The following is a 57671-nucleotide window of genomic DNA, read 5'->3' on the forward strand; positions in this document are numbered from 1 at the left end:
CGCCCGTCGAGTACGAAGCCAACTACTACACGGAACTCACGAAACCCCAGGTCACAACCACAATCTGAGATCTCTACCGAACCCGGGGCGGTTCACGGACAGCGGGCTGCTGGGGCCGGTGCAGTTCTCCCATCACGTCCTGTTCGACTACGCCCTCGCCCGCGCCTATTTCGGTGTCGGCAACAACGGTCTGGCCGGCCGTCTGAGTGCCGATCCGGATGCGCTGCTGTTCGCCCATCCCAGCGTGGACATGTATCTGGAACTGGCCTGGCGGCAGGGCCCTGCGACGTTCTGGCAGCTCGCCTTGAAACTGGCGGAAGCGCCGATGCCGCGGATGGCAGCCGCGGCGGTCGCCGACGTGGTGGTGCGCTGCTGCCGCACTGCAGAGGCCCTGGTCCCCTTGCTCGACCAGGTGATCGCGGGCGCACCCGGGGCGCAACATCTTGCGCATGCGCTGGCTGTTGCCGTCTCCCTTGCCGTCAAGAGCAGTACCGCCGACGGGCTGGGGGTCTGGTGCGAGCTGACCGAACGGCTCTCGCAGCACTCCGTGGCAGCTCCCGGTGCCCTGCTCATCTTGGTCTGTGACCTGGCATCCGAGTCGTTGCCCGCGCCCGCGTTCGCGCAGTGCGGCCGGGCGGCACGAGCCCTCCTGGCCTATCTGTGGACGCTGCCCGTCGCCCTGCGTACCCGGCTGGCCATCACGGCAGTCGTCCACACCGCCTCCAGCGCCCCGCAGGACACCGCCGACCTGCTGCACCGGGCCCTGCAGCCCGGGCAGTTGGCGGAGCGCGGCCACAACGATCTCTTCGCCCTCACCCAGGACGTGCCCCGCCTGCTGCAATGCCTGCCGGAGCTGGTGGAAGACCTGTATGTGGATGTCATGAGTTACGACGAGGCATCCACCGAGCCCACCCAGATGGGCTCGGGTGTGGTGCTGACGCTGGTGTCCACCCAACAGCAGGACTACAGCGCCAACCGCTACCAGCTGATCCAGCATTTCCCGGCGGTCTACCGCGCTGACGTCACCCGAGCTCTGAACATCCTGACCCGGCTCAGCCGCGCTGGCGCCGACACGGTCACGGAGCACACCGGTGAGGTGGCCGGCCGCGTCATCCGTGTGGCCGCCGACGACTCCCGCCTGTGGGACCTGGGCTCCTACCAGCGGCGCGACCTGGTCGCCCTGCTCGATGCCTTCCAGCAAGCCGTCACCACCACCGAACCCGCGCAGCTTGAGGGGCTGCTGGACGCGGTGGCGGCAGCCCCCCAGGCAGCAGCCGTGTGGCGGCGTCTGCTGAAGGCCGCCACAGACAACGCCGCCCTGGCACAACACCTGGCTTCTCCTGCCGACGCATTGGTCCGCACGTTCAACTTCCCCGACCTGCTTGCGCCCCTGGCCGGGTTGATCAGCGTCGTGCACCCGGCTCTCGCCCCGGACCAAGCTGGCCGTCTCGAGGACGCCGTCCGTGTGCTGAAGGGCACCGGCCCCGCGCAGGACGCCGCGTGGCCTGGATGGGCGGCGGATCCGTACCAGCTGCTGGTGGATGCACTCTCCCCTGCCCACCTGGTCCACGCCGAACTCGCAGCAGACCAGTCCCCCGCTGTCGCCGACAGCGGGTACAGCGACCTGGCACCGGCCGCGCCCCCAGCAGCCGCCCCGCCTCCTAGCAGCGCAGACAGGCAGAGATGCCAGCAACTCAGCGCCCAAGTAGAGCAGTTCGTCGACACACACCAGACGACAGCACCGTCTGACGACGCCATGGCCACCATCGAACCGGCCGTTCGGGAGCTCTTCACGCTAGCCGGCTCCCAGCCGGAACCGGTCCGCCACCGCGCCGAGCTCCTCCTGGCCCAGGCAGCGGAACGCTTCACCCGCCCTGCCCAGGCACCCGACGGTCCCAGACACCTGGCTCGCGAGGTACTGCTGAGCATGCAGGCCCCACCGCAGCAGACCGTCGCTCCCGACCAGCACTTCAGCGGGCTGATCCCCGACGACGCCTGCGGCTGGGCCGCCACGGGCCTCCTGCAGCTGAGCCGCCTGCCCGGCTGGTACACGCAGGAGGTGAAAGACGCGATCCTCAGTCTGGCCAAGCACCCGGAACCCTGGGTCAGAATCTGCGTCGCCCGCAGCGCCTACAACCTGGCCCAGACGGACCCGGATACGGCATGGGATCTGCTGGACCACTTCGCCGACCACGAATCCGACCCGATGCTCCTCAACGCCGTCCTGAAGGTCGCCTGCCTGCAACTCGGCGATCCCGGCAAGGGAATGAGCCTGCTCTCCCGGGTGGCCGCACGCGTCGAGCCCGACGATGCCCCCGGCTCCGTCGCAGCCTCGCTCACCGAGATCACCGGCTACCTGTGGGTGGACCGGGCAGTCCCCCAGGCCGCCACCGTCCTCACGGACCTGCGGGCGCGCTGGGAGGTGCGCACCGTGTGGGCCTCGCTCCTGCACACCCTGCGGGAGAGCGGCCTGCTGAATCATAATGATCAAGCCGTCCGGGCTCGTGCCCTCACCCTGATCACCGAGCTAGCCGAAGCTGCCCTCCCCGTGCTCCAGCAGGCCTACGCCACACCCGCCGAGCAGTGGGACAGCGCGGGCCGGGCCCGTATCAAGGACAGCGCCCGCCTGCTGGACGACATTGCCCTGCAGCTGTGCGCGGGGAGCGGAGCCACGGGCCACGACGGCTCACCCGCGACCGCGGAGCAGGTACGGCTGGTCGATGAGGCCGCTCCCGTGGTGGACCTGCTACAGAACGCCTCTGTGCCCGGAGTCACGCACCACCTCATCCAGATGTATGCGCACGCGTTCGACGAGAGGCCTCGGCTGGCGCTGCTGGCGGTGCGTGATGTGCTCACCGCGCCCGGGGCGCCCGTCGTCTACGCCTCCGACTCTCTGGCGCTGGACCTGTGTGTCTCTCTCGTGGAACGCGTCCTGGCCGATCACCGGGAGCTGCTGCGCATGCCGGAGTGTCTCACCGCGGTGCGGCAGATCTGCGACGTGTTCGTCGACGCGGGCTGGCCCCGAGCCCATCAGCTGGTCTTCGGCATCGAGCAGGTGTTCCGCTGACGTCCCGCACTACAGGTGACTGCGACGTTCCACGTTGCCGCTCACAGGACTTGACCCACCCCGATTCCCCGTCAAAGAGCGACATCCGGATTGTCAGTGGGCGGGTCTACTGTGCGCCCATGACAGACCCAAGCAGCGCGGAGTCCGAGGACTCGCAGCCCGAAGAACCAGAGAACCACACCGAGGTCACCCCCTCCGACACCCCCGCCCCGCAGGGCGAATCCCTCCGGTGGGCTCCGGGCGTCGACCCGGTCGACGTGACCGGCCTGATGGGCGCCCGCGAGACGGTGCGCAGGGCGAGCGAGCAGATCACTGAGCAACTCATGTCCCTCAACTCGTTCAAGAACCGCTTGGACGAGCTGTTCGTAGGTCTCGCGAAGGCGCGCGTTCCCCTCCCGATCCCGGCGGTGGACCCCGCCCTGCTGAAGCAGATGCAGGACATCGCCCGCATCAAGGTCGATGTGCCGGTGTGGCATGCGAGCCTCGCGAAGCAGATGCAGGAGGCCGCCCGCGTCAAGGTGCAGGTGCCGGACTTTGACTTCGGCGTCGATCTAGGGCGCATCCTCGCCGACAACCGCTCGCGCTGGCTGGAGGCCATGCGGGGCTTCGCTGAAGCGATCAAGCGGGTCATCCCGGAGAACCTTCGGGACCTCTCCACCGAAGACCTGCAGAAGGTGTTCCAGGTCAACGACGAGGACGGCACCTCGCTGGCCTGGGCTCCACGCTCCGCCATCGTCGCGGAGTTGCTCCAGGCCGAGGACGTCGAGGCGCGCAGTGCCGTCTTCGTCGAGAACGCTGCAGCGATCGCCGACGACATCGATGCCTCGCTGGCCACGATCACGGTCGCCGACCACAGGGACCTGTGCTCCATGCTGCTGGAGGCGACCGCAGCGATCCGCCACGGCCTGTGCGGGCCGGCTCAGGCGGCTGCCGCGGCTGTCGTCGACGTTGTCGTCAACGTCCACATGCTGCGCTACTTGGAGTACAGCGGCGGAGAGAGCAGGAACCAGACCCGCAGCCACTTCCACCCCATCAAGCTCGATGAGTGGGAAGACGCGACACTCCCGGACGTCGAATTGGTCCTTGTCGGAGCTGGTATCGCAACGATCTTCGAGAGGTGGGGCGACGGCTCTGGCAGCACATCCTTCAACCGGAACGGCACCGCGCACGCTGCCGGCGGCCATGCGTACTCCCCGGCGCATGCAATCCGCGCGGCGCTGATCGCACATGCTGCTCTCCGGTGGATCGACGAGGCCATCGTCAACAAGCAGCCGCTGGATGACGCAGCCTGACCTGCTTTGCTACTGGGTGCGCCTGGGTTCTGCTCCTCGCGGGCGCACGCAATCATGCGACTGCTGGTCGTTCCGACTTACCTCCTGCCTCGCCCGGGACCGGGCTCTGGCGCTCACCTCACCCCAGCTCCGCACGCATCCAATGCGGCAGGGGCTCACCCGCTCGCCATGACCACTCCACAACACCGGAGCCAGAACCACTTCACATGAACGAAGCCAGGCGGTCGATCGGAAAAGGCCGCAGCATCTGGTATGCGGGGAGAAGGTACAGCCGAGAATGCTTGTGCCGAACAGCGCTGCCGATTCGCCGAGACCATCCCGCCGTTCCCGTCGTTTTTGAGCTCGGCCTGAACCTGTTCAGGGGGTGGGCTGTGCGAGGGGCGCGGGGGTTCGGTGTCCGTGGGCGTGGCTGAGCAGGTACAGCGCTGCCTGGAGGGTGAGCGCGACGCGATGCTTGGGCGGGGTGTCGATCAGGCCATGGCAGACGTCGTTGCGTAGGTTCATCCCGCGGTCGGGGTCGACGAGGAGGAGCTCCAGAGCTCGGCTCCAGTCCGCGGGATACCCGGCGGCCGGCATGCTGCGGATGAGTCCACCTAGTTGGTCGACGGTGCCGGGGGTCCGCCCCTTGGCCACGGACACGATCGGGGCTCGGGCGCGCAGGAGCTGTCTGAGGATCTGCTCGACCTGGGGCAGGGCGATGCACGCCGCCGCATCGAGCTCCTCCAGCCAGAAGTACCTGAAGGCGTGGGCGAGGGTTCGCGCGCGCGGCTTGGGCAAGACGATGTCGTGGGCCAGGACGGTGATCAGCTCGGCCTCGTCGGGTACAAAGCGTTCTTGGATGCGGTCGAGCTGATCGGCGGTGAGGTGCCCGAGGAAGTCCATCGCGAGGACCTGCAGTGCGACGACGTGGTTGTCGTCGGCGTCGACGGGCGGGGTGACCTGGACAGGTCCGGCGGTGTTGATGCGTGTGCGCGGAATCCGCAGCAGCCCTTCGAGCATGTCCGCATCGTCGGCGTGCTCGCGCATCGCCGGATGCACGTCTTGCGTGGTTCGCCACAGGGCGTCTCGCAGATTCGTGGCGGCGTCGATGTGCGCTCGCGCCCCGGCGGACAGTCCTCGCGGGGGGATGATTACGTGGCGGATCCAGGTCCATCCCAGAGAGTCCGGATCGGTCTGTTGCAGGGCCATCTCGGCACGCACCCTCAGTTCGGACAGACCCCGGTCCCGTGCTTCGGTCGCGGCCCAGGTCAGCAGGCTATGCCGACGGAACCCGGCGTTGATGTCGGCGTCGGCGGCGTCGAGGAGGGCGTCGACGATCGCCGTGTCGATGTCGGCTCCGCGGGAGGCGGGCGCCACCTCTCGCAGCAGCTTGAGGAAGTCGACATGAGCGTGCACATCGCCGGCATAACGACGGGCGGTGCGCTCCGCGAAGTCCGTGATGTCGTAACGCTGAAGGCGCAGTCCTTCCAGAAGGCTACGCACGATCCCCGGCTCGTCCTCGGGGTCGGCGAGGACGCGTTCGACCAGGGCAACCATGTCCTCGGTGACGCGCTGTTGCAGGTCGGGCCGATTGAAGGCCCGGGCGAGCTCACCGGCCCAGCGCAAGCACTCGGTCGCGCGTACTAGCCCGGGGAACCGCTTCGGAGCGGCGAGCAGAAGTGGCGCCGCGTCCAGATACCCGACGGCCGCGCTCCGGGCGTGATCGAACTTGTGGCCACGTCCTGCGTCCGACAGCAGATGATGAAGTCGGCCTCGGACGAACGGGGTATCCACCGCATCGGCGTAGACGCTCCAGATCTCCAACGTGTCGGTCGTGACTTCAGTCAGGCTTACAGTGCGCCCCTTGAGCGAGTCGCCGGGGAGCGTCCCGGTGAAAACCTGCGCCTTCCCCGTCCCGGATAGCCGGAGTCGCAGCGCGGCGACCAGTGCATCACGCTGCTGTGCGGCGGCCGTGGTCGTATCGATGTCCGCGGCCGCAAGCACGACGGCGATGGCCTCATAGGAAACGGCGTCCTCCGCCGCTTCCATGAGAGCGCCCAGAACACTCGGCTCAACCTGCGGCATGGGCCCCTCACTTCCGTCGTCGCCAGTATCGGCACAGCTCCGGACCGGACCCACCGATTTTCTCCGGTCCGGAGCTACTCAGCCCCGAGACGTGCTGCGGCTGATCAGGTGTGCGCTGGCAATCCGGGATGCCGAGGGGGAGGAACTGATCGCGCAGGGGATGCTCCCGCGTCCGTACGTGGAGCGCCGCCAGGTTCTCCTGGACGTGCTCGCCGACGCCGGTCCGTCGATCGTGCCGGTGTGGTCGACCACGGACCTGGACGAGGCCCTGCTCTGGTACGCGGCGCTCGAGGGAACGGGCGTGGAGGGGATCGTGGCGAAGCCGCTGCGAGGGGCCTACAAGGCGGGCCGGGTGTGGGCGAAGATCCGGCATGCCGACACCGTCGACGCGGCCGTGGTCGGGTTCACCGGCAGCGCCCGGCACCCTAAGGCGCTCACCGTACGGCTGCCCGACGGACGGGGGCGCTGTCCCAACGGCCGACCACGGCCCTGTCCTCGGTCGTTGCCCCGCGGCTGGCCCCCCAGGCCGGGCGGGCGTTCACGAAGGCCGGCGACTCCTACACGCCCGCCGGGGGCATCACCGTGGTGGAGGTCGTAGCGGGTACGACCCGGCACGCGGTCGTCACGGTCACCCGGCTCCGCAGTACGTGAACCGGTTCCCCGTCAGTCATCCTCGAGTCGGCATCCGCATTCTCACTCCCGAGGACTTCGCCACCATCGCCGTCGACCACCTGTCCGAAGGCTGACGGCGGATCGGGGTCACCACTGGGTGGTGGCCGGCACCTACGCGGGTGTCGGCCACCATCGCGCTAGGCGACCAAGGACAGCCAGTTCGTCGCCGGGGGCCAGCGACGCGGCTTCATGCTCTGCCGGACGCCGAGCAGGTCCGCGCACCGCCCTTCGACGGCGTTCAGGGCCTCGGTGGGCGTCAGGTCGTCCAGGTGCAGGACCCGCACGCAGGCGAAGACAGCCCTCTTGGCCGGATCGCGGTCGTGCCCGTCGAGACGTCCGGTCAGACCGTTGAGGCGGCTTGCCTGACCGAGCCAGCGCAGCCGTCCGGCGATGTCGGTGATCAGGTAGATCCCGGTGAGGACACCCAGGTCGTTGAAGTGCTTGCGGTCCGCCCAAGGCAGCGGCCGCAGGTAGGTCGCCTGCAGGTAGCGGCCGCCGACGAGCGCCAGGCCGGCCAGGAGCGGTGCGGTCAGCACCGGCCCTGCCGGCAGCACGGAGCGGCTCACCGCTCGCCCTCGGCGTTGGCGACCTGCTCGGTGGCCGAGTCAATGGTGACCTCGGTCTCGCCCTTCATGTCGGACAAGCCAGCCTGCATCGCACCCAGATCCCGCTTGAGCCGGGTCAGGGCCTGCTCCATCACTTCCACGCTGTAGGAGGGCGGATCGGCCAGCGCGGGCTTGCCGACCGCCGCGCCGGCGGCAATGGCCTCGCGAGCCACGGCCAGCGCGTCGAGGAAGGCCTGCGGCAACTCACTGGACAGACTCGTGACGAGGCGCAGCTGGGCGTCGAGGAGAACCTGCTCCGGGCTCCTTTTCGGCTGCTGGGGCGGGGCGCTGTCCGACGCGCTGGGCCGGTCGTCCACCTTCTTCTTGGCGCGCCCGGTCTTCGGGAAGGTCACGCTGAACCAGATGCGGTCGGCGATGGTGTCGTCGACCGGAGCTCCGGTCTCATCGACCTGGCGGGGCGGGGTGCCGGCGTCGTTGGCGCGGGCGATCTCGCGCATCAGGGCGATGGTCTGCACGGGCTTCAGCAGCAGGGCGTTGCGGGCGCTGACGCCGCTGCGTCGGCCCGGTCCCCGCTGGCCGTCGGCCGATCCGCGGTCGGCGTCGACCATGCCGTGTTCGGCGAGCCAATGCAGGCCCCGCGTCACGAGGAAGTCGGACAACTGGGTCTTGTCGGTCTCGGCCTGGTCCAGCGCGGTCCGCCAGTCCAGCCGGTCCGCGAGTGTGCCGCGCGTGGCGATGAAGCTGGAATAGAGCGTGCCGTCCAGCAGGCGCGGGTTCCACCGGGTCCGGTAACCCTCGGCGATGGCGGCGGAGAGCATGCGCAGCCGGAGGGTGACGTTCTCCTCGCGGCTGTCGTAGTACCGCTCGGGCTCGCCGAGGACTCGGGCCACCTCGCGGTCGTGCCCCAGCTCCTTGGGGAAGGCCATGCCGAGCAGCGCCCGGTCGCGGCGGTCGCGGGCGTCGGTGACCGAGCCTGGGAGGGCGTCCGGCTCGCTGTCCTCGCCTGCGAGCCAGGCCCGAACGGGCTCGGTGATGCGGCCCGAGGCCTTCGCCTCGCGCAGGACCGCGCGCATGTCGGAGGTCGACTTCTCCGCAATCGGGTAGTCGAGCTGCGGGCGGCGGTGGTCGGCACGGTTCGGGTCGAAGACCGTGTTGTGGAACTCGGCGGGGTTGTCCGTCCCGACGATGATCTGCATCTGGACGGCGGCGACCTCAGCGGCAGCCTGGGCGGTGCCGTGCAGGCGGTGTCCGGTGGAGGCGAATGCGTCCCGCAGCGTGTCCGCGAAAGCGGGGACCCAGATGACGGGGTCGGCGATGTACTCCGGCGGCGCGGGCTGGCCAGCCCTCGGCTCCGGCAGGTCGAGCATGCCGATAGGGACACCGAAGGCGATGCTGCGAGCAGTCAACCCGTGGAGCTTGAGCCGAGCCCGGGAACGATTGCCGCCCTTGATCGCCACCAGGTCGACGACCTTGCGGATGACGGGGGCACCCTGGTGGTTCTCGGTGATCGTCCGCACGAACGGCACGTGCATGGTGCGGTTGGTCTGGCCGAAGACCGTCATGTCCTCGGCGAGGTCGTAGCCGCGCTTGCGGTCGGCCTCGGTGAGGGCGACGTCCATGATGCCCAACAGGGTGTTGAGGACGGTGGGCTCGACCGGCTCGGCGGTCGTCACGAAGGGCAGCGCGGTGCCATTCGGGCCGGACCCGGTGGTCAGCCTCGGGAGCACCCGGTCAGGGGAGGCGTCGGGCTGGGCCGGGCTGTCGAAGGCGCTGCGCACACGTTCGTTGTATTCGGTCGGGGTGCCGGCGAAGCCGTGCGTGGTCACCGACAGGACGTGCAGGCCCGTCTGCTCGTCCTTCACGATCACCCCGGGGCGAAGGCGGTGGACCGTCTCGGTCCGCGCCTTGGTGAGGTAGCGCTTCGGGCGGATCACATAGGCCGCGATGGCGTCGGTCACCAGCGGGGGCAGGCCAGTGTCGAGGGCCAACGCCTCGGAGAAGGCCCGGGTCCAGCTGTACGTGTCGGCGCCCGGGAACGGGTTGGCCCGGGTGGAAGGCTCCGCCTCGGAGACGGTCGCCATGTTGATGGTCGTCATGATCAGACTTCCAGGAGAGGGCGAGTCGGCCCGGGCCGGTCGGTCCGGGCAGAGCAAGGGCCCGGACCCCGGTTGAGAAACTCCGGAGTCGCTGTATCAGTCACCGCACGTCGAAGACGATCTAAGCGACTGTCACACGCGTCCGTCTCCCGACCGCGTGGTGCGCGACCCACCGAGCCCGCTCGACGAAGAGAATCGGGGAGTGGAGCTGGGTGACCATTGCGCTTCCTCTGCCCGTACGGGCCACGAGGGGTGATGGAGAGCCGGCACAAGCCGAATGCTGGCGCGACCCTACAACAGTAACTTCGCTTCTGGAAAACTGATTTGATAGCTCGTCGGCACTCCAGGGTCGGCGACCGATCGAACAAGATGGTCATCGCCGACAAGACGGGGGCGCCCGCAGACATTGACGCGGTCATCGCGATGATCAGCCTGCTTTGGCACGGCCAGCGGGACCGCCATGAGGGAGGACCCACCAGCGCTCCCGTGACCCAAGAGGCCGCGGAAACGGCCCTACACACGGCCGCGATCCTGGTCCACTGGATCTCTAATGGCAGCATCCGGAAGAAGTAGACGAGGCAGGTCGCCCTCAGCGCCACCCGCTTATGAGTCGACCTGCTGGCGCATGTCCAGGTAGCAGCGCAGCCGTACGCCCGGCTCGCCCGCGTCTCGGGTCGTGTGCTCCGCTGTGGCCGTCGCCCACCGGTCGGCGAGCAGCTGTTGGAAGGCCAGGGCGGTGGCGTCGTCGGCGGCCGCGACGTCGACGACGACCAGGCCCGGCTCACTCACGTGCGCCTCGTTGATCGGTTCCATGGACGGCACTACGTCCGGGCGCCCGGGGAGGGTTCCGCTGCGGCGGTGTCTTCACTCGACCGAGTGGAGGGCCGTCAGGGGCTGTCGCCGCCCCAGTCCCAGCGGGCCGGGTCGCCCAGGCGCGGGTCGTACAGCGCCCGCCGGGCCCGATCTGCCCGAGCTCCGTGGCGAGGGATCCGGCCGCGCAGCAGCTGCTGATCGCGCTGTCCATGCCCTCCAGCCTCGCAGCCACCACCGATAATGGGGGCTTGCCGAGGTGGTCCTGAACGGCGCTCGTCATCGGGCCTGTTCCGCCTGCCGCTCCGCTTCGACTGCCGGGCCGTGCAGTCGTCGCACAGGTGCGGGTGGCTGCCCCTGCGGCCCCAGTCGACCGCGATGCTGGCCTTCCACCGGTCGTCGGTGAACTTCTGTCCGCAGTCCGTCCACACCGGGCGCTGCGCCTCGCGTTCGGCGGCTTCCTGCGCGAGACGGCGCCCCCCTCTTCGACGCGGCGGGCGAGGGGGGCGTCCCGGCGGGCGGGGTGGGTCCGGAAACGGTGTCCCCTGGCTTTCGCGGGCACTACTGCCCGCACGCCCGCGGCACGCGAAAAGTACGTTATTCGTACGTGGAAAGTACGTTTCACCGATAGGGTGAGGGCCGGAGGTGTCCCATGTCGGAGCTGTTCGATGCCGTGGACGCGCTGGTCGCGTCCCGGTCTCCGCTGCCGCCGCCGGCGGAGCGCAGGCGGCTGCGCCAGGCTCACGCGCTCACCCTGGACGAGGTGGCCGCCGCGCTGCAGGTGCGGCGGGCGACCGTCGGTGCGTGGGAGTCGGGCAAGACCGAGCCCAGGCCGCCGGAGCGGGAGGCGTACGCACGCCTGCTGGAACAGCTCGCCACGCTCTATCCCGCCCCGGAGAGCACCGACGCCGAGCAGGAGGGCGCCGGTGCCGAGCAGGAGGACACCGCGCTGCCGCAGCCCGCAGCCAAGGCCACGGCGGCGGCGCCGTCGACGCCGACGGTGAGCCCGGCCAAGGCGCCGCCGAGCGAGGCACCGGGCAGCCCGGCCACAACCCTGGCCGGGGCAGCGGATGCCTCCTCCGCTCCCCCAGCGGCGGGCCCGTGTGCCGAGCGCGTATCGCGGGGCTCGCGCCGTCCGGGGGCGACGAAAGCCGCCCTGGCGAACACGCCCGCGCCCGGCGGTGTGTACCCGCACGGCCCGCTGCTCGTTCTCGACGCCGACGCCGACCGGCAGGTGACCGGCTACGGCGTCGGCGGGCTGATCCTGGACGTGCCCGCCAAGTCCCTGCCCGCGCTGGTCGAGTGGACGCTGACCGAGGCACGGCTCGGGGCGGAGCGGCTGCACGGCTCGGGCAAGGACGCCGATGCGCTGCTGGTGCTCACCGAGGCCGCGTGCGAACGCTACGGCCTGCCCGGCCAGCTGTCGGAGTCCGAGCGGCTCACCGGGCGGCTGGCGGAGGGACACAAGGTCATCAGGCAGCTTCAGCGGGCCGACTGGCAGCTCACCAAACGGGGGCTGGGGCCCTGGGCTCGGATCTACCGCCCCGCCCAGGGAGGCCATCGGCAGTGCGTGCAGCTGTGCATCCCGTCCTGGCGCGCCCTCGACGGCCGCGCGTGGGGTCATGCCGCGCAGCTCGAGCCGGCGGAGCTCGCCCGGGTGCTGGGCGTGTACGCGCAGCGGGTGATGACGCCGGTGGGTTCCCCCGCGGTGACGGGACTGCATCTGATGACCGCGCTCAACCCGCCGACCCGCGCCAGCCAGCCGGACGCCGACGGCCGACGGCACCGCGAGCACCGGCCCGGGTCGCTGGGAACCGAACCGATGGACCCGGCGCCGTGCGAGGCGCCCGACGGACATCCCGTCCTGGCCCACCTGCCCCGCTTCCACGTACGCGGCCCCGACGAGAAGCTCCTCGAGGAGGCCTACGACTGGGCACGGGATCTCAGTGACGCCGAGTGCATGAAGCGCTACCTGGTCGGCCTCGACGTGAACCTCTCGTTCGCCGCGGGCGCCAACGGCGCCGTCGTCGGCCTCTCCTCGCCGCCGGTCCACGTCACCAACCCGGTCTTCGATGCGGCGCTGCCTGGCTCCTGGCTGGTCGACCTCTCCCACGTCGATCCGTCCCGGGTGAAGGTGGGCAAGCAGTGGCGGGACCTCGACGGGGACCTGCTGCCCAGCCCGTTCACGCCGACCGGCCAGCGCCCGACGGGTCCGGCCTGGTACGCCACCCCGACGGTCGCCTACGCCGTCGAGCTCGGCTACGACGTCGCCCCGCTTCAGGCGTGGGTACGCCCGGAGCACGGCCGGTTCCTGGACGGCTGGTACAAGCGGCTGCGTGACGCCTACGTCGCCACCATGGCGGACCTGGGCGTGGGCGAGAAGCTGTCCCCGCAGGAGTTCTTGGAGGCGATGGACGGCTACAAGAGCCGTGATCCGGAGCTGGGCATCGTCGTGGACGCGGTCAAGATGACCGTCAAGGGCGGCATCGGCAAGCTGCGGGAGAAGGCGCGCGGCGGCGGCTGGAAGCCGGGGCAGGCCTGGCCCGCTCTGGCCCGGCCCACCTGGCGGCCCGACATCCGCGCCGCCGTGATCTCCCGTGCGCGGATCAACATGCACCGCAAGATGCTGCATCTGGCCGCGGCCACGGGGCAGTACCCGGTCGCGGTCCTGTCGGACTGCGCCGTCTACGCCGCCGACGGACCCAGCCCGCTTCACGTCCTGCCCCACGACGCCGACGGCAAGACCGTGCCCGGCAGCTTCCGCCTCGGCGTCTCCCCGGGGATGGTCAAGCACGAGGGCACCCAAAGCGTGCTGTGGGGCGCCAACGTGCTCGAACAGCTCGCCGGCGACGGCCACGTCGCCAACCTCGCCCGCTACATCAAGACCGGCGAGGTCACCGCCAAGGACACCGGAGAGTAGGAGCGTTACGGCGATGGTCACGGTCGGGGAAGAACTCGACAAGGCGGTGCAGGGCGCGTTCACGCGCCCAATCCCGAAGTCCGCCGGGGCGCAGATGCGCTACCTGGTCCGGCAGCATCAGCGCAGTACCCGGCGCGTGGCCGAGCTTCTCGGCATCAGCCAGCGCACCGTCGAACGCTATGTGAAAAACCAGATCAAAAAGCCCCGGCCGGAGCTCGCCGACCGCCTCGAGCGTGAGGTCCGCGTGCGCTGGCAGCCACAGGTCAGGGCCAAAGCGAAGCAGACGGCAGCCACCACCGGCGGCATCATGATCGATGTCCACGCCCGGTTCGGCTACACCGCCGCCCCCGGCAGCACCGACGACGCCCGCGTGCGCCACCTCACCCTCGCGCTGCCGCCCGGCCACGCCGCCCGCCTCTTCACGGCCCAGGAGTCCGGTCTCACCGAGGACCAGCTCCGCCAGATCGCCGCCGAGGCCCTGGGCGAGGTCTACTTCCGCGACAACGGCCGCCGCGCCCACGGCCTCGAAGTGGAACTCACCGACCTCCTCGACCTCGAGTTCGAGCTGTAGCCCGGTCAGGACAGGAAGCAGGGAAAGCCCTGGAAGGGGGAGCTGTGGCAGCAGGGGCGTTACGGACTGTGCCGCTGGCCGGGGAGCTGACCGCATCGCTGATCTACTGGGCGGCGAACCGCTACGGCCTGCCGGCCGCCGACCTGCTGCGGCAGTGGATGGGCCAACTCCCCCGCCCGGCTGGACGGCGGTGGCGTACGGGGCGACGCGGAGATCGTGCTCAACGCAGCCGGGCGGGATGTGCTCGCCGAGCTGTGTGGGGTCGAGCCGACGGTGCTGGCCCGGGCCCTGCCCGCTTTCACCGCGGCTCAGCTCGCTGCCGCTACGCGTAGGGCCCTGCTGAGCAGGACGGGGTTTCCTAGGCGGCGGCGCAGTTCCCTCTCTAGCCCGGCGACCGGCACCAGGTTCTGCGGGGCCCGGGTGTCCTTGTACTCGCAACTGGCGTACCGCGGCATCACCAGCTGCGAGAGGTTCGCCAGCGCGATCGCCTCAGCCGTAGGGATGTCGGCAGGGCATTCCAGCCGCACTACCCCGGCCCACGGGGCGCCGGGCGTGCACGGCAGCCGCAGGTACCAGGCGTGGCGGTCCCAGGAGGTGCCCATGAGGAACACGGGGCTGCGTTCGTTGGCGGCCAGGGTGGCGATCATGGCGTGGAGGTCTGGCGGCAGGTAGGCGGTGCGGTGGGACTTGATGAGCCCCAGTGCTCGCGGTAGGTGGGTGCAGCCGCGGAGTGGACCGTCCACGACCAGCAGGTCTGAGCCTTCGGCGACGCCGTGGCCGGTTAGGGCGGTGCGGGCGTTCGCGGCGGCGAGGATCTCGAGGTCGCCGAGTCGGCGTTGCAGTGCCGTGGAGAGCAGCACTGCGAGGTTTTCTTCCTGGTCGTCGGGGGTGATGTTGGCCTGGTAGGTGCCGGCTGTGGTGGGCACGTCGACGGCGTTGGGGGCGGTGGTGAACAGGCCGCGCCGGGACTCGGTGGTCAGCAGGTGCGCGCCCTGGCCGGGGCAGCAGCACACGGTGCCGGCCGCGTAGGAGGCGCAGAGTGCCATGGTGGCGTTGGGTGCGCCGTTGATGGTGCTTGGAGGCTGCTCGATCCAGATACGGGCCTCGACGCGGCGTACGCCATCGACGAACAGGACTGCGCCTGGGTCGGGCACGTGGGAGGGCGAGATGGGCTTCCAGTCGGCCGGGGCGAGTTCGATGTTGGGAGTGACCTTGGCGGTCGAGTCCCCGATGCTGTTCTCGGCGTTTTCGACGCTGGAGCCGTAGGTGGGGTCCCAGCCGTCGACGTGGAACCGCATCCGGGCCGCATACGTGGTGCTTGTCATGTGCCCTGCCGGGTGACGACGGAGGTGTGGGTGTCGCGGTGCACGTGGAACTGGACCGGTACCCGTTCGGCGAGTCCGGTGACGTGGGTGATCACCCCGACCATCCGTTCGCCCTGGGCGAGGTTTTCCAGGGTGTCGGCGACTGTCTCGAGCGAGTCGGGGTCGAGTGTGCCGAACCCTTCGTCGAGGAAGATGGACTCCAGCTTCGTCGAGCCGCCCAGGCCGGCCAACTGGTCGGACAGGGCCAGCGCCAGTGACAGGCTGGCCTGGAATGTTTCGCCGCCGGACAGGGTGCGAACCGAGCGCCTCGAGTCGGCGTCGGAGTGGTCGATGACGTAGAACTCGCCCTTGTGGTGGCTGAGGTCGAATCGGTCGCCCGACAACCGGCGCAGCGACTGAGAGGCGCCCGCGACCAGGGTGTCGAGGGCTGAGTCGGCCAGCCATTGGGGGAACTTGTTGGACCGCATCAGCCCGGCCAGCGCGGCGGACACCTGTTGCCGGGTGCGAGCGGTGTCGATCTTGTCCTGGATCGCGGCGGCTTCGGCGAGGCGGCGCTGGACCGTCTCTACCTGGCCCCGGGCTCGCTCGGCTGCGACCGCCACCACCCGGGGGGCCTGCTGGGCGCGGCCAGGACCGTCGCCGAGGTCGTGGGGATCCAGGTCGTGGTCGCGTAGCAGGGCCTCCAGTTGGCTCAGGAGCTGCTCGACTTCGTCGTGTGCGGCCTGAGCGTCGGCTTGCGCGCGCATGGTGTCGGCTTGCCGGGTGGTGGCCCCGCGGGCGGCCCAGTCGGCCAGGGCGGCCCAGGCGGCGGCGAGGTCGTCGGTGTCGAGGCTCGGCGGATCGAGTGCCGCCACCGCATCCCGGGCGGCGGTCAGCGCGGATCGGGCGGTTGCGATGCGGGCCTGCCACTGCTGCTGTTCCGACACCGCAGCCTTGACCGCCTCACGTGTCTGGCTTGCCTGAGCTGCGGTGGCCTTCACGGCCGCTTCCAGGCGGGCGCATTCCTCGAGCAGGCCCGGCAGAGCGTCTGCCGGCGGCGCCTGGTCCAGCAGCGTCTGCAGTTCGCTCAGGCGGCCGGTCAGGGTGGTCTGCGCGTGGTCGGCGGCTGTGGCGTCCCGGACGGCGGCGGTGTGGGCGGTCTGGGCAACGGCGTGCGCTTGGTTGGCTGCTTCCAGCGTGGCGGTCGCGTCCCGGTGGGCCTGCTCGACGGTGGCAGCCTCGGCTGCGGTGGCTGACAGGTCGCTTTCCACCGTGGCGGTCTGGACGCGGGCCCATGCTTCCAGGTCGGTCCAGGCGGCGGTCAGGTCGTCGGTGTCGAGGGCAGGCGGGTCGAGTTCGGCCAGCGTGCCCAGCAGCGTGTGGAGGTGGCTGCGGGCCCGGTCGAGCTCCCGCTGCAGTGTGGTGGCGGCCGCCGTCGCGGAGGTGTGGGCGGCCTCGGCCTCCTGTACCGCGGCGCGCGCCTGCTGCTCGGTTGTGGCCAACTGGTCGCGGGCCGTGGTGAGCTCGTCAAGATGGGCGCGGTCGGCGTCGCAGTCGCGGTCGGTGCCGGCGGGACGATCAGGCAGCAACGTGCCCAGTCGCATATCGAGCAGGGTGCGCCGCTCGGTTGGTGCGTCCACGGTGCGCTGCTTGGCGGCGACCGTCTCGGTGGCGTCCCGGTGCTGGGCAAGCAGGTTGCGGTGTTCGTCTGCCGCCGCAGCGCGTGCGGCCTCGGCTGCAGCAAGGGCCGGGTCGGACAGCGGCGGCGGGAGGGTGGTGACGTTCTGCTCGCAGACCAGGCAGGCGTGGCCCACCTCAAGCTGAAGGCGCAGCTGCGCGGCACCGGAGAGGGTGCGGGCCTCCTCGACCGCGACCGTGGCCGCATCGAGATGCGACTGCGCGGCGGTGACCGCGCTCTGGGCCCGGGTGGCTGCCTCGACGGCGTCGTCCAGCTCGCTGGCGGCGTCGGCGAGGGAGGCGGTGACGTCGACGAGCTGGTCGAGTGTCTGGCGGGCCTCGGTGAGTCGGCTGCCGTCGCCTGTGGCGGTGAGCGCGGCAGCCGCCTGAGTGTGCCGGTCGCGGGCCGCGGCCAGCTGCATGGCAGCGGCGTCGGCCTGGTGTGTCAGCGCCGCCGCCCGGCTGGTCAGGTCGGTGACGCCGTCGGGGGTCCGGAGGGTAGCCAGCAGTTGTTGCCGGTGCTGCAGTGCCGCGTGCGCCTGCTGGACCTGGTCGCGGCGGGCGCGGATCTTCTCGGCGTCGGCGCGGGCCGCGGTGACGGCGTCCGCAGAGGCCCGGAGCTGCTCCTCGCACTGCGCCAGCTCTTGCCGGGCGCGGCCGGCAGCCGCGATCACGTCGTCGCGGCGGCCGGCCAAGGTGGTCTGTTCGGCGCGCCGGTCGCGGGCGACCTCGAGGGCGGCGCGCTGCGGGCCGGATTGGGCGGCTTCGGTGGCATCGGAGAGGGCCTGGGCGGCCGCGTCGGCGGCGTCGCGGGCGTTCTGGGCGGCCGTGTGCGCCTGTGCGGCGCGGCGCTGCAGCTCGTCGATGGCGTCCGGGGTGCGGATGGCGGTGAGCAGGGCGGCCTCGGTGCGCAGCGTGTCGGCACGTGCGTGGGCATCGCGTGCGCGGGTGTGTGCCTCGTCGATGCGGGGCACGAGCTGGTCGACGGTGGTGGACAGCCGTCCCAGCGCCGAAACCCGTGCCTGCGCGTCGGCCTCGGCTTCGGGGGTGGCGTCGGCGTGCCGGCCCAGCTGGTCGGTGAGGACCTCGATCTCCTTGGCTGCTTCGGCCGCCTGGGCGCCGGCGCGCTTGCCGATCCCCTCGTATTGGGCGGCGCCCAGCAGTTTGAGCAGGATCTGCTGCCGGTCGCGGGCGTTGGCGGACAGGAACCGGGCGAAGTCGCCCTGGGGCAGGACGACGCACTGGCAGAAGTCGTCGAAGGACAGGCCGAGCAACTCCTCGATGGCGGCGTTGACTTCCTTGATCTCCCCGGCCAGTACCTCCGGTTGTGGCCCGTTGGGATCGGTGGCGACGGCCGTGGGGTCGGCGAACTTCACCAGGCTGACGGCCTTCTGCTGGATCTGCTGGCCGATACGACGGACCTCGCGGGCGACTTGGTAGCGCTGGGATGCGACGTCGAAGGTGAGCGAGACCGTGCAGCGGTTGCTCGTGGGGGCGAGCGCGTAGGCGATGGCGTTGCTGCGGCCCCACCGGTAGGCCGAGCCGTACAGGGCGAAGGTCAGCGCGTCGAGGATGGTGGACTTGCCTGACCCGGTAGGGCCGACGAGGGCGAAGTAGTCGGCGTCGGTGAAGTCGACCACGGTGGCGGCGCGGAAACCGGCGAAGCCGTTGAGCTCCAGGCGAACGGGACGCATCTGAGGGGGTCCTTTGAGCGGTGCGGGTGTTCAGGGCCGCTGGGTCAGGAGCGGGTGGTCGAGCGGGTCAGGTCGTCGTGCAGTTGGTTGAACAGGGCCACGACCCGGTCGTCGCTGACGCCGACGCTGTGGCAGTAGTCGGAGAACAGCTGCGCGGGCGTCTTGGTGGGCTGGTCGGTGGCGATGGCCGCCGTGGCGCCGGTGCTCGCGTGATCGGGGTGGATGCGGATCTCGAGGGCGTTGGGGAGGGCTTCCAGCAGGTCGTCACGCATGCCGGCGTAGGCGGACTGGGTGACCACGAGCCGGAGGTAGTCCTCGCCGTAGCCGGCGGGGTCGGCGGTGAGTTGGGCGACGGTGCCCTCGACGGTGCGCAGTCTGCGGCCGGCCATGATTGGGATGTCGGTGATCTTCGCGGGGGTGCCGGGGGAGGCTTCGACGAGGCAGACCACGTGGGTGTTGTTCTGCTCGCCGAAGTCGATGGCGTAGGGGGATCCGCTGTAGTGCACCGGGCAGGCGGCCGGGATCTGCTGCCGGCGGTGTAGGTGGCCCAGGGCCACGTAGTGCGCTTCGACGGGGAAGATAGCGGCGGGCACGTGGTATTCCATGATGGATTGGGCGGCCCGCTCGCCGCCGCCGAAGGCGCCGCCGGTGCACGTCAGGTGCGCCATGACGATGTTGACGGCGTCCGGGGTGAACGCCCCGGTCAGGTTGTCCAGGACGTCGCGGACGAGTTGGTCGTAGGCGCCGACGTTCTGCGAGGGGGTGTTGGCGATGATCTCCGCGGCGCGGACGGCGTAGCGCTGGGAGAGGAACGGCAGCACGGCGACGTTGACGCGCTCGTTGGTGGACTGGGCGCGGAAGGTGTGCACGCCGCCGTTCTTGGCCGGTCTGGCCTGGCCGTAGACGTGGATGCCGGCGACGTCCATCAGCGGCTTGTAGGCCTCGAACGTGGCACCGTGGTCGTGGTTGCCGGCGATGAGGACGACCTCGATGTTCCGCTTGGCCAGGTGCAGCAGGGTGCGCACGACAAGCCTTTGGGCGTCCGCGGTGGGTGCGGCGTTCTCGTAGATGTCGCCGGCGATGAGGACGGCATCGACGTCGTTGTCGACGGATATCCGGGTGATCTCGCGCAGGACGCCGGCCTGCTCCTCGAGCCGGTTGCGGCCCTTGAGGGTCTTGCCGACGTGCCAGTCGGAGGTGTGGAGGAACTTCACCGGGTCGGTCCTTTTCGGGTGGATGAAGCAGAGCAGCGTGCCGGGTGCCTCGTCGGGCGTGAGCTGGGGGTGGGTCGGTGAGCGTTAAAAGGGCGGCTCGTCGATGGCGCCGTCGTCAGGGGCGTCGAACCACGGGTCGCTGTCGGCCTGAGGCAGCTGGCTGAACGGGTCCGGTCGCGCCGCACTGTCGGCGCGGCGTTCGGCGGGGCCGGTGGTGAAGGTCGGATCGGCGACCTCGGAGAGGCGGGTGGCCCAGGCCGGGAAGGGGAATTCGACGGCCAGCGGCACCGGGATCTCGGGCTGGGAGACGAACATGGTGCCGGGCTTGGCGAGGGTGGCGCGCTGCCGCTGCGAGGTGGGCAGGAAGCCGTACTCGGGGCGGTGGGCCTCGGCGGGATCGAGCCGGCCGACGATCTTGATCGAGGAGTTCGACACGATGCGCCGTTCCACCTCGGAGGCGGTCTGCTGGGCGCCGATGAGGATGATGCCAAGGGAGCGGCCGCGTTCGGCGATGTCGAGCAGTACGTCCTTGATCGGGGAGGAGCCCTCGCGGGGCGCGTACTTGTTGAGCTCATCGATCATCGTGAACAGCAGCCCGCCCGGGCCAGCTTGCTCCTTGCGGTCGGTCTCCGCGGCGAGCACGACACCGACGACGAATCGTTGCGCCCGCTCCGGCAGGTTGTGCAGGTCCACCACGGTGACCTGCTGCCCCGAGGTGTCGATGGAGTGCGCGATGGGACGGTCGGTGACCGTGCTCAGGTCGCCACGAATCAGGGGCCCCAGCGGTCGTTGGGAGGAGCGCAGCCGCCGCACGAACGCGTTCACGGTGCCCATCCCCACCGCCTGGCCCGCCCAGTGTGCGCGCGTGGCCTCGTCGGTGACCTTCTCGGAGATGAAGTCGATCATCTCCGCCCAGGTGCGGATGGTGGTTCCGTCGATGGCGACCGCGCCGTCGTTCCCGGCGGCCTGGGCCTCGCGCTGCAGCCGGCTGGTGACCTGGTGCACGACGATCGTGTACTGGTTCTTCTCGTCTTCGACGTCGGCGAACACATAGGGGAGCAGTTCGCGTTGGCAGAACTCCGCGAGCGTCCACCAAAACGCGGTCACGCCGCTGGTCCGGCCGGTGACGTGGGGACGGCCGGTAGTGTCACCGGGCAGCGGCGGCGCATAGAAGCCGGCCGAGGCAAACGGGCGAGCGGGCAGGCCGAGCCGGGCGTACGCGGCGCGTAGCGTCTCGTCAAGGCGGGTGTTGGGCTGGTCGACGAACAGCAGGTCCTCGCCCTTGACCGAGAAGATCAGGGCCTTGGCGTTGACCGCGCGGGCTCCCAGGGCACCCGAGGTGAACAGCGAGTGCAGCAGGAACAGCGCGAAGCTGGTCTTGGTCGCCACCCCTGAGATGCCTGAGATCGACACGTGGGCGCCGCGGGTGCCGTCGAGGAACTCGAGGTTCAGATAGATCGGTTCGCCGTCACGGCCGATGCCTGCGGGGATCCGCGCGTCCATCTTGTCGAAGTACAAGGCGGCGTCCCGGTCAGCACCCGCGGCCCGGATCGCTACTTCGCCGGGGCGTGGCGGGACGTAGCACTCGGGCTCGACGCGGGTGGTGGTGACCTCGGCGATCTCCTGCACGGTCGCCGGCAGGATCCCGTCCGCGATGAGGAACACATCCGAGCCGAACGCGGCGCCCTCGTGGCGGGCGACCACCTCCGTCACCACGCCGGAGGTGACGACCTCGCCGTAGCCGGGGATCTGCCGACGGGTGCTGACCACGTCATCGAGCTGCAGGTACGCGTCGGGGGAAAGAGCGACGTGGAACTTCAAAGGCGTAGAGTCCTCGGTGCCTGCAACCTTCCCGACCTCCTGCTCGGTACCACCACTGGCGGGCAGGCCTCCAGGCGGCTGCTGACTCGTCAGGGGCGCTGTACCGCGGCCTGAGGTGGTGCTGTCGACGCCGGGGGTCTTGGAGTCGGTGTCGGTCATCGGCGGTCCCTGTGCCTATCTCATCGTGCGTCGGGGCGGCCCTGGCGGCTGGCGGTGGACACCGTACGCCGGGACGCCGAAACTACTGGGCAGTTCCACACATTGCCGAGACACCAAGGCTGCCCAGTCCTGACAGGCGCAAGGGCGTCTTACACAGCAGATGCACAACCCCGGCAAGGCCCGTACCCATCAGTCCCGCCCACCGGTCCCCCGGCTCTTGAGCTCGCAACTGGACGCATGCCGGAGCTCGTTGGCTAACTTCCCTCGCCGGGGCGCTCCACCATCGACGCCGGACCACCCACGTGTTGACCAAAGGCGCGACATCGCTGATCGCCGACGGGTGACGTCGTGGTCGGACGATCCGCGTCACAGGGCACAGGCGGATGCCAGCGACGAGAAGCGGTCTCGCTGCTGTCGTTCTCCCCGACCGCAGCGTTGGTGGCCGGACCGAAGTCGGCCTGCAGACGCGCATCCTGGGCCCCTCGTTCTGCTGTGCGCAGCCGAAGAGCCGGAAGTTTTCGGCACACAGAGATGCCAGATACAACACCCCACACCCCCGGCGTGCTGGGGCCCGCACCACAAACGGCACAGGCGGTGAATAACCGCCTCAAGTACCCCACCCGCACGCGGTCCTCGCGCATCCTACACACGATTCCTTCACTATGCACACACATCCCACAACCTCTCGCACGGCCCCTGGAAGCGACCCGAGCGTGCGGCTGACCGGCGTCCCTTCGCCGCCGGATCTCGAATGCGCAGCGACGAGCCCGGTATGCGGCCTCTCGAGACACGCGGACGTATCCGGCGTACTGGCGCCCGGTGGCTGATGCGGTCCTGTGACATTGCTGCGTCGATCATCTGGTCCCGTCGGCCCGCGCAGGCCGCAGTGGTGCTTACTGATAGACCGCGGCAATGTCCGTGGAGTGGAAACTGCTGGCGCCGGTGGGACGGTAGTCGATGGTCCAGGTGCTGCTGGTGGTATCGGGACCGCCGAAGAGATCGCCGTGGGGGCATGCGAAAGACATGGTTTTGCCGGCGATGGCGATGCCTGACCCCTGATAGGAATCGCAGACCTGTCCGTCGGCGAGCACGATCTTGAAGGGGAAGGGCTGCTGTTCATCCATGCCGCTGGTATCAGGGAGTGCCTCGGTGAGGTTGATCTTGAAGACCTTGCCGATGGCGCCGGAGGTGGGGCATAGCACGGCTGGACTGGGGTCATTGGGCGGGCTGAAGCAGGGGTCCTTCAGTTCGCTGCCGACGATGCACCGGTAGGCGTCAGGGCGGAAGGCCGCCTGGGAGGAGGCGAAGCAGTTGCCGTCAGCGCTCGCGACGACGCGGACGTCATCAGCGGGCTCGCCGAATGTCCAGGGCGTGTAAGTGCTGACCTGGGTGACAGGGCGCAAAGACGGTGTGGGGGCGGACTCGGTTAGCGAACTGGTTGCTGCGTGCGGCTTCTTTGATGGCGAAGTGGGTGCGGTGGAGGCGGCCGCCTGAGCCTGTGCGGTGGAACCGGCGCCGTGGCGGACGGAGGGTGCAGACGGTGTCAGGGCGTGGCCGGCTGCGGGTGACTGATGGGAGAGGGCGTAGGCGGCCAGCGCCGCCGAGAGGACACCTGATACGGCGGCGGCGATAGCGGCCTTGTGCCACCAGCGCATGCCGCGGCCGGCCGACAAGGCAGTGCCTGGATAGGTGTAGGACGCGGTGAGCGTAGCCGGCTCCCGCAGCAGGCGGGGCAGGTCCCTGCTCAAGGGTCGCTGATGTGGATCGGAGCGGAGAGCTGCGCTGACCGCGCGCACAAGGTGAGGCGGAAGTCCGCTCAGATCCGGTGTGGTGTGCTGGATGCGGTAGGCGAGCGCCTCGGCAGGCCCAGTACCGAAGGGGTGACGACCCAGGGCGGCAGAGGCGACCACGAGCCCCCAGGTGTACACATCGGCCGCAGGACCCGCAGTTCCGGTGGCCAACTGCTCGGGCGCCAAGTACCCCGGGGTGCCCAGCCTCCAGCCGGTACGGGTCACCGCGGTGGCGTCGGCCAGCTGCGCAATGCCGAAGTCGATCACTTTCGGACCGTCCGCGCCCAGCAGCACGTTCGACGGCTTCAGGTCGCGGTGGACGATCCCGGCCGCGTGAATCGTCTCCAACGCCCACGCCAAGGCCTCCGCAAGCCGCGCAACATCCTCCACGGGCAGCGGGCCAGCCTCAAGGCGCTCGGCGAGGGAACCTCCGGAAACGTACTCCGTGACCAGGTACGGCATCTCCCCCGCTGTGGGCAGGTGCACCACCTCGACCACGTGGGGGCTGCTGACTGCGGCGAGAGCCCGGGCTTCACGATGAAAACGCTCCCTGAACACCGCGTCGTCCGCGTACTCCGAGCGCATGATCTTCACGGCAGCCTGCCGGCCCGTATCGTCCTCGCCCAGATACACCACGCCCATCCCACCGGCTCCCAGCCGGCCCAACAGCCGGAAACCACCGCAGGTACGCGGATCCTTCTCCCCCAACTCCTGCAACACGCTTCACCCCCACTACACGCCACCCGCACGGCAGCGCTCCCCACGCACATCATGGCCCACACAGCGCACCATTGAGTCACCCGGAGCCCAGTTCTGTGAGCAGGCCGCTGCCCCCCCCTGGATCGGTCACGCTCAGCTGGCTGCACAACAGTTCCCGGGGTTGCGTCCTGTGCAGTGGTGTACGGGCTCCCGCCTGATCCGGGCGTTTGGTCCGGCGTCGGAGTGAGGGTCCGGATATGAGAACGGCCACCGGCTGATCTTTCAAGACGACCAAGTCTTTGAAGGAGATCAGCACGATGACCGCATCGGGCTTGATGCCCTCGCGCGCCGGGTATCGCAGGCGCATGCAGGCATGGGAAGCGGCCGTGTGGGCGGGGCACGGGGCTCACCGAGCGTCTCCAACCGGCCATCAGCATTCTGGCGCCGTGCGGGATCAATCGTGGATACGATGTCCGCCAGCTTCAGTGTCACGCAGTTTCTGAGGGGGGACCTTGGCACAGCAGCCGATCGAACTCGCCATGCCGGATGGGCAGATGGTCTGGGCCATGGTTGAGAGACAGGGGCCGCGGGACACCGGACTCGGTGACCAGGTTGTGCAGCGGATCGAGGGCTTCCAGGAGTCACTACATGCCGTGGCTTCGAACGTGCGTGCCGCGGTGGCGAGCGCCCGGCCGGACGAGGTGGGTGTCGAGTTCGGGCTGGAGCTGGCCGCGGGCAAACACGGAGTTGTCGCCGCGCTGGCAGGCGTCGGCGGCAAGGCCGCGTTCAAGGTGACGTTGAAGTGGACCGCGACGGCACCCGACCCCGTCCAACCATCGCAGCCGGACTCCCATATCGTGCCTGCACCCGCCGCCGGTGCGTGAGATTGTCCCGCTTCGCCATAACCATCTGAGATTCCGACGGTCGCTATGCGCGGATTCGACCCACTCGCCGCACTCCAGGAGCTCCTGGAGAACTGCCGCGTGTTCGTGGAAGGCACAACCGACGGCACGGGATTCTTCGTTGCCCCCGGATTCGTCGTCTCCTGCGCTCACGTCGCCGGCGTTGAGGCTGGGCTGCCCGCACTGGTTCGGTGGAACGGCCAGGACTACGAAGCTGTGGTCGTAGCGGCCTCCGCGGACACCCCAGACCGCACTAGCACGCTGTATGCGTTCCCCGACTTGGCCGTCGTGCAGCTCCTCGATCCACCTGACGGTCATCCCTGCGTGTGGCTCGACATGGCCAGGCCCCTGCAGGGAGGTGAGTTGACGGCGGTGGGCTTCGCGGACACGCTCCAAGCCGCTGCCGCGCCGCGCCGGGTGAGGCTGATATCTGGAGGCCGCACCGCCCAGGCCGCCGGCCATCTGATGGAACTCGTCGACGGGGAGATCAATCCGGGGCTCTCCGGGGGCCCTGTGCTCGATCACACCAGTGCCGGAGTATGTGCGGTCGTCAAGGCAACCCGCCTGGAGGACACCACCATGGGCGGTTTCGGAGTCCCCCTCGACTCGTTGCGGCTGCTCGACCCGGAGGTGTACCGGACCGTCATCAAAAGACACGACCGCTTCCACCAGTCGGACCTACGATGGCGCATGCTGTCCGATCGGGTGGAACAGGTCCCCGTCGGCCAGGTATCCGAGACGGCCTTTGATCGACACTTCCTGGGCCTGCTGGCCGCGCTGCCCGGCTCCCATGACGCCGATCGATCACATTCCGCCGCGTTTCTAGCTGTTGCCGCGCCTGGGACGCCTCTGCCGGAGCGACCGTTGCTCACCCATCGCGACGTCTACGTGGAGTTGACCGCGCTTCTGCCGCCGCCGGACGGCGAACTCCCTTATGAGCTCGCCTTCTGCGCCGACCTCGCCCGTGAGCTGGCGATGGCGCCGTCCGATGCGTCGGACGGGGTGACCGCATTGCGGGACCAAGTACTGATCGCCGCTGGCCGGCTCAGGCTGGGCGACGCGGTACGGGCCCGGCTGGCGGGCAACGGAGTGCCAGCCCGGCGGCCCTCGGTGATCGGCAGGGTCCGGCATTCACTCCGGGACCGCAGTCTCTACCACGTCATGGTCTGGCGGTTCCGGTCTCCGCACGACATCGTCCCGGGCGCCTCGGAATCCTCTGCCCTCCCTCTGCGGGAGGCCCTCGTGCTGCTATCCGACTTGCTGGCTCAGCAGATCGATCTGATGGCTGACAACCCGCAGCGCAGGGGGCTGATAGAACTAATCCTTCCGCGCGAGGTCCTCGACGAGGACTTCGCCGGCTGGAAGCTGTGGCCGGAGGTGGGGTACTGGTCGCTGGGACGCAAGTGTGACCTGGTGGTGCGGCCGCTGGAACGCCACGAGGCTCCGCACCTCCACAAGGCCTGGGAAGAGCGCTGGCGTCATCTGGAGGGAAAGCGGGTGGGTGAGGCGCTGGTCTGTGTCTGCGGGCGCGACCGTCAGCGCCAGGCGGCACTCGACGCTATGTTCAACAACGACCCGACGCTGGCCGCGCTGGCGCTGGCCGGGACGCCGCGTCAACGACCGGTCGCTGAGGCGTACATGGTCGCGCTCACGTCCGGAGTTCCGATGATGTTGTGGCGACGCGGGTCTGTGCCCGGCCCGCCGACCTGCGGAAGTCCCTGCGGAATCCCGGGCCGGGACGCCTGCCCCGATGCGGGGTTCCTCACCCGGGCGCGTGAGTTCCTCTCCGACACGCTGCGGGACGACGTGCCCGACAGGGTCTGCGTACTGCGCAACGATGCGGAGATCGAAGCGGAAGACGACGGTCACATCGGCGAGCACCTCGTGCTGCTGTGGGACGACCCCAGCCGGCGGATTCCTCGCACTCCCCTAGTCCCGGCATCCCCGGTCGAGGAAGGACAGCCCGTTGAGTGAGTGGAGGATCTATCAGGGCGTCGGCGAGCCGCACGATGGCATCGACCGCCTGCCCGCTCCGCCGCCGTGGCGTGATTTCGGCAACGACGGGGACGAAGTGACTCCCTTCGACCGGGAGGTACCCGCACAGGGTCGGCGCAGACTGCCGCGGGCCGCGGCCTACCAGGCCGATACAAGCATCATCGAAGCGGTGAACACTGCCCTTTATCTGCGCAGGCCGCTGCTGGTCACCGGAGACCCCGGCGTCGGCAAGTCGACGCTCGCGGACGCGGTGGCGAGCGAGTTGAAACTGGGCACGGTGCTGCGCTGGCCCGTGAACAGCAAGACCACACTGCGCGACGGGCTGTACCGGTACGACTCGCTGGGCCGCCTGGAGGAGGCCGGCGTGAACAGGCGCCAGACACGGCCGGGCGCGCAGCCGCAGCCTACAGGGCCCGGCCGGTACGTCAGCCTCGGCCCGCTGGGCACCGCTCTGGCCCCCTACCGGCTGCCGCGCGTGCTCCTGATCGACGAGATCGACAAGAGCGACATCGACCTCCCGAACGATCTTCTCGACGTCTTCGAGGAGGGCGGATTCGAGATCCCGGAGCTGGCGCGAGCAGCGGACACGCACGAGACGATCACGATCCGGCCAGCCGACGGCGGCGAGCACGTCACGGTGCGTCGCGGCATGGTGCGCTGCCGTGCCTTCCCGTTCGTCGTCCTGACCAGCAACGGGGAACGAGAGTTTCCTCCTGCGTTCCTGAGGCGGTGCGTCCGCCTCCAACTGCCGGCAGTCACCGAAAACGAGACGCGACTGCGAGCCATTGTGAGCGCCCACCTTCCAGGCGCCGACGACCGGGCAGACGAGATCATCCAGTTGTTCATGGAGCGTGCGGCGACCGGTGAACTCGCCACCGACCAGCTGCTCAACGCGGTGTACCTGATGAGCCGGACCGTCCGCGAGGGCGCACCCGATCAAGATGGGATTGCCAGGCTGGTGCTTCAGCATCTGAACCTGACGGCTCCCGTCGAGTGACGAACGACAGCGGCGGCATCGCACGGCTCGGCGCGCTGCTCGGCGCCCTCGACTCACACGGGCTACCGACCGGACCACGGGAGGTCGCCGAGCTGCTGTGGCTGGCCGCGAACCTGCCTACCGGTGCCCTCGTCCGGGCGCAGACATCGTCCGACGCAGGCGCTGTGAGTGAGACGCTGCCGTCGCCCGCGGTTCGAGGGGAGACTGCCGCCGACGCTTCGGAGGCAGCCGCCAATCAGGGGGAGACGGGGCCGGACGGCCGCTTGTATCTGCCGGACACCGAGGTCCCCGGCCAGGAGCGCACCCGCTTCCATCCCGCCTCCCTCATCCGCGTCGTCGGCGCGCCCGCGCTGCCGCGCCGGCGCGCCCTGGCCAGGTCGCTGCGTCCGCTCAAGCGCCGGGTGCCCTCGACGACGCATCTGGTCCTGGACGAGGACGCCACCGCCGACCGAATCGCCGACGAGGCGCTGTGGATGCCCGTTCTCGTCCCCGCCCAGGACCGATGGCTCGACCTCGCGCTCGTCATCGACGTCCACGGGGACGGCGCCGCCCTGTGGCAGCCATTGGGCCGCGAACTACTTGGCGTGCTGCAGGAGCTGGGGGCTTTCCACAGCATTCGGACATACTGGCTGCGTCGGCGCCCTGACGGCACGCCCGGGCTGGCCGCGAGCCCACGCCAGGCACCGCGATCGGCCGCGACCGCGAGCGATCCCACCGGACGCACGGTCACGTTGCTTCTCACCGACGGAGTCGACCCGGGCTGGGGCACCGCACCCCTGCGCGGCATGCTGCGGCAATGGGCTCGCAGCGGGCCCGCCGCAGTCCTGCAGACGCTTCCTGAACATCTATGGGCGCAAACAGCACTGGCACCGGAACCCGGCCGCTTCCGAAGCGCCGAGCCAGGCGGCTCGCCCACGCGGCTGCACTTCACCCCCTACACCCTCGGCTCGCGCGCGCCGCAACCGGGCGAGGTACCCCTACCAGTACTGGCCATTTCTCCGGAATGGCTGGCGCCCTGGGCCAAGTCCGTCGCTGGCGTGGGCGAGTTCGACGGCGCGGCAGTACGCCTGTCCGCGGGCGAGACAGCAGCGGTCCACGACCTCACACCGTCACCTGCCGGGCAGCCGATCAGCTTCGAGGAATTCCTCGCGCAGGCGCAGCTGCGAGTCTTCCGCCTCGCGGCCTACCTGTCCGCTGCCCCCCTCAACATCGCCGTCATGCGACTGGTGCAGTCGGCGATGCTCCCCAACAGCCCACCCTCAGACCTCGCCGAGATCCTCTTCAGCGGGCTCCTGCGCCGACTTCCCACAAGCAGCACGGACCGCGATCCGCTTCAACAGGCCTACGAATTCGTGCCCGGCGTCCGCGAGCGTCTCCTGAGCACCCTGCGGCGCGACGAAGCCGCCCAGGTCATCGCCAGCGTCTCCGCCTACGTCGAGCGCCACATGCCGGCTGGCGCGACACGCTTCACCGCAGCGGTCGCCGACCCGAATGGCCCCCTCCTCCTCCCGGCCGGAGCCCAGCACTGGGCCGAAGTACAGAACCTGGTACGCCGTCGCCGTCGACGCAGGACCACGGCGCACAGCACGGAGATTCTGGATCTCTCCGTCGTGCCCGCCTTCGAAAGGAAACTGGGACCGGCAGCGCACCGCACGCCCGAACCCCAGGCCGAGCAGCTACCCTCGACCCCTGCCGATAGCCACCCGGCCAGGCCAGGCCGGAGCGCCCCCAGACGCTTCCTGATCACCATCGGCGTCTCACGGTTCCCGAACAGCTTGCCGGAGCTTCCCCAAGTCCCCGAGGACATCGCCCGGGTACGGGAGGCGTTCGAGACACTCGGGTACACACCTGTCCTGCCCGAGCTGGCGGACAACCCGTCGACAGCCACCGTGCTGCGAAACATCGAAGACTGGGCCCGTAGCAAGCGCGTCCGCCCCTCCGATGTGGTGGTCGTCTACTTCGCAAGCCACACAACGATCAGGCCCGACGGCACACCGCAGCTCATAGCCTTCGACAGCAAGCCATCCACCGGGCAGCCGAGCGGCATCACCATTCCGCGACTACACCAGGCCTTCTCCGGTCGACTGAGTAGCCTCATGCTCATCCTCGACACCGGCTTCCCACCCGCTACCAGGAAGCCGGCGGACTCGCAAGATCCCCCCCTCTGGGTACTGGCCTGCCATCTGGGCATCAGAGATCGCCTCAACAGCGCCTTCGCCCACGCGCTGACCGCCGAGCTGTCGAGACCGAACCGTGGTTCAGCCGCACTTGCGGACCTCGAGGGCCTGGCCACCCGCATCAAGAAGCGGATATCTCCGGAATGGACGACGAGCGCCCGCGCCCTTGACTATTGGGGACCAGGCGCCCCCTCCGCCTTCCACCGCTTCTTCCCTGACTCGGGGCGGCCGCGCACTGTAGGTATCTCACCTCTGCCAGCGAACGTAGCCCCATGGGCCGGGCAGTCGAATGTTCTCGAGGCCATCATGGACTGGCTGCTGTACCAGCCGGGCGACGACAGGCCCAGGATCGTGACCGGACCGCAAGGATCCGGCAAGACGACGGTTCTCCGGTTCCTCGAGCGCCAAATCGCCCAGCGCAGCATCCCAGATCCCGACACCATTCATCGCGAAGACCACGCGAGAGTAAGGGTCGTTCTGCTGAGCTCGATTCCCGACGCTGCAGACGCCGTATCACGGGACCTAGTCCTCCAACTCGGATACGAACGGCGCTCCAAGAACTGGATAAGTCAAGTCGCCAGCACCCCGGGCACGGTGCTCGTACTACTTGACCGGCTCCACGAGGCCTTCCCGAGTCAGCGCCGGAGCATCGTAGACCAAGTAGTTCGCCCCTTGCAGCAGCTGCCCAGCGTACGGTTCGTCATCGCTGATGAATCGACGCAAATCGCAAACGAACTGGGCACCGACGTGGAAGTTCTGCGCCTACCGGACTCGTGGCTGCAAGGCGCGACGGGCACAACGGAAGATGTTCGGCGCAAGCCACAAAAATCCACCCTCCGCCCGTCTGTGAGCCTTGGTGCCGGCCCCGAACCGTACTTCTTTCTCAGCTATGCGCGGAGGGGCAATTCCGACGAGTTCGTCAACCGGTTCTACGACGACCTCGTGCAGGAGCTCCGGCGTTTTGGCGCCGACCCGGCCGCGCAGCCGCCGTTCCGGGACGTCGAAGGGCTCGGTCTGGGCTCGGACTGGGCGCGGGTGCTGGGGGACGCGGTCGGGCGCTGCCGCGCCTTCGTCGCGCTGTACTCCCCGGCGTATCTGAACAGCGAGTACTGCGGCAGGGAGTGGACCGCCTTCCGGGAGCGGCTGCGGGAGTACCGCCAGGCGACCGACATCGACGCACCCGCGCTGGTTCCGGTGCTGTGGGCACCAATGGAAGGGGAGCTCCCGGACGAAATCACCCGCTTCCAATACAACGATGCAGGCATGGGCGAGGAGTACAGCACCCACGGTCTGATGCACCTCCTGCGCACCGACCCGACGGGCCCGGCGTACCGAAGGGTCGTCGAGAAAGTCGCCGAGCGGGTGCGGTTCGCCGCCGACCGGTTCCGGCTGCCGTTCACGCCCGGCCTCGACCTCGGCGAGGTGCGCAGCCTGTTCCCAGTGACTGAGCACCAGCGGCCCGCCGCACTAAGCGCTCCACATGTCCAGGTCTTCGTGGCCGCGGGGATCGTGAACGCGCTCCCGGAAGGGCGGCACCGGCCGGAGTACTACGGACGCTCTCCGTGGGAGTGGACGCCATACCACCCGCCCAAGCACCCCACGATCACCCACCGGGCGCAGAGAATGATCGTGGACGAGGGCTTCACCTGCAACATCGAAGTCGTCGACGACCGGCTGAGCAGCCGCCTCCACGAAGCGACGGCCAACAACCAGATAAGCATCCTACTTGTCGATCCATGGGCCGTACGCACCCCGGCCTATCGCGACGTACTCGCGGAGTTCGACAACCAGCACCACCCGACGACCGGGCTACTGGTGCCCTGCCACGACGGAGATGAGGAGTCAGGCAGTGAGGAGATCTGGGAGGACCTCAGCCGGGTACTCAGGCGCAACTGGCATCGGCGCAACGACCCCCACGACCCACTGTTCCGGGTGCGGGTCGCCGAGGCCGAATTCGACAGTCAGCTCGCCGTGATGTTGACGGTGGCGCAGAACCGGCTGATAGAGATGGAGAACACCACCGCCTACCGGCACCCCAAGGGCCCGCCCCGCCTAAGCAGCTCACCGAAGAGCCGAATCAATGACGATTCTTCACCCGCGTAGCCCAGCCAGACCGCAAGAGCGTCTGTCCAAGGCCCCACACGCCTCTTCCGCGGCGTCAGCCTCACCGGCTGCGGCGTTCGTGAACTCATCTTGCCTACCGGGCCGCTGAACTGGTCTGCCCAGGTGCGATCAGACCACCCATGATGAGCTGACGTTCGGCGTGAGAATGGCATGACCTTTCGTCGCTCACGTCAGCAACGGGTGGGCACAACCCGTCAGCGCGCGCCATCCCGCGCTCTGTCGCGGCCGTGCAGCATGGGCCCTGGAGGACCTCGGATCGCCGCCGAGGCGGCCGGCAGCACACGCCCGCGGCTCTGGAGAAACAGCACCAGCACCAGGTAGTCGCTGCGCTGTATCTGCGCACCCCCACTGGCGGGTCAGATCGTGCCGTCCTAGGTGGCCGGCCAGCCGAACGGGTCCGTGTGCTCGATGTCGTCCGTCCAGTAGCCGTACCGATCGCCGAGCACCGACAGCAGTGCCTGAGAGTCGAAGGGGCTGGAGCGGATGGCGAGGCCGAGGCCGCGCGCAGTACTCACCGCAGCCACGGACAGGTGTGAGCGCAGGGCAGATGTCCGCCGAAGCCCGGCACCTGCGCACGCACGCCAGACGCCCGCCCCAACTCGACCTGTCCGTGCCCGCCGACGCCCTCGTTCCTTGAGCTGTGCGTACCCAGACACCCGCCCCGCGCACCAGGGAAACGGCAGCCTGGTGCATGGCCCGGCGCAGACCTGCGGCTGCCCGCGCGGGCAGAGACTGCACTCACATGCCTGCGGCCGAGATCCATCCCACCGGCGGATACGACCGATGTCGTCACACCAGGTCGTCGGCCACACAGAGCACCTCCCGAAACGGGTAAAAACTAATGAAATTTAGATATGGGATCTTATGGATAATATTTGGTGCGTCATCTTGCGACAAAGTCTTCGTCACGCTTTGCTGGAGGCATGCCTCCACGGTCCTTCTCCCCCCAAGCGCTGGCCTACTGGCGCTCAATGAGGGGGTTGAGGATGGATGAGCTGGCGCAAGCCGTCGGTGTCACCGAGAGGGCTGTCCAGCATTGGGAAGCGGGTACGCACGTCCCTGCGGGCCGGGCTTTCGGAAAGCTTCTGCGGGCGCTGGGGTGCGACGCCCAGGATCTGTTCGCGGGCGAGCGGGGACGGGAGACCCTCGGGGACCTCCGGCGTGACGCCGGGCTGAGCGCGGCCGAGGCGTGCCGGGCGATCGCCCGGAAGCAAGGGGGTGCCGCGTTTCGCCCCGAACGGCGCAAGCTCAGGGAGTTGGAGCGGGGGCAGGCCGTCCGGAACCGGATGTGGGGTACGCCTGAGGGCGCAGGACGGCTTGTTCGTCTTCTGGCCCAGGTCTATGGCGTGCCCGAGCGGGTGGTCATGGACGCCTGGCGCCGCACGCGCCCCGCCGATGTCGTGCCGGTGCTGCCGCAACAGGTCGCCAAGAAGGAGTCTTCCGCTGCACAGCAGCAGGTGTGGGACGCCCTCAACGGCCGGCAGCGCACCTATCTGACGTGCATCTTTCAGCAGGATCAGGAGGCTGAGGAGGATCAACGGCAGCGTCGGCGCCTGGGCGGGACGGGGCGCAGGGCGGTCGAGTGGCGGCGGATGGACCTGGCCTTGTACGCCCCACCGGAGTTGGTCGGGCACACGCGGATACAGAGCCGGCTGCGCCAGGCGGGTGTCCACGATCCGGGGGCCGGTTCCTCGGTCGCTGCTCTGGAGCGGCGGGGCCTGGTGGTGACCTATCGGGACCGCGTCCACGTCCAGGGGCTGGGCGAGGTGAGGCGGACGCGGGTGGAACTGACGCGCCGTGGGCGGGCCGTTGCCCGCCAGGCGCTCGGGGTCGGCCGGGAGAAGGGGCCGCCGTCGCCTTTGATGTCGCGGTGGCTGTGGCGCATTCTCGTGCGCGTTGCTCTCGCGGGAAGTGAGGGCGTGGACGGCTCTCTTGCCGGCCGTGGACCGCATTTTCTGGCCGTCGGGAGGAGCCCGGGCGGGAAGTCTCCGTCGCGCGGTTTCATCGAACTGCGGCATCCGGACGGGGCCGAGCACGGTCCGTACCGGTGGTTCGTGACCGAGTCCGGCCTTCGCCATATCCTCGATCACCGCGACTCCTATCGTGAGTTGTACCCGGACGTCGATGCCGGGCGGATCGCCCCGTCCCGCCAGGAGACGTGGGGCAGACCTCAACGGGCCTAGCTGGCACCGCTGATGGCGGCGCGGTTGCGCCCCCCTGGGTGCCAAATTGCGCTTTGCACATGATTGGTCCGGTAGTTGTCTTAGAGTGTCGAAGGTGACCGAGGAGCATGACGCCGAGGGACGCGGCGTGCGGGAACGTCTGGTGGGGCCCGGGCTGGATGCAACACAGGCGTTCGCCGTTTGTGGGGATGCGCTGACGAACACGAATCTGGACGGCGCTGAGCGGCTGGTGCAGATCATGGAGGCGCAGGGGCTGCTCATGGCCGCCGCCGGGCCCGGGCATCCGGTGCGTTTCGAGGATCTGCTGGACCGGCTCGGCGGGGAGATGGCCGGCAGCCTGGAGGGGCTGATGCCTGGCTGGGCGTCGCCGCCCGGGCTGGATGCGTTGCGGTTTCTCGACAAGGACGGCTTCACCACGGAGGATGCCTTCGACTACCGGTACGAGGTGGTCCAGGTCATCCGGGCGGCCAGGAAAGTGGGCCGTCTGCGCGGCCGGGTGACGCTCTCCGACCTTCAGGGTGAGTACAAACAGGAGACCGTGTACGCCAGCCTCAAGGGCAACTACTACCGCGTGCACCGCGAGAACCTGGTCAGGAATCCGGCGGTGACGGTCGAGGAGCTGCGCAAACTGCGGCTACCTCCCCCGGCGCTGGACTTCTTCGAGGACATCCCGACGTACATGACCCACCAGGGGTACTGGTTCCGCTGTCCCGCCTGCGCCTGGCCGATGAAGATCACGGTGGAAGGGCAGGGCGCTACGGCCCGGGGCAGTGTGCAGTGCCTGTATCCCTGGCATGCGGAGACCGGGGCGTCCTACATCTTCACGCCGGTGCGCGGGCAGATCCCCGTGCTCGACCAGGCCGTCGAGGTGCGGACGCCGTCTGCGCGCCATCTGGCCCTGTACACCGGCGCCGTGCCGGGTGTTCCGCAGGCCCTTCCGGCCGCGGGCTACAAGGCGCTGGCGCGGGACGTGTGGCGGTACACCACCATCCCCGGGCTGCCCGAGGTCCGCCTGTACGAGGTCCTGGCCGAGCGCCTGGCAGACAGCGGCGTCCAGGTGAAGCTGTGGCCCGACAACGACGCCTACGACCTTCTCGTCGCGCGCGGGGAAGGACGCGGGCAACTGGTGCTGTTCACCGTGGACTTCAAGGACTACCGCTGGTCCAACCAGCTGGTGGGCAAGCTGCGTGCGGACGGCGGGGACAAGGGCCAAGCCGGCTGGATCGTCGTCCCCGACCACCGGGCGAGCCAGATCCCGCAGCTGACCGAGGAGTGCCGGCGGCACGGCATGCAGGCCGCGACCGCGACAGACTTCCTGGAACGGGTGGTGCGCACGGTGCGGGAGGGCGGTGCCCGGTGAGCGACCAACTGACGGCGGAGGAAGCCGGCATGCTGGGGGCGCTCGCCCTGGCCGGCCACTTCTTCCCCCGGGCCGGAGACGACGGCAGGATCACGGCCGCCTTCACGGACGCCGCGTACTTCGCACACCGCAAACCCCAGGCCTGGGACGCCTGGAGCGCGTGCACCCCCTATGAGAAACGGGTCACGGCCCAGGTCATGCGGCTGCTGCCGTCCGACCTCGCCGCCCCGGAGAAGTTCAAGGCTGCCGCGCTGGCGCATCTCGGCGCCATGGACCTGGACCAGGAAGGCGCCGACCGGTCCGGAGGATCCTTCCTCATTCCGGGTAAGGACCCGTTCGAGGCCGAGGGTGTCATCCCCCGCGTCGGCGGCGACCTGCTGGAGTACGCGGCCTCTGTCACACGGCGGTTCTTCACCTTCGGCAAGCGCCCCCGGGCCCTGCCCTTCGCGGGGCCCGGCACCTACCGCACGCGCACGGCCTACCTCGGCAAGGAGCACGGCACCACCAACCGCGAGATCGAGTTCGCGCGGACCCCCTCCTTCACCCAGGCCGCGGGACACGAGGCGCTGCCCCAGCTGTCCACCCGCCCGCACCGCGACACACTCACCGTCCCGGTGGCGGAGCTGAAGGAGGTCACCAAGCTCCTCAGGGGACGCGGCAAAGAGTTCCGCTACCTGCACAGGGTCCTCAAGAAGTTCCTCGCCGCGCTCAAGAGCCACGACGACGGGCCGGTCCTCGAGCTGAAGACCGTCTCCGGACTGCTGCAGATCATCAACGCCCCCACCGGCAGCGGCAAGACCGTACTGGTACGGGCGATGGCCTCGTGGGCCGCCATGAAGGACATCAAGATCGCCCTGGGAGTGACCGACGCCAAGTCCACCCTGGCGATGGCCTGGGACATCAACGGCGATCTCACCTATCTGCACGAGCACGGGCACCTCGACGAACACACCTCCTGTGTCCCTCTCATGTCCCCCTACAGCCGGCACCAGCGGGCTCTCGACTACGCCTCCTACGCAACGTCCGCACTGATCACCGAGTGGACGCCGAAGGAGCGGGCCGACATCAGCCACCTCGCCTACGGGTGCGGACAGCGCCCGCTGATGGAACCCTCCAGCCTCTACCGTCCCGGGGAGGAGAACTGCCTGGGCCTGACCCGGCCCGGGGAAGAGGAGAAGGCCTACGCCTGCCCGTTCATCCCCGTGTGCGGGAAGTTCTCCCCCCTCTACGAGGCGGCGAGCGCCTCGGTCATCGTCACCAACCACGCCAATCTCATCTCCGGCTCGCTGCGGATCGGCGCGGTCCTGGACGGCGCCGAGTGGCGGGGCGAGGCCCGCGGCACGCGTGGCCTGTCGGTGCTGGAGATGGTCCTGCGTAGCTGCGACCTCGTCGTCATCGACGAGGTCGACGCGTTCCAGAAGACCGCGATCAGCCGCTGCACCAGCGAGCTCAACCTCGCCTCCCGCAAACGCGAAAGCGACCTGCGCGATCTGGACCGTGACGCCAGGCGGCTGCCGGCTTCCTACGAGCACAGTCTGCTCAATCCGGTCGCCCAGGCCCGCCTAATGTCGGAGTTCCTGCTCCTGTCGCTCGGCACCCGGCTGCGGATGAATCCGCGCAACGTCCGTGACAACCCGGCCGGCGGGGGCGGCAACGACGGCTGGCGGCTGGCCCGTTCACGCGATCGTGAACTCCTGCACGTCCTCTTCCCCGGCGAGATCGGCGACGAGGAGATCAGCAGGGAGATGTTCCATCTCCTGGACACACTCATGCCCGGCCGGTGGCGCGAGGACCCGCCGTCCAGCGCTGCCGAGACCACGCTGCCGGACGGGGCCGACTGGGAGGCCGTCCAAGAGGCCCTCACCGCGCTGGCCGCGCCGCGGGGGGAGGACTACCTGCAGCTCGTCCAGCAGGAGCTGAACAACCTGCTGCGGGATGCCGTGCCCGACAGCGACCAGCGGGCCGCCGCCGTTAACCTTCTGGTCACCCGCACCGTGCTGAAGGAGATCGACGACGCTCTCAGCCGCACCCGGCGCACCGCGCAGGGGCTGCGGCACCTGGATCTGGGGTCGGTACGCCGCATCCTCGAAAGCATCAAGGACTCCCCCGTGGTCGGCCTGTATCCGCTGGCCGTGCTCGGGCACACCCTGAACGGATACCAGGTCCGCGGTCTGGAGAACCGGGAGACCGAGGCGGAACTCCTGGTGCGCACCGTCGCGGGTGACCCGCACACCTTCACCGCCCAGCTCGGCGGTCTCACCGCCCTGATGACGGCCGGGGTCGAACGGCCTGTGCTGGGCCTGTCGGCCACCGCGTACTTCCCGCAGGCCGTCGAGGAACACCTGCACGCCCCTGTCAAGTGGTGGATCCCCGACACGCGGCCCAAGTCGATCGTCACCGAACCCTGCCCGGTCCGCTACACCGGGGGAAGCCGCGACGGTGAGGCGATCAGCGTGGGCGGCATCCACAGCGATGCCAAACCGCAGACTCTGCGCGTCCTGGGCAAGAACCTCTACCAGCAGGTCCTCGCCGACCGGCTCGCTTTCCTTGAGGAGACGGAGCACACCCGCGCCCGGTGCATCCTCGCCGTCAACTCCTACCAGCAGGCGGCCTACCTGGCTTCCGGGCTGGCCCAGGCCGAGGGACTGCGGCACCGGGTGTGCGTGGTGGTCCGCGGCCGCCGGCCCGAGGACTACGAGCAGCACATTCCCTCCTTCGTCCGCAAGATGGTGCGCGAGGAACTGGAGAGGTTCCCCGACCACGGAGAGATCCTGATCGTCCCCCTGGCGATCATCGCGCGCGGTCTGAACATCCTCGTCGAAAGCCGTTCCGCCGTCCGTGACATCTACCTGTGCACCCGGCCGGTCCTCAGCATCGAGGACATCGAGTGGATGCACGGCAGCGTCAACGCGGCCGGCATCAACGCCCTGCCTGAGGGCGGCAGCAGCACCCCCGTCACCGCCCTGCGCCAGGCGGAAGCCGCCTCCCGGCAGCAGATCACCCGCATCCTGCGCTCGCCCAGCCGTTTCACGAACATGGCGCACGAACTGCAGGAGGAGCTGGTCGCCGGGATGCTCATCGACCTGGTCCAGCTCGCGGGCCGGGCCCGTCGCGGCGACACCGACATGAACCTGTACATCGTCGACCACGCCCTGCACCGCACCGAGTTCAGCGCGGACCTGGCGACGATCATCCGCCGTATTCACGGCAACTGGACGCCTCAGCAGCGGGCGTTCATGAACGAGCTGTACGGCGAGGCGTTGTCCTCCTTCCTGTCCTATGCGGGAATCAACCCCGCCCAGACGTGACCGGCCTCTCCCTGGCGCGGCGTGCCCAGGAGGGAAACAGAAATGAGGGAAGCGCTGCCATGGCGCCACGCACCAGGTCAGGAAAGCTGGCCGCCCACACCCTGGCCTTCCGCTGCGTCGAGCCGATGCTCGACGACATGCATGCCTGGGTCTGGGAGTTCCATGACGACGTCCGCGACGAATGGGCTGTGCTGGGCCAGGTCGCCGGACGGACGAAGAAGAGCCTGCGTACCGCCGGCGGGGAAACCGACTACTTCCTCATCCCGTACTCGATCGTGACGACCGTTCTCAAGCAGCTCACCGGCGGGTACGTGTACATCGACCGCAAGCTGCGCTTCATGGTCACGCTTGAGAAGGTCGAGGCCGACACCCTGCAGACGGTCTTCACCTACCTGGAGGGAATCTGCCGGGGAACCCCGCTGGCCGACATCCCCTTCGCCACGCAGTCGAAGGTGGCGGACCTGGTCGCCGAGACCGAGCCGCGCCGCCTCGCCCTGAAGCAGTACCTGCTGCCCCAGCAGTCGTCCGCGGCCGGGCAGGAGACCCCGCCCGTGCCCAACCCGCCCAACTGGGCGTATGAGGCGATCCGATGGCTGCTGGCGATCAAGCTGGCGGGCAAGGACTTCCTGGACTACGCGATGGAGCCCGTCCGGGAAGTACAGCGGAACGAGGACGGCACACCCAAGCTCGACAAGAACGGCGAGCCGGTCGAGCGCACCAAGCGGTGGAAGAGGGCAGACAAGCCCGCCACGGTGCGCTACCGCCCGGTGAGCACCGGAGAGGTCATCGCCTGGAACAACCCCATCGGCCCCGCCTTCGTGGGGCACGGCCACCCCCTCAGCCCCGAGGCCCTCGGCAAGATCGGCAAGCAGTGGCCCACTGATTCGAGCCGGTCCGACGCCGAGTACGCGCACTCCTACCTCTCGGCCAAAATGGTCACCTACCCGGCGTTCACCGAGCCGGTGTTCCTCTTCGACGCCCACATGCGGCGCATCGACAACACGCTGATCTACTCCAAGACCGCCATGGTGGAGCAGAGCGGCGACAAGCCCATCCTCACCGTCTCCCTCCAGGGGCGGGGCGCGCTGCGCGGCACCAACCGGCATGCCCTGGAAATCCTGTCCGTGCTGGAGGCGGACCGCTCGGCCCTGCGCGCGGTCGACGAGCGCGCGCAGAGCGAGAAGGACGCGGTGGCCGCCGCAGCGGCTGACAAGAGGAAGGCGTCCTTCACCGCGCCCGCCCCCGGGACGGTCCGCCCCATCGTCCCCACCAAGCGTTCGCACGCGGTGGGAGACGGGGCCGGCACCCACCACCTGCGGATGCTCCTGGAGCACGTGCACTCCGTGTTCGGCGACACCGTCGAACCGGTGGTCCTGCACTCGGACGGCAACGTCTTCGCCCAGCGCACCTTCGAGCAGCTGGACGAGGCGGCGAAGGAAGAGAAGAAGGCCCGCAAGAAGAACAAGGACCACAAGGGCGAGGTCTCGTTCGTCGACGGCTTCGGCCTGCCCTCCCCCGCCAGCGTTCTCGCCTGCGTCAAGCACGCCGGCTACCAGGGGCTGCGCTTTGTGTGCCTCTACTACCGGCAGCAGACCCGGATCCGCATGCTCAAGGGCCTGGCCCACATGTACGGCCAGGATCCCGATGCGTTCGATCCTCAGAAAAAGGAGCCCTACCCGCTCGGCGAGGGCATCGAGATGGTGTTCCTCGAGGCGGAGGAATTCCTGCGGCACGGCAGCGACGTCAACCGCGCCCGCGAACTGGACAGGCTGCGCGCCTCGGCGGCCCGGGAGGGCTGGCTGCTCGCCGCCTGGTGCGAGACCGAACTGCCCGGCGCCGACTCCGACGACGCGCGCACCTACAAGAACGCCTCCACGATCGCCCGGGAGCTCGCCACCGCTGACGCCAAGCACCAGACCCGGCGGGCCCTGTCCGATGCCCGCATCCCCTCTCAGTACGTGGTCGGCGCCAGCCGCAAGTACAAGCGGAAGGACCAGCGGGCCGAGGGCGAGCCGGCCTACGAGATGAAGACCGTCACCGCCCCGCTCATCCCGTGGGACGACCACCCCGTCTTCATGGGCCTGCTCGACCTGCACCGCTCCCTCGGAGTCGTCGACCAGCGCTTCGAGCAGGCCCTCTACAACCCCGGCGACCCCTACCCGATCCCGCGCATGGCCTTCTGCGGCATCCACATCCGCAAGCAGAAGTCCGACTGGGCCCTGCGCGGCCAGCCCAAGCGCATCATCACCGCCGCCTGCCTGGTCCCGCCCCGTACCCCCGGCGGCGACTGGCGGCACATCGCCTGGACCAACCTGGATCCGGAGCGGCGCTGGCGCGACTACGCCGAAGCGCAGAACCTCTTCCACTCCCTCAACTACCCCCTCCACAAGGAGGACGGCGACGACGACACTGCCCGCTGGGCACAGGCCGGCCAGGACGTCCGCGAGGCCCTGCGCAAGCTGCCTGACAAGCTCATGGGGCTTCCCTACGCCCTGATCGTCGACGGCCACGCCTGCCGCCGCGCGTGGCCCGGCCTGCACAACAACAAGCAGGGCGCAGCCGAGGACCCGTCCGACGACAGGCTCTGGCTTCCCGCCCAGGGCCTGGGAACGCAGCCGGTCAGTATCATCCGGATGAACTGCTTCCAGGCCGAGATGCCGCGCCTGGCCTACGTCACCCAGACACTGAAGGACGGCAGCGAAAAGGAGATCAAGACCTCCAAGGACCTCTACTACCCCAAGAACAAGCCGGAGGGCCATCCCTGGTTCCTGTTCACCGAGCCCCGCAACTACGGCCGCAAGCGGTACGGGGCGCAGAAGACCCGCTGGCGTGCCGACCCTGCCAGGGCGACGGGAGACGGCGATTTCGAGGAGAACGAGATGAACTCCCCCTGGTACGCCATGACCACGCGGGAGATCACTCCGTTGTACACGCAGCGCGGCTACGACCGGGAGGCAATCGCCGTCGCCGTGGCCCGCCTCTGCCATCAGGCGCTCAGCTGGTGCGACCGCACCCGCTACCCGGCGCCCCTGCACGCCGCGCTTCAGATGGACCTGGATCACCCGCAGTACCGCAGGTCCGCGCCGAAGGACGACGACGAGCAGCAGCACATCATCGCCGAAGCCAGCGGAGGCAAGGACGGCGCTTTCCAGGAAACTCTCCCGCTCGACTTCTCGGGATAGGCCCACCGAACGGCTGACGGTCGGGCTGTAGAGGGCGCGGCCGGCACGGCCTGCCGAGATCATTGCTCTCACTAGGATGGAGCGTCCGTAGCGCGCTGCGGAAGTCCAACGGGAAGTGGCCCCACAGCCCGTCGAGCCGAAGAAAGTTGCGTCGCGAATGGCCCTGCAGGTGGTGTACGGCGAGAGCCGTGATCGGATCCGCGCCTCGTTGCTGGCGGAGCAGCTGCGGGAGGTGACCGACGAGGGAACTCTGTATCTCGGTTATCCGGTGTTGGCGACGGCTGATGAGACCATTGAAGTGGATGCCTTGATGGTCAGCCAGGCGCACGGCTTGATCGCGTTCTTGTTGCCCAACTCGATCCCGCAAAGCCCGGAGGACTGGGAAGAGGCGCAAGCTCGTCAGGACCGGCTCTACGACGTGCTGGACAGCACCCTCAGCAAGCACAGCACGCTGCGCAAGCGCCGTTCACTCGCAGTGGACATCACCACGGTGACCGTGTTTCCCGACCGTGTGGAGGCCCCGGAGTCTGACGCCGAGGGCAGCATCTACAGCGATCTGCAGGACGTCGCGGCAGACATCGGCCAGTTGCCCGGTCTGGATGAGTCTCTTGAGCGGGCAGTCCAAGCGGCGCTGCAACGTGTGACCACCATGAAGCCGGTCAAGAAACGCGCCTCGGTCCAGGACGGCGCTTCCCGCGGCGCTGTCTTGAAGATCATTGAGGCGGGGATAGCCAACCTGGACCAGTGGCAGAAAAGGGCCGCCATCGAGACTCCGGAGGGACCGCAACGAATCCGCGGTCTGGCCGGGTCCGGCAAGACGGTGGTGCTGGCGCTGAAGGCTGCCTACCTGCACACCCAACACCCCGACTGGCGTATTGCGTTCACCTACTACTCCCGGGCACTGCACGAGCAGATCGGCAATCTCGTCACCCGGTTCGCTTTCGAATTCAGCAACGACCGCCCGGACGAGGAGTATTTGCAGATCATGCACTCGTGGGGCTCCGCCTCACGTGCCGGCCTCTACAGCGAAATGGCCCGCGCGGCCGGGACCACGGCGCGGGACTGGAACTATGCCCGTGCCACCTACGGAATGGACGATGCGTTCCAGGGAATCTGCCGCGAACTGCTGACGATCGTCCGGGAGACGCGTCCGGACCCCATCTTCGATGTCGTTCTCATCGACGAGGCGCAGGATCTGCCGCCAGAGTTCTTCCAACTGGTCTATCACTTCACCAAGGATCCCAAGCGGATCGTGTGGGGCTATGACGAGCTGCAGAAGCTGTCGGAGTCGGCGATGCCCAGCACGGACGAGCTCTTTGGCACCGGCCCGGAAATGGAGAGCCTGGTCAGCATCGTCAACCGGGATAACGAGCCGAGAAAAGACATCGTCCTGCCCGTCTGCTACCGCAACACTCCCTGGGCTCTGGCCACCGCGCATGCCCTGGGAATCGGTGCCTACCGCGAAGGCGGTCTGCTGCAGCACTTCGGTGAACCGGAGCTGTGGGCCGACATCGGCTACGAGACCGTGCGCGGTGAGCTGGCGCTCGGCGAGCGGGTCGCCCTGCGGCGCAAGCACGACAGTGCCCCTGCCTACTTCCGTGAGCAGCTAAGGGTGGACGACGCCGTCGTCATGCAGGCCTTCGACAGCCAGGAAGCACAGGACATCTGGGTGGCCCGGCAGATTAAAAAGAACCTCACCGAAGACGAGTTGGAGCACGACGACATCCTGATCGTCCTGCCCGACGTCTACCGCGCGAAGTCCCGCGCCCCGCGGCTCATGCGGACGTTGCGCGAACATGACATCTCCTCCCACTTGGTGGGCGTCAATACCAGCGCGGACACGGTCTTCGTGAGGGACTCCGTCGCCCTGGCGCACATTTTCCGCGCCAAGGGCAACGAGGCGCCGATGGTCTACGTCGTCGACGCCCAATACGCGGCCCACGACTACAACGCCGTCACCCGTCGCAACACGCTCTTCACTGCCATCACACGCAGCCGGGCCTGGGTGCGGATCGTGGGCTACGGCGACGCCATGGGCGTGATCTCACGCGAGGTCGACACCGTCCGGGAGAAGAACTTCCAGCTGGAATTCACCATTCCCAGCCGCGCGGAGCTGGACCGGATGCGGCAGGTGAACCGGAGCCAGTCTGCACACGGCCGAGCGTCGGTGAAACGGGCCACCGAAGGCCTGCAGATGTTCATGGAAGCCTACGAAGCAGAAGAGATCGACCTCGGTGACATCCCCCCTGCCTTGCGCACACGTCTGATGACCAAGCTGAGGGAAGAGCTGCCGGGTGACGACGCCTAGAGCCGTCCGCGACGACATCAACAACCTCCTCGACTACCTGCTCAACGCAGACATCGCCGTGTACATCAACCCGGTGTCCATCGACGGCACCAGAGTCTCGTGGCACTCACTCAATCCCAGCATGCCCTTCCTCACCCACCGCGGGGATCCCGGTCTGGAGGACTACCGCCGGTGGGTGGAAGCCGGCGCCTTTTCCGCCTCCCTCTTCGACGGAGCGCTCCTGCAGCTCACCTACGACGTGGAAGGAGGGGAGATCACCGGCCACCGACTCGCCTACATACCCGCGCCCTACCGCATGGACGAAGACATGGTCCGCGTCGACCCCCTGCTGGACGTCGTCGACATCTACGTGGCAGATAACCCCACCAGCATGGTGCTGCACTCGGCCGTACGCTTCGACTACGACCCCGCCTCCGCCGCCCCAGGGCACCCGGCCTCGCACCTGACGATCAACTCGGCGCACTGCCGGATCGCCTGCGCCGCGCCGATGCACGTGGGACGGTTCGCCGACTTTGTTTTCCGGCACTTCTACGCCGATCTGTGGGCGGCGCACCGCGGCTACTTCACCGGGGGCGCCACCCGCCATATCGGCGAGCGCACCCTCACCGACGACGACCGCACCAGCCCCCACCTGATGTGGAACTAGGCCCTGAGCTGCCTCGAGATGCAGTCATCCCCGGCGTGAACGCCGGGGATGACTGCAGGAGACCCGGTAAGTCCATCCGCGGGTGAACGCGTCGACCACCAGAAGGGAGAGGGAGCAGAGGGGCGGGTGGTGCCGGTGCACGGGCGGGCAGACCAGCTCCGGCCGTCGCACCGCAGGCGGTCCTCCGGGCCATCAGGGCGGCTTGGCCGGTGCGTTGTGCTGCGCGCTCACCCGCTCGCGGGCACCCTGCGCAGCGTTTCACTCCAGGGCTTCGGCCTCCGGCGGGACTGCCGGACGGGGCCTTCGGCCGGCTGAACGGTGGGTGAGGAGAAGCCGCCAGGAATGCCCGGGCGTGCGGGCATCGGCAGCTGGGCCGCCGGCACCTGCCCGTCCCGGCGCCAGCTCGCGCCGGAAGGTTGGGCGACGCGGGCCAGGATGCGGGCGTTCGGGATCAGCGGGGCGCACGCCGCACAGACCTCCTGGAGTGTCCAGACACGGCCGACAACGGGATCGTGCTGCAGGACCAGCGCCACACCGCCCGCGCAGTGGGCGGGCGTGTCCGGGTGGGCGGCACACTGCGTGGAGCCGCAGTGGCACCAGGCGTTGGCGTGGACGGTGGCCACCCGCGCGTGCGCGGCAGCGTGCTGCGCGGCGAACGCCCGCAGCCCGGCCAGGTCCTTGGAACGGGGCGGCATCCGGCACGCCGCGGTAGTGCAGCTGACGGTAGCGGTCCGGTCGGCATGCCCGGTCAGACGGACCGTCCAGACCCGGCCGGGAACACGCTCGGTGGAAGGCTCGCTGGCAGCAGTCGTCACGGGCATCCGTTTCTAAAGGGGTCGATGTCGTAGAGCAGTCCACTATGAGCTACCCGGCACCCGTCCGGACACCAACTTCACGCCGGCGCTTTGGGGTGTATTGAGCGTCGTGGGCTGGCAGCCGCTGCTGCGGAAGCCGTCAACGGAGACGAGGTTCCGGTCCGTAGACGCACGCGCGGCCCAGGCAGAGGAGCCGGGGCCGTAGGACGTGCTCATGGTTGTGAAGGGGCGGTCGCCTACGCGGCGAAAGGCTCCATGAGGCTTCAGCCGAACGATCGTCCTCATGGGCAATAGGTGAGGCCCGGGGACACTGTCCCCTCCACAACCACACTCCCGTAACACGGGCCGGCGGTCCTGCATTCCCGTAGAGGGTGCGCCTGCCGGGTGCCCAACCGGCAACAGGCGCAGGCCCAACCGGCGACAGGCGTGTCCTTCTCTGTCCCGCCGACGTTGCACGGTACCGTGCTGGGGGGGAGCCACCTCCGTGGTAGCGCACAGCATCACCGAACTGCACCAGGGCAGCGGATGGGAGTGTGCCTGCACCGAGGTCGAAGGACACCAATGTCGCCGGCTCTGTCCCTGACCCTTCGATCGCACTCAGCTCCGCTGCGGCCAGCGGCTACGGCTCTGGAAGTACTCGGGAGCCGCGGGTTCCTCCGTGAATTCGAGCAGGCCACCTACCTTGTCTGCCAAGAGTGCTCGCACCTCGGATGGTGTGGCGAAGAAGAACTCGCGTCGTTCGTTGACGAAGTTGACGCGGCGCGCGGCGAACGCCTTGTGGAGTTCGGACTCCAGCGTCACGGCGTCCTCAGAGAAGAACATCGCGTGGACGTCGTACCGGAACGGCACTGAAGCGTCTCCGAGTTCCCGGACGCGGTCCATCGGCTCGAGGCGGCGGGTCATGCCGATCTTGACGATGTTCGGGCCGAAAGCGCCTAGGTTGGAGATGACGTATACGTAGCCGGCGCGGATGTTCGCAATGCGGTAGTCGTTGGCTGCGATGGCTTTTTCGATGTCAGCGAGGCGGAGCGAGAGCTCAGCGACAGCAGTGTCGTCGCCTTTGGCCCTCAGGGAGTCCAGGACGCTGATGTAGTGCGCTCGCTCCTTCTCGAGTCGCTCTTTCTCGGCGGCCAGCTCCTGCTCAGCCCGGCGCTGTTCGCGAAGGAGCTGGCGTTCCTGGCGAGCGCGTTCGCGCTCTTCTTGTGCCTTCATCTGAAAGTCTGCGGTGAGTTCGAGCTCAGTGATGCGCAGAGCGTGATACTCGGGGTTGATCCGCATCTCCATGATCACCCCCAGCTTCTCGATCGCGGTGACCGCCGACTCCAGACGCTTGCGCGCGGCGCGCACGTTCCCCGATCGCAGCGAGCGCACGCAGTTGTCGGCCTCCGCGTTGTAGGCCCGCAGCATCAGTTTGGACAGGTCACCGACGAGCTTTCGCCCTCGGGCCAGGGACCCGTCGAAGGTGAACATGTCGGCAGCGAGGATCGCGCGGCCGCTCTTGATGATCTCGTCGATCTGGCCTTCGAGGCTATGGAGACGCTCCTTGTAGGCTGCAGCGTTCTCCAGAGGGTGGTGGTAGCGATAGATGCCGACGTCCTGTAGTGCACGCTGGTCGCTGAGATCGATCACCTGGGCGCCGCTGTGCGCGGTGGCGAGCTCGGCTTCGAGAGCGGCGATACGGGCCAGCAACGGCGCAGGGTCAACTCCGTTCACCGGCTGCGCAGTCGGAGGAGCGGCAGATGTCTGATCCTGCCTGAACTGAAGTGTTCCCGGCGTTGGGCCGGCAGGATCCTCGGCGGCCGGCGTGGTGGTGCACACATCGATGCTGTTGTCCGATGCGGACGCGTCGTCGGTGACGAAGAGCTGCCAGCCGGGCGGTGGGGCCGGCCAGGCCGGGTCGGGTTTCCATCCCTGTGGAGGTGTCCAGCCCTCGGGCGGCGTGGGCCACCCTGGCGGTGGGTTGAATCGCATCGTCACTGCCCTCGAACCCGGATGCCGCGGCTGGTGTCTGCCGCTACCAGATCGAAAGGCGACTTCGACAGCGCGGCACCCAGGTGCTCCAACGTGGCCTGCGGGACAACTCTGGCCAGGTCGAACCCGTTGAACGTCTCACGTTCCGCGGCAACGACAGCAAGAGGAACGGTGGCCGGGCGTCCCGTGGCCGGGTCGATGGTGTCGACGCCGACCGTCAGCGCGATCGAGTGGATCTTTCCGGCACGGTCAGCCTCGAAAACCTCGTGGAGACTGCGGACAGCGACCTGCCAGACCGCGTTCGCGTACCGCTCTTTCTGCTCACGGACCGGCAACCTGCTTGAGGTTATCTCGTCTTTCGACTTCACGTACCGGTACGCCTTGACGGAGGGCACCGTTGAGGGCTCTGGAACGCTGACCGTGAGCGTGAGTTCCCGCGACTCGAGACGGAACGCATGGTCGTGCTCGACCGGGAAGACCTCGGGGTAGACCGAGTTGGACAGGACGATGCCGACGTACTCCTGGATCGCTGACTCCACATCGAAGGCAAGATCGTTGATGAGCTTGGAGAGCTCGGCGTTGTGAGCCGACGCCTCTGCCTCGCGCTTTTCGCATTCCTGCCTGTGCTTCTCCTCGGCGGCAGCCAGCTGGGCCACACGCTTGGCTTCCTTCTTCTCCCGCCGAGCCACAGCCTCGGCGTGGCGTTGGTGGAGAGCGTCCCTGGCACGCTCCCAGTCGCCATGCGCCTCCTCGAAGGCGGCCCTGGCCCTCTCGACAGCATGCTGGTGCCGCTTCTTCCCGCCGAGCACAGCGGAGAGTCCCGTGGGTGCAGCCGGCTCCTGATACACCGGCTCAGGACCATACTCCGGCTCCGCAACCACAGCCGCAGGAACAGCCAGGCGACCCGGCTCGAACGGAGGATGCTCGACCTGCGAGATCTTCAGCGCTTCGAGATCGACATAGTCGTCCACATCCAGAGTCCAGGCGAGCAGCCCGTCGATGTCGGCAAGATCGCTGGCCAGATCCGCATTCTTGGACTCGACCTCGGCCAGCCGGGACTCCACCAGGAGCCGCGCAGCCTCACGCTCCGCAGCCTTCTTCTCCACGGCCGACGCTCTCACCGCCGCCGCCTGCGCACGCTGATGTGCCTTCATGGCCCGTTCGGCTTCGCGCAGCGCTGCAACATGAGCACGATGCGCGGCAGCCTCCTGCTGTCGTCGACGTTTCTCCGCCTGCTGCGCCTGGTAGTTCAGCTCCGCGAAGAAACCACGACGTCTGCCCATAACGTCCCCCCAGAAGCCGGTGCCGAGAACTCCCAGCACCGGGAACTCAAACTTTCTGTGTCACCGTAGCGACGATCACTGCCACCGGGAAGTTGATCCACCATTCGCGCGGGCCAGGCCAAACACCTGCCACGAACCACTTCTCCCCAACGGCGGACAGGTACACGTCGCGCCGTACCACCCTGAAACCGTGCACCACCCGCTCCTCCTGAGCCCCCGGCACGGTTCTTCGACCCCCGGGGTCCAGCCCAGCACCAACGACCTGAGCAAGCCCCTGCTCGAGGGAGAAGCTTGCCACAGGGCCATCGGCTTGCCCGGCCAGGTCCGACGACGGGAGACCGAGGAGAACGCGACGCTGACCACCTCGCTTCTATGCAGCGCTCTTCCAACACACCACACTGTGACTTACCGTCAGTTTCATGGCCAACGGGGTGTTTCACACCAGGTACGACATAGAGATCAACCTGACGTACGAGGACCTCAATAACCCGGACTACGACGGACTGCTGGAAGAGATCACCCAGCCCGTCGGGCAGCGGCCTCGGGACCTGCTCCAGTGCCTGAAGGATTACAAGGGCGAGGAGTGCCAGTGCGCTCTGGCCGGCAAGTCGCCGTGGATGTTCGTGCGCCGCCAGCGCAGCAACGGGCAGGTGACGTGGGTCGCGGCGCATCTGCCGCTCACCCACACGGCGACACCGCAGGAGAGCGACAAGCACAAGGCGATGAAGGAGCGGATCGCGCGCACGGCAGAGCGGCACGGACTGGGTGTGGAGACCGAGGCCCGGTCCCAGGACGGACGCATCATCACCGACGTGCTGGTGACCGGGGCAGGCGCCCGCGTCGGATGGGAGGCCCAGTACTCCCCCATCACCGCCAACACCGTACGCCGGCGCTCCGCCAAGGCCCGGGAGCGCAACATCGCGCCCCTGTGGGTGACCGCCGATGCCACATCCGCACTGATAGACCGCGCTCCCTGGACCCGTGTCGATGACGTGCCCTGGCAGCGCATCGCCTCCCCGCTCACCCTCATGATCCGCGCCGGGGTCCGGCACCTGCAGATCTGGAAATGCACTCCCAGCAGCGAACGGCCCTGCCCCGCAACAGGTGACGTCTGCGGGATGTGGCACAGCGGCTGGTTCCTGCCCGCGCTGTGCATTCCCCAGGAACGGGCCACGCCGCTGGATGAACTCGTCGTCACCAGTGCCGACGGCGAACATCTGCCGGTGCGCTCCCGCGACCCGCACGATGCCCGGCGCGCCTCCTATCTGTGGGCCCTGGCACGCGATGTCAGCCGCTGGCGCGAGATCACCGGCGAGACCAGTGTCCCGCCCGAGTCCGGGCCGGCCGACGACGAGCCGGTCACCTACACCGAACAGGAACTCGACAGCTCCTGCCACTACGGAGAAGAAGGCCCGCACACCAGCAGTCCACGCCCGCAACGCGAAAGGACCTCAGCTGTCGGGCTGCACACCTTCGACCACGCCCCCGACGACGCCCTCCTGCAGCCCACGAGACCCATCGCTTTACGCTTGTCCCCGCGCGAGCGCCTCGTCGTCGCAGCAGAACTGAAGTGCCCGCCCTGGGAAATCGGACCCTGCATGCTGTGTGCCACCCCCATCCACCGCTACGGACCCCGAAGCCCCAAAGCCTGCCCCGCCTGCCGCCTCACCGCCGGAACCTGATCCCGTGACCGCCATCCCGGGCCGCGTCACTCAGCAGGAATGAGCGCGCGTTTTCCCCATCGTTCTTCGTCGGCGTCCTCCGGAGCCTGACTGCATAGACCCGGACGATGGGCAGATGTCGCAGATATCGCGTGGCGAAGGTCTTGCTCAGCAAGTGAACGCCGCCCGGGTACCCCATCGGCTCATTTCCGCTTGGGCTCGTACGGGCTCCAGCCACGCAGATAGGGGCGCAGATCCTCTGGTGTGATCGTCGGAGGGTCCGGTAGTCGCGGGTTCTGGAGTACGGGGTCGATGCGGTCGGCATAGGCCCGGACCCAAGCGGTCCAGGCCGTGACTCCTTCGGCCGACGCGGGATCGGTGTCCTGATGGTCTTCCAGTGCGTCGCAGTAAGCGCGAATGGCAGCGGCCTCCTGCCAGGCCTGCACCTGCGTACGCAGGGTCTTCAGCCGGTGGTCTTCCACCAGGGCGGTGCGAGCCTGCTGCATCGCGGTCAGCCAGCGTTGGCGTGTCTCTTCCTCTTTGCACTGCTGGGCCTGCCGTCGTTCGTAATCGGTCTGTGCGCGGTGGGCGATTTCTCGCAGGAGGGCGGGGAGTTTGTCTTCCAGGCGCCAGCGTTGCCGGTCTCCCCAGTGAGAGCGGCGGCCTCGATGGGCGTAGGAGTGCTGGAGGCTGAGGTCGAGTTGATGGGAGGGGCGTGTGGTGTGTGCGGTCACGCGTTGCCAGGCGTACTTCGCGCCGCTGGGGTCGGGGACCTCGTAGGCGCCTTCGTGGAAGGAGAGCGGGAAGGAACTGTCGCCGATGGTGATCACCAGGCTGGCTGCTGAGCCGGACTCGGGGTTGCTGACCGTGTACTTCTTGGCTTCTGCTGCATGGCAGAGGGCGTGGAGGATACGGCGGGCGCGGGGTTGGCACTCGGGGCAGGCGGGGATGTGCGCTGTGGCGGCTGCGGGGTGCAGGTGGTCTGGGGGCAGGTCGTCGGGGACGGGAACGGTCTCGTCTGGGGGTGTGGCGCGTCGTGGTGGTGGCCCTGGGCGCAGGGTGATGACCAGGTCGCCTTTGTCTCTTCCGGTGTGCTGGAGGTGGTGGCCGTCGGGGACCAGGTGGTCTGCGCGTGCGGCGTGCAGGGCGCGGCGCCAGCGGGCGCGCTCGTCCGGGGTGGGGTTGGCGATGTGCAGGGTGCCGTCGGCTTGCTGGAGTCTGGTGATCAGTTCGGCCGCCTCGGGTGTCGTCGGCGGGGCAGAGGTGCTCGGGTGTGGGGTGAGCGTGGCGTCGGTGGGAGCGAGGTGCTGGAGGCCGGCTTCGGTGGGGGCGGCGGTCCAGCGGCCGTCGGCGCGGGTCGTGGTGACCAGGCCCCGGTTGCGCAGGGCGTAGACGGTCGCGGCGAGGCCTGAGTCGTCGGAGGTAATGGGTGTCTCGCCGTGGCAGATGCGGCGCAGGGCGTCGAGTTGGCGCTCGTTGAGCTTGGTTCGGGCCACGGATCTTCCTGTCGTTGGTGCCCGGGCGGTCGGGGTGTCAGTCGTCGCGTTCGGCCTGGCGCAGCGTCTCGAGGGGGATGCCGAGTTCGCGTTCGAGCCGGTCGGCGGCTTTGGTCTGTCCGGCCTGGCGGAGGCAGCTGATGGCCTGTTCCGTGAGTTTGCCGATGCGGAGTACTTCGTCGCGCAGGGCCTTCAGCTCCTCGTGGCTTTCCACCGCATCGGTGCCGCACCACTGGCGCAGCAGGTCGCGGGCGGGTTTGGAGCTGTGGTCGACCTCGGCGCAGATCTCGGGGCTGATGTAGGTGCCGGGGTTCTTGCCGCGGCCGCGGTAGTAACGGCCGTAGATCGCCTCTTGCTGTGCCTGGCGTTCGTGTTGGTCCAGGAGGGCTACGAGGTGGTCGGCCTGGGCGCGGGCCAGGAGGCGTGCCACCTCGACGGTTGTGGGCCAGGGTGCGGTCAGCGTGCCGTCGGTGTCGGTGAAGGCACGCGGATCGGTGTGGAAGAAGTGTTCGGGGACGTCGAGGAGCGCGGCCAGGGCGGGCACGTCTTCGACGTACAGCAGGCCCCGGTCGCGGTAGTTGACGCCGAAGGTCACCAGCCCGTCCCACAGGTGCTCGTCGAACAAGATGATGACCGCCCGGAACGCGGGATCCTCCTCGTCCGGGCTGTCTTTCGTCAGCTCGCTCCACTGCTGCTCGCGGGCCAGCCACGCATCCTTGTTCTGCCAGAGGACGCGCAGCCGGGCCGGCGGCACCCACTCCTCGCGGCCCTCAGCGTCCTCCGCGACGAAGCGCACTTTGATGCGCACCGGGCGCTGTGCGCCGATCTTCAGCACCTCGACCTCTCCGACCGGGCCGTGGTGCGGTGCCGTTCGGTGCGCCCACCGCTCCCCCACTTCCATACGCCGCTCCTCCTCGCGTCACCGTCACGTCCACCATCCTGCTCCCGCTGCACCGCGGGGGCCGTGATTGTGGCTCCACGGGCCGACCTGTTCCGGGAGTGCCTTTCACACCGCCTGGAGGTACGAGGCGGGGCCTGGGGCAGGCCCCGTGGTCGTCGACGAGGTTCAGGACCGGCGGAACAGTCGCCGCAGGGCTTTGCGCAGCCGGGCCAGCCGCGGCCACGCAAACGTGATCGAGGCGGACGGCGTCGGCTGCGGCTGCGGCTCCGGCTGCGGCTGCGGCTGCGGCTGCGGCTGCGGCTGCGGCTGCGGCGATGCTGCCGTGTCTTTCTCGGCCGTCGCCACTGGCCGTGTCGGGGCCGCGGCGGGCGTAGGGGGCAGCTGGGTCTGTGCCTCCTTGAACTGGGCGCGGGCCTGGGCGCGTCGGTAGCTTTCGCGGCCGTGTTGGACGCGTTCCAGCTCAGCCATGGTCTTGGGTGCGGCAGCCAGCAGTGTGGGGGTGGTCAGGGCCCGCAGCGGAACGGGGACCAGGCCCCACCAGGTTGCATCCGTGGCCGGCTGGGGGTGGCTGATCTTCCAGTCCCGTTGGGAGGCGGCTGGGCCTGTCCAGTTCTCTCCGCTGCGGGGCTGGTGGAGAACGGCGTGTCCGCCGAAGGGAATCAGCAGGAGTCCCTGGGCGCGCCAGGCGACGGCGACGGGTGTGGCGGCCAGGCGGCGCTGGGTGGCGGTGGGGGTGAGGCATTCCAGGCGCTGGTTTTGCCGGTGGAGGCGGACGGTTATGTGTCCGAGGTCGTGGGTGTGGGCGGGGGTGAGGCGGTCGTACAGCAGCCAGTGACGCGTGGTGGTGTCGTGGGCCGCGTGGGCCAGTTGATCGGCTTGGTGGGGGGACAGTTCGCTGGTGTAGGCGAGGTGGACGGTGGTGGTGCCGTGCGGGGCGTGCAGCCGCACGGCCAGCACGGGTGGGCAGTCGCCGTCTGCGATGGCGGTGACGGCCAGCTCGATGTCCGTGCCGGTCTGGGCGGTGTGGAGGTGTCGGGCCAGGGTGCGGGCGTGGCGGACGGCGGCGGGGACGCTGGCTTGGCGGGCCGGGCTGGCGTTGCAGCGGTCCGGGTCGTGGCGGGTGTGGCGGAAGCGGGCGGTGTAGTCGGGGCGGGTGCGGGGGCCGCAGTACTCCAGGGGCAGGCCGCAGGCCAGGCAGCGGTAGCGGTCCTGGGCGCGCCCGCGGGGCAGACGCTGGGCAGGGCCGGCGGAGACGGTGAGGTCGAGCAGGAGGCCGGTGCGGGTATCAAGGGCGATGTCCCCGCTGCGCGAGCGCGGCCAGCGGGCAGGTGCGGTGCGGGCCGGCACGGAGGCGGGGGCGGGCTGGTTGGTTTGCGCGGTCATGGGCGGGCTCCAAGACGAGGTCCGGGGAAGAGCGGTTCGTCTTGAGGTTGCGGCGGCGGGGAATTGTCCACACGGGCCGCTGAGGGTTCGTGCAGGTCGGCTCTGGACATTGTTGGCAATGTCCAGGACAACGTCATGGTGCAGGTGGGGGCGGGGATGGCCGACGGCAAGAAGCGGGGGCGTAAACCGGCACCGATCCGGGCGGAGACGCCTGAAGCACGGCGGCTGACGGTGTTTCTGCGCGAGTTGTGGGAGCGGTCCGGCAAGACCTACAACGATCTCGCGGCGGAGCTGAACTGGTCGCGTTCCAGTATCGGCAACCACTACAGCGGCGCTGTCCCGTCCCGCCGGGTCGTGGTGCAGCTTGTGGAGGCGACCGCGTTGCCGCACGAGGTGGAGCAGAAGAAGGCGGAAGCGGTCCGCCTGTGGGAACGCGCTGCCAATCCGCCCTCCGCCCAGGTAGCCGTGCGCCAGCAACCGGCTGGCACTCCCCCTGTGGTGGCCCGCTACCTGCACGACGGTCGTTCCCGGTTATCCGAGGCCGACCAGCAAAGCCGTCGGCTGGCCAGAGAGTTGGCGACCGCTCAGGAACTGGTGGTGATGCTGACTGCGCTCAACACCAGCCTCGACGCCCGCCTGCAGCAGCTGGCTGCCGCATCGGATGAGGACGACAGCGAGCAGGCCCAGCAGCAACTCGCCGAGGTGCTGCATCATTTGGAGCAGACGCAGAAGGATCTGGTGGAGGCCCGTCTGGCCCGTGATCAGGCAGAAGCGCTGGCCGCGACCGCCCGCCGCCGCTGTCTGGAGCTCGAAGAAGAACTTGCCCTGCTGCGGCTGCTCGACCCCGGCACCGGCTCCTCCTCTGGATCTTCGGAGCCGGAGGAGGGGCCGGACCTGGATACACAGGCGCTGCTCTCCGACCCGGCAGAAGCACTGCGTACCGCCCGGCGTCTGCTGGATGAGGGGCGCGTCTTGCGTGCAGAGGCAGCCGATTTCCTGGGAGTGGCCGCTTCGACTGCCGCCACAAGCCAGGTGACACGGCGCAGCGAGCGCTGGCAGGCCTCCACGCTCGTGCTGGGGCGGGCCCTGGGCTGCGTGCTGGCCATGAGCAGCGCGGCCGTGCAGGTCGCCACCCCTGCCACCTGGCACCTTCTGACCGCTCCAGTGCTGATGCTCGGTGTTGTTCTGGCCATCGACCCATGGCACTGGATCGCCGTGGCCTGGCCCTGGATACGCTCCGTCATCCGCCGGGAACCGCTCCCGCGACAGCTCCCGGTCCTGCTCGGTGACCTCGCTCCCCGACTGCTGCGCGGCCTGACCGCAGTACTCGCGGCCGCCGGGGCCGGCTACACCACTTCCCTCGCCCGCAACGATCACCTGTGGTGGCTGTCCCTCACCCTGCCGGGCACCGCGGTCATGGCGCTGGTCACGGTGTGCGGCTACGACCGCTATCTGGCCCGGACGCTGCGCGCGGCACTCGCCGACGTACTCGCCGACCTCAAAGCCCCGGCCATCCCCGCCACGCAGCCGCCCTCCGAGCAGCGGCGGCTTCCAGTGCGGCAGCGGTGGCTGCAGATCCTGGACGGCCGGTGGATCGACACCCGCGCCGATGAAATCAAGGCTTTCCTGCGCCAGCCTTGGAGTCCGCACACGCCCTGGTGGCTGTTGATCTGCGTGATGCCGGTGGTGTTCCTCGCGCTCGCTCCCCTCGGTGTGGTTCTCGAACGGTTCTTCAGCCCCCTGGCCGAGCATGCGGGCTCGGTGTGGGCCACCATCAACCAGCCCGTCACCCGCTTCCTCGCCACCCACACCCGCGGACTGCCGCTCACCGCGTCAGCAGCCCACACGCTGTGGCTGACAGGCGGAATCGCCATCGGCCTGCTCTCCGCCGCCACCCGCACTTTCGCAGCCCGCCTCACCTGGGCACTGTGGGGAGCAGCAACCATCTGGATGACCTGGGACGGCACCCCCGCCACCACCCACCCCACAGCCACCGGCCTGACCGCCCTCGTCTGGGGAACCGCCTCCGTCATCGCGCTCAACGGCCTCGGCTCACGCCCCCGCGTCACCACCATCAACCTCATCAACGACGTCCACAGTCCGGTACGGGATCACGACTCCCCCGACCCGTCCAAGAGCAACACGAGAAGCCACGAAACCAACAGCACAAAGCAACCACCATCGGCCCCTGCATGATCTGCGCCGGCTACGGCCCCTTCCGACGGCTCGCCGCCCGCTTCCGCGCGGCTGGCGCTGGTTCTGAGCCATCCTGGAGCCGAACGGGTGGGAATGGTGGTTTACATGGCGAGTGGTGAGGCGATTTGCCTAGGCTCCCTCGGCATGAAGGGGCGGCCATCGGGGCTCGCCTCGCGGTGATGGGTGCAGGAGAACAACCGGTGAACCGTAAGAGCGGGTACGGCAAGTTGGTGCGGGACCGGATTCCGCAGATCATCCGCGAAAAGGGAGCCGAGCCAGTCACCTACGTCGCGAGCCCGGATGAGTACCGCAACCGCCTGCGGGACAAGCTCGGCGAGGAGGTCACCGAATTCCTGGCGGCCGACGA

At 68.8% G+C, this 57671-nt stretch carries 34 protein-coding genes (1 of these 34 running past the window's edge); 18 read left to right on the top strand and 16 right to left on the bottom strand.

Annotated elements, in window-relative coordinates; all coding sequences use genetic code 11:
• Positions 1–118: 118 nt before the first annotated feature.
• Positions 119–3067, top strand: a complete 2949-nt coding sequence (locus ABZ823_RS23460; protein WP_361663657.1) for a hypothetical protein — start codon at positions 119–121, stop codon at positions 3065–3067.
• Between the two features lie 257 nt (positions 3068–3324).
• A complete protein-coding gene (locus ABZ823_RS23465; RefSeq protein WP_361663660.1) occupies positions 3325–4359 on the top strand; it encodes a hypothetical protein in 1035 nt (344 codons plus the stop codon).
• Between the two features lie 357 nt (positions 4360–4716).
• On the opposite strand, the gene ABZ823_RS23470 is transcribed toward ABZ823_RS23465, so the two are convergent.
• Complete coding sequence (locus tag ABZ823_RS23470; RefSeq protein ID WP_361663663.1) at positions 4717–6423, bottom strand: DUF4209 domain-containing protein; 1707 nt, start codon at positions 6421–6423, stop codon at positions 4717–4719.
• 91 nt (positions 6424–6514) lie between these two features.
• Between ABZ823_RS23470 and ABZ823_RS23475 the strand changes: the two genes are divergently transcribed.
• A complete protein-coding gene (locus ABZ823_RS23475) occupies positions 6515–7021 on the top strand; it encodes a hypothetical protein (RefSeq protein ID WP_361663665.1) in 507 nt (168 codons plus the stop codon).
• Between the two features lie 211 nt (positions 7022–7232).
• On the opposite strand, the gene ABZ823_RS23480 is transcribed toward ABZ823_RS23475, so the two are convergent.
• The 3 genes from ABZ823_RS23480 to ABZ823_RS23490 all read right to left on the bottom strand — a co-directional run bounded on the left by ABZ823_RS23480 (position 7233) and on the right by ABZ823_RS23490 (position 10570).
• Positions 7233–7661 (bottom strand): hypothetical protein, encoded by a 429-nt coding sequence (locus tag ABZ823_RS23480; protein ID WP_210980061.1) that lies wholly within the window; start codon positions 7659–7661, stop codon positions 7233–7235.
• On the bottom strand, positions 7658–9757 hold the full coding sequence (locus tag ABZ823_RS23485; RefSeq protein WP_210980062.1) for a hypothetical protein: 2100 nt from the start codon (positions 9755–9757) through the stop codon (positions 7658–7660). Before ABZ823_RS23485 ends, ABZ823_RS23480 begins: the two co-directional genes overlap by 4 nt.
• 603 nt (positions 9758–10360) lie before the next feature.
• On the bottom strand, positions 10361–10570 hold the full coding sequence (locus tag ABZ823_RS23490) for a DUF6207 family protein (protein ID WP_361663668.1): 210 nt from the start codon (positions 10568–10570) through the stop codon (positions 10361–10363).
• Positions 10571–11219: 649 nt separating this feature from the next.
• On the opposite strand from ABZ823_RS23490, the gene ABZ823_RS23495 reads away from it, so the two are divergent.
• Positions 11220–13487 carry a helix-turn-helix transcriptional regulator gene (locus ABZ823_RS23495; protein ID WP_361663671.1) on the top strand — a complete coding sequence of 756 codons (2268 nt, stop codon included), beginning with the start codon at positions 11220–11222 and terminating at the stop codon, positions 13485–13487.
• A gap of 13 nt (positions 13488–13500) precedes the next feature.
• A complete protein-coding gene (locus ABZ823_RS23500) occupies positions 13501–14058 on the top strand; it encodes an XRE family transcriptional regulator (protein WP_361663674.1) in 558 nt (185 codons plus the stop codon).
• Between the two features lie 308 nt (positions 14059–14366).
• Here ABZ823_RS23500 and ABZ823_RS23505 read toward each other — a convergent pair whose 3' ends face one another.
• The 5 genes from ABZ823_RS23505 to ABZ823_RS23525 all read right to left on the bottom strand — a co-directional run bounded on the left by ABZ823_RS23505 (position 14367) and on the right by ABZ823_RS23525 (position 24437).
• Positions 14367–15383 (bottom strand): hypothetical protein, encoded by a 1017-nt coding sequence (locus tag ABZ823_RS23505; RefSeq protein WP_361663677.1) that lies wholly within the window; start codon positions 15381–15383, stop codon positions 14367–14369.
• Positions 15380–18733, bottom strand: a complete 3354-nt coding sequence (locus ABZ823_RS23510) for an SMC family ATPase (protein WP_361663680.1) — start codon at positions 18731–18733, stop codon at positions 15380–15382. The genes ABZ823_RS23505 and ABZ823_RS23510 overlap by 4 nt, the downstream gene beginning before the upstream one ends.
• Before the next feature lie 44 nt (positions 18734–18777).
• On the bottom strand, positions 18778–19947 hold the full coding sequence (locus ABZ823_RS23515; protein ID WP_361663683.1) for an exonuclease SbcCD subunit D C-terminal domain-containing protein: 1170 nt from the start codon (positions 19945–19947) through the stop codon (positions 18778–18780).
• A gap of 84 nt (positions 19948–20031) precedes the next feature.
• Positions 20032–21927 carry an ATP-binding protein gene (locus tag ABZ823_RS23520; protein ID WP_361663686.1) on the bottom strand — a complete coding sequence of 632 codons (1896 nt, stop codon included), beginning with the start codon at positions 21925–21927 and terminating at the stop codon, positions 20032–20034.
• Between the two features lie 893 nt (positions 21928–22820).
• Complete coding sequence (locus ABZ823_RS23525; RefSeq protein WP_361663689.1) at positions 22821–24437, bottom strand: serine/threonine-protein kinase; 1617 nt, start codon at positions 24435–24437, stop codon at positions 22821–22823.
• 545 nt (positions 24438–24982) lie between these two features.
• On the opposite strand from ABZ823_RS23525, the gene ABZ823_RS23530 reads away from it, so the two are divergent.
• The 4 genes from ABZ823_RS23530 to fsxC all read left to right on the top strand — a co-directional run bounded on the left by ABZ823_RS23530 (position 24983) and on the right by fsxC (position 32590).
• Positions 24983–25300 (top strand): CU044_2847 family protein, encoded by a 318-nt coding sequence (locus tag ABZ823_RS23530; RefSeq protein ID WP_361663692.1) that lies wholly within the window; start codon positions 24983–24985, stop codon positions 25298–25300.
• Between the two features lie 99 nt (positions 25301–25399).
• Positions 25400–27292, top strand: a complete 1893-nt coding sequence (locus ABZ823_RS23535) for a trypsin-like peptidase domain-containing protein (RefSeq protein ID WP_361663695.1) — start codon at positions 25400–25402, stop codon at positions 27290–27292.
• Positions 27285–28310: a MoxR family ATPase gene (locus ABZ823_RS23540; protein ID WP_361663698.1), complete on the top strand. Its 1026-nt coding sequence runs from the start codon at positions 27285–27287 to the stop codon at positions 28308–28310. The genes ABZ823_RS23535 and ABZ823_RS23540 overlap by 8 nt, the downstream gene beginning before the upstream one ends.
• Positions 28307–32590, top strand: a complete 4284-nt coding sequence (fsxC, locus tag ABZ823_RS23545; RefSeq protein ID WP_361663701.1) for an FxsC protein — start codon at positions 28307–28309, stop codon at positions 32588–32590. The genes ABZ823_RS23540 and fsxC overlap by 4 nt, the downstream gene beginning before the upstream one ends.
• Positions 32591–32982: 392 nt before the next feature.
• Here the strand turns inward: fsxC and ABZ823_RS23550 are convergent, their stop codons facing one another.
• Complete coding sequence (locus ABZ823_RS23550; protein ID WP_361663704.1) at positions 32983–33126, bottom strand: hypothetical protein; 144 nt, start codon at positions 33124–33126, stop codon at positions 32983–32985.
• Positions 33127–33534: 408 nt separating this feature from the next.
• Between ABZ823_RS23550 and ABZ823_RS23555 the strand changes: the two genes are divergently transcribed.
• From ABZ823_RS23555 to ABZ823_RS23580, 6 genes are all read left to right on the top strand, one after another.
• Positions 33535–34794, top strand: coding sequence for a helix-turn-helix transcriptional regulator (locus ABZ823_RS23555; protein WP_361663707.1), 1260 nt, complete (start codon positions 33535–33537; stop codon positions 34792–34794).
• A gap of 94 nt (positions 34795–34888) precedes the next feature.
• Positions 34889–36154 carry a hypothetical protein gene (locus ABZ823_RS23560; protein ID WP_361663710.1) on the top strand — a complete coding sequence of 422 codons (1266 nt, stop codon included), beginning with the start codon at positions 34889–34891 and terminating at the stop codon, positions 36152–36154.
• Complete coding sequence (locus ABZ823_RS23565) at positions 36151–39462, top strand: hypothetical protein (protein ID WP_361663713.1); 3312 nt, start codon at positions 36151–36153, stop codon at positions 39460–39462. The genes ABZ823_RS23560 and ABZ823_RS23565 overlap by 4 nt, the downstream gene beginning before the upstream one ends.
• Before the next feature lie 59 nt (positions 39463–39521).
• Positions 39522–42644, top strand: coding sequence for an RNaseH domain-containing protein (locus ABZ823_RS23570; protein ID WP_361663716.1), 3123 nt, complete (start codon positions 39522–39524; stop codon positions 42642–42644).
• A 157-nt stretch (positions 42645–42801) separates the two neighbouring features.
• Positions 42802–44952, top strand: coding sequence for an ATP-binding domain-containing protein (locus tag ABZ823_RS23575; RefSeq protein WP_361663719.1), 2151 nt, complete (start codon positions 42802–42804; stop codon positions 44950–44952).
• Positions 44939–45598, top strand: a complete 660-nt coding sequence (locus ABZ823_RS23580; RefSeq protein ID WP_361663722.1) for a DUF2290 domain-containing protein — start codon at positions 44939–44941, stop codon at positions 45596–45598. Before ABZ823_RS23575 ends, ABZ823_RS23580 begins: the two co-directional genes overlap by 14 nt.
• A 227-nt stretch (positions 45599–45825) precedes the next feature.
• Here the strand turns inward: ABZ823_RS23580 and ABZ823_RS23585 are convergent, their stop codons facing one another.
• From ABZ823_RS23585 to ABZ823_RS23595, 3 genes are all read right to left on the bottom strand, one after another.
• On the bottom strand, positions 45826–46293 hold the full coding sequence (locus tag ABZ823_RS23585) for a hypothetical protein (protein WP_361663725.1): 468 nt from the start codon (positions 46291–46293) through the stop codon (positions 45826–45828).
• Between the two features lie 717 nt (positions 46294–47010).
• Positions 47011–48384, bottom strand: coding sequence for a DUF4041 domain-containing protein (locus ABZ823_RS23590; RefSeq protein ID WP_361663876.1), 1374 nt, complete (start codon positions 48382–48384; stop codon positions 47011–47013).
• Between the two features lie 2 nt (positions 48385–48386).
• Positions 48387–49706 (bottom strand): hypothetical protein, encoded by a 1320-nt coding sequence (locus tag ABZ823_RS23595; RefSeq protein ID WP_361663728.1) that lies wholly within the window; start codon positions 49704–49706, stop codon positions 48387–48389.
• Positions 49707–50086: 380 nt separating this feature from the next.
• On the opposite strand from ABZ823_RS23595, the gene ABZ823_RS23600 reads away from it, so the two are divergent.
• Positions 50087–51349: a hypothetical protein gene (locus ABZ823_RS23600; RefSeq protein ID WP_361663731.1), complete on the top strand. Its 1263-nt coding sequence runs from the start codon at positions 50087–50089 to the stop codon at positions 51347–51349.
• Positions 51350–51531: 182 nt separating this feature from the next.
• Here ABZ823_RS23600 and ABZ823_RS23605 read toward each other — a convergent pair whose 3' ends face one another.
• From ABZ823_RS23605 to ABZ823_RS23615, 3 genes are all read right to left on the bottom strand, one after another.
• On the bottom strand, positions 51532–52824 hold the full coding sequence (locus ABZ823_RS23605) for a hypothetical protein (protein ID WP_361663734.1): 1293 nt from the start codon (positions 52822–52824) through the stop codon (positions 51532–51534).
• Positions 52825–52861: 37 nt separating this feature from the next.
• Positions 52862–53725, bottom strand: coding sequence for a hypothetical protein (locus ABZ823_RS23610; protein ID WP_361663737.1), 864 nt, complete (start codon positions 53723–53725; stop codon positions 52862–52864).
• Positions 53726–53890: 165 nt separating this feature from the next.
• Positions 53891–55108, bottom strand: a complete 1218-nt coding sequence (locus ABZ823_RS23615; protein WP_361663740.1) for a hypothetical protein — start codon at positions 55106–55108, stop codon at positions 53891–53893.
• A 156-nt stretch (positions 55109–55264) separates the two neighbouring features.
• Here ABZ823_RS23615 and ABZ823_RS23620 point away from each other — a divergent pair, with 156 nt between their 5' ends.
• Both ABZ823_RS23620 and ABZ823_RS23625 read left to right on the top strand, forming a co-directional pair.
• Entirely contained in the window at positions 55265–57304 is a 2040-nt protein-coding gene (locus ABZ823_RS23620; RefSeq protein WP_361663743.1) for a helix-turn-helix domain-containing protein, read from the top strand.
• Between the two features lie 200 nt (positions 57305–57504).
• Positions 57505–57671 carry the 5' portion of a nucleoside triphosphate pyrophosphohydrolase gene (locus tag ABZ823_RS23625; protein WP_361663747.1) on the top strand. The gene runs 160 nt beyond the window's last position, so the window shows 167 of its 327 coding nt (coding positions 1–167); the start codon lies at positions 57505–57507; its stop codon lies off the right edge, out of view.

It is taken from the genome of Streptomyces sp. NPDC047079, from assembly GCF_040643755.1.
Taxonomy (GTDB): Bacteria; Actinomycetota; Actinomycetes; order Streptomycetales; family Streptomycetaceae; genus Streptomyces.

Excerpts from the sequence above, each read along its gene's own strand:
- ABZ823_RS23470 (WP_361663663.1), bottom strand. The coding sequence starts at position 6,423 with ATGCCGCAGGTTGAGCCGAGTGTTCTGGGCGCTCTCATGGAAGCGGCG.
- ABZ823_RS23485 (WP_210980062.1), bottom strand. The coding sequence starts at position 9,757 with ATGACGACCATCAACATGGCGACCGTCTCCGAGGCGGAGCCTTCCACC.
- ABZ823_RS23490 (WP_361663668.1), bottom strand. The coding sequence starts at position 10,570 with ATGGAACCGATCAACGAGGCGCACGTGAGTGAGCCGGGCCTGGTCGTC.
- ABZ823_RS23495 (WP_361663671.1), top strand. The coding sequence starts at position 11,220 with ATGTCGGAGCTGTTCGATGCCGTGGACGCGCTGGTCGCGTCCCGGTCT.
- ABZ823_RS23500 (WP_361663674.1), top strand. The coding sequence starts at position 13,501 with ATGGTCACGGTCGGGGAAGAACTCGACAAGGCGGTGCAGGGCGCGTTC.
- ABZ823_RS23505 (WP_361663677.1), bottom strand. The coding sequence starts at position 15,383 with ATGACAAGCACCACGTATGCGGCCCGGATGCGGTTCCACGTCGACGGC.
- ABZ823_RS23510 (WP_361663680.1), bottom strand. The coding sequence starts at position 18,733 with ATGCGTCCCGTTCGCCTGGAGCTCAACGGCTTCGCCGGTTTCCGCGCC.
- ABZ823_RS23520 (WP_361663686.1), bottom strand. The coding sequence starts at position 21,927 with ATGACCGACACCGACTCCAAGACCCCCGGCGTCGACAGCACCACCTCA.
- ABZ823_RS23530 (WP_361663692.1), top strand. The coding sequence starts at position 24,983 with ATGGTTGAGAGACAGGGGCCGCGGGACACCGGACTCGGTGACCAGGTT.
- ABZ823_RS23555 (WP_361663707.1), top strand. The coding sequence starts at position 33,535 with ATGCCTCCACGGTCCTTCTCCCCCCAAGCGCTGGCCTACTGGCGCTCA.
- ABZ823_RS23570 (WP_361663716.1), top strand. The coding sequence starts at position 39,522 with ATGGCGCCACGCACCAGGTCAGGAAAGCTGGCCGCCCACACCCTGGCC.
- ABZ823_RS23575 (WP_361663719.1), top strand. The coding sequence starts at position 42,802 with ATGGCCCTGCAGGTGGTGTACGGCGAGAGCCGTGATCGGATCCGCGCC.
- ABZ823_RS23585 (WP_361663725.1), bottom strand. The coding sequence starts at position 46,293 with ATGCCGCCCCGTTCCAAGGACCTGGCCGGGCTGCGGGCGTTCGCCGCG.
- ABZ823_RS23590 (WP_361663876.1), bottom strand. The coding sequence starts at position 48,384 with ATGCGATTCAACCCACCGCCAGGGTGGCCCACGCCGCCCGAGGGCTGG.
- ABZ823_RS23600 (WP_361663731.1), top strand. The coding sequence starts at position 50,087 with ATGGCCAACGGGGTGTTTCACACCAGGTACGACATAGAGATCAACCTG.
- ABZ823_RS23610 (WP_361663737.1), bottom strand. The coding sequence starts at position 53,725 with ATGGAAGTGGGGGAGCGGTGGGCGCACCGAACGGCACCGCACCACGGC.
- ABZ823_RS23615 (WP_361663740.1), bottom strand. The coding sequence starts at position 55,108 with ATGACCGCGCAAACCAACCAGCCCGCCCCCGCCTCCGTGCCGGCCCGC.
- ABZ823_RS23620 (WP_361663743.1), top strand. The coding sequence starts at position 55,265 with ATGGCCGACGGCAAGAAGCGGGGGCGTAAACCGGCACCGATCCGGGCG.